At 70.8% G+C, this 40,822-nt stretch carries 39 protein-coding genes and 1 pseudogene; 26 read left to right on the plus strand and 14 right to left on the minus strand.

The features are described 5' to 3' along the window. Both NH287_RS07425 and NH287_RS07430 read left to right on the plus strand, forming a co-directional pair. A pseudogene (locus NH287_RS07425) lies at nt 1-487 on the plus strand (hypothetical protein); the annotation flags it as partial. A 10-nt stretch (nt 488-497) separates the two neighbouring features. Continuing rightward, nucleotides 498-1,250 carry a hypothetical protein gene (locus NH287_RS07430; protein WP_253035072.1) on the plus strand — a complete coding sequence of 251 codons (753 nt, stop codon included), beginning with the start codon at nt 498-500 and terminating at the stop codon, nt 1,248-1,250. 12 nt (nt 1,251-1,262) lie between these two features. Here the strand turns inward: NH287_RS07430 and NH287_RS07435 are convergent, their stop codons facing one another. The 3 genes from NH287_RS07435 to NH287_RS07445 all read right to left on the minus strand — a co-directional run bounded on the left by NH287_RS07435 (nt 1,263) and on the right by NH287_RS07445 (nt 4,544). Beyond that, on the minus strand, nt 1,263-2,177 hold the full coding sequence (locus NH287_RS07435; protein ID WP_253035073.1) for a glycine betaine ABC transporter substrate-binding protein: 915 nt from the start codon (nt 2,175-2,177) through the stop codon (nt 1,263-1,265). Nucleotides 2,178-2,265: 88 nt separating this feature from the next. Continuing rightward, nucleotides 2,266-3,246, minus strand: a complete 981-nt coding sequence (locus NH287_RS07440; protein WP_253035074.1) for a proline/glycine betaine ABC transporter permease — start codon at nt 3,244-3,246, stop codon at nt 2,266-2,268. Then, a complete protein-coding gene (locus tag NH287_RS07445) occupies nt 3,246-4,544 on the minus strand; it encodes a glycine betaine/L-proline ABC transporter ATP-binding protein (protein WP_217529007.1) in 1,299 nt (432 codons plus the stop codon). The genes NH287_RS07440 and NH287_RS07445 overlap by 1 nt, the downstream gene beginning before the upstream one ends. Before the next feature lie 364 nt (nt 4,545-4,908). Here NH287_RS07445 and NH287_RS07450 point away from each other — a divergent pair, with 364 nt between their 5' ends. From NH287_RS07450 to NH287_RS07470, 5 genes are all read left to right on the plus strand, one after another. After that, nucleotides 4,909-6,078: a MalY/PatB family protein gene (locus NH287_RS07450; protein WP_253035075.1), complete on the plus strand. Its 1,170-nt coding sequence runs from the start codon at nt 4,909-4,911 to the stop codon at nt 6,076-6,078. An 85-nt stretch (nt 6,079-6,163) separates the two neighbouring features. Beyond that, nucleotides 6,164-6,547, plus strand: a complete 384-nt coding sequence (locus NH287_RS07455; RefSeq protein ID WP_064002872.1) for a GntR family transcriptional regulator — start codon at nt 6,164-6,166, stop codon at nt 6,545-6,547. Beyond that, nucleotides 6,544-7,440: an ABC transporter ATP-binding protein gene (locus tag NH287_RS07460; protein WP_253035076.1), complete on the plus strand. Its 897-nt coding sequence runs from the start codon at nt 6,544-6,546 to the stop codon at nt 7,438-7,440. The genes NH287_RS07455 and NH287_RS07460 overlap by 4 nt, the downstream gene beginning before the upstream one ends. Then, entirely contained in the window at nt 7,437-8,132 is a 696-nt protein-coding gene (locus tag NH287_RS07465; RefSeq protein ID WP_253035077.1) for a hypothetical protein, read from the plus strand. Before NH287_RS07460 ends, NH287_RS07465 begins: the two co-directional genes overlap by 4 nt. A 91-nt stretch (nt 8,133-8,223) precedes the next feature. Further along, complete coding sequence (locus NH287_RS07470) at nt 8,224-10,116, plus strand: amylosucrase (protein ID WP_253035078.1); 1,893 nt, start codon at nt 8,224-8,226, stop codon at nt 10,114-10,116. 22 nt (nt 10,117-10,138) lie between these two features. On the opposite strand, the gene NH287_RS07475 is transcribed toward NH287_RS07470, so the two are convergent. Beyond that, on the minus strand, nt 10,139-10,429 hold the full coding sequence (locus NH287_RS07475; RefSeq protein WP_253035079.1) for a chorismate mutase: 291 nt from the start codon (nt 10,427-10,429) through the stop codon (nt 10,139-10,141). A 246-nt stretch (nt 10,430-10,675) separates the two neighbouring features. Between NH287_RS07475 and NH287_RS07480 the strand changes: the two genes are divergently transcribed. From NH287_RS07480 to NH287_RS07535, 12 genes are all read left to right on the plus strand, one after another. Then, nucleotides 10,676-11,380, plus strand: coding sequence for a sirohydrochlorin chelatase (locus NH287_RS07480; protein ID WP_253035080.1), 705 nt, complete (start codon nt 10,676-10,678; stop codon nt 11,378-11,380). Between the two features lie 203 nt (nt 11,381-11,583). After that, the gene (locus NH287_RS07485) at nt 11,584-13,317 is read left to right on the plus strand and encodes a nitrite/sulfite reductase (RefSeq protein ID WP_308210399.1); all 1,734 of its coding nucleotides are present in this window, start codon (nt 11,584-11,586) and stop codon (nt 13,315-13,317) included. 142 nt (nt 13,318-13,459) lie between these two features. Next, a complete protein-coding gene (locus NH287_RS07490) occupies nt 13,460-14,203 on the plus strand; it encodes a phosphoadenylyl-sulfate reductase (RefSeq protein WP_253035081.1) in 744 nt (247 codons plus the stop codon). Then, a complete protein-coding gene (cysD, locus tag NH287_RS07495) occupies nt 14,200-15,216 on the plus strand; it encodes a sulfate adenylyltransferase subunit CysD (RefSeq protein WP_253035082.1) in 1,017 nt (338 codons plus the stop codon). Before NH287_RS07490 ends, cysD begins: the two co-directional genes overlap by 4 nt. Next, entirely contained in the window at nt 15,216-16,526 is a 1,311-nt protein-coding gene (locus NH287_RS07500; protein ID WP_253035083.1) for a sulfate adenylyltransferase subunit 1, read from the plus strand. Before cysD ends, NH287_RS07500 begins: the two co-directional genes overlap by 1 nt. 60 nt (nt 16,527-16,586) lie before the next feature. Continuing rightward, nucleotides 16,587-17,684 carry an ABC transporter substrate-binding protein gene (locus tag NH287_RS07505; RefSeq protein ID WP_253035084.1) on the plus strand — a complete coding sequence of 366 codons (1,098 nt, stop codon included), beginning with the start codon at nt 16,587-16,589 and terminating at the stop codon, nt 17,682-17,684. 202 nt (nt 17,685-17,886) lie between these two features. Then, entirely contained in the window at nt 17,887-18,606 is a 720-nt protein-coding gene (locus NH287_RS07510) for an ABC transporter ATP-binding protein (RefSeq protein WP_253035107.1), read from the plus strand. Then, the gene (locus NH287_RS07515; protein ID WP_253035085.1) at nt 18,596-19,534 is read left to right on the plus strand and encodes an ABC transporter permease; all 939 of its coding nucleotides are present in this window, start codon (nt 18,596-18,598) and stop codon (nt 19,532-19,534) included. Before NH287_RS07510 ends, NH287_RS07515 begins: the two co-directional genes overlap by 11 nt. Further along, complete coding sequence (cobA, locus tag NH287_RS07520) at nt 19,531-20,367, plus strand: uroporphyrinogen-III C-methyltransferase (protein WP_253035086.1); 837 nt, start codon at nt 19,531-19,533, stop codon at nt 20,365-20,367. The genes NH287_RS07515 and cobA overlap by 4 nt, the downstream gene beginning before the upstream one ends. Beyond that, nucleotides 20,364-21,779 (plus strand): FAD-dependent oxidoreductase, encoded by a 1,416-nt coding sequence (locus tag NH287_RS07525; RefSeq protein WP_253035087.1) that lies wholly within the window; start codon nt 20,364-20,366, stop codon nt 21,777-21,779. Before cobA ends, NH287_RS07525 begins: the two co-directional genes overlap by 4 nt. Next, entirely contained in the window at nt 21,776-22,105 is a 330-nt protein-coding gene (gene fdxA / locus NH287_RS07530) for a ferredoxin (protein WP_253035088.1), read from the plus strand. Before NH287_RS07525 ends, fdxA begins: the two co-directional genes overlap by 4 nt. Beyond that, nucleotides 22,098-23,072, plus strand: a complete 975-nt coding sequence (locus NH287_RS07535) for an NAD(P)/FAD-dependent oxidoreductase (protein ID WP_253035089.1) — start codon at nt 22,098-22,100, stop codon at nt 23,070-23,072. The genes fdxA and NH287_RS07535 overlap by 8 nt, the downstream gene beginning before the upstream one ends. Nucleotides 23,073-23,096: 24 nt before the next feature. On the opposite strand, the gene NH287_RS07540 is transcribed toward NH287_RS07535, so the two are convergent. Genes NH287_RS07540 through NH287_RS07550 form a run of 3 tightly spaced genes read right to left on the minus strand, consistent with a single transcriptional unit; the run spans nt 23,097 to nt 26,475 of the window. Continuing rightward, on the minus strand, nt 23,097-24,035 hold the full coding sequence (locus tag NH287_RS07540) for a hypothetical protein (RefSeq protein ID WP_253035090.1): 939 nt from the start codon (nt 24,033-24,035) through the stop codon (nt 23,097-23,099). Nucleotides 24,036-24,072: 37 nt separating this feature from the next. Further along, entirely contained in the window at nt 24,073-25,185 is a 1,113-nt protein-coding gene (locus NH287_RS07545; protein ID WP_253035091.1) for a beta-propeller fold lactonase family protein, read from the minus strand. 3 nt (nt 25,186-25,188) lie between these two features. Then, nucleotides 25,189-26,475, minus strand: coding sequence for an adenylosuccinate synthase (locus NH287_RS07550; RefSeq protein WP_253035092.1), 1,287 nt, complete (start codon nt 26,473-26,475; stop codon nt 25,189-25,191). Between the two features lie 193 nt (nt 26,476-26,668). Here NH287_RS07550 and NH287_RS07555 point away from each other — a divergent pair, with 193 nt between their 5' ends. The 4 genes from NH287_RS07555 (at nt 26,669) to NH287_RS07570 (ending at nt 30,022) form a co-directional block, all read left to right on the plus strand. Continuing rightward, nucleotides 26,669-27,652: a methionine ABC transporter ATP-binding protein gene (locus NH287_RS07555; RefSeq protein WP_253035093.1), complete on the plus strand. Its 984-nt coding sequence runs from the start codon at nt 26,669-26,671 to the stop codon at nt 27,650-27,652. After that, nucleotides 27,649-28,368 (plus strand): methionine ABC transporter permease, encoded by a 720-nt coding sequence (locus NH287_RS07560; protein WP_253035094.1) that lies wholly within the window; start codon nt 27,649-27,651, stop codon nt 28,366-28,368. The genes NH287_RS07555 and NH287_RS07560 overlap by 4 nt, the downstream gene beginning before the upstream one ends. Nucleotides 28,369-28,433: 65 nt before the next feature. Then, on the plus strand, nt 28,434-29,261 hold the full coding sequence (locus NH287_RS07565) for a MetQ/NlpA family ABC transporter substrate-binding protein (RefSeq protein ID WP_217528982.1): 828 nt from the start codon (nt 28,434-28,436) through the stop codon (nt 29,259-29,261). A gap of 53 nt (nt 29,262-29,314) precedes the next feature. Then, on the plus strand, nt 29,315-30,022 hold the full coding sequence (locus NH287_RS07570) for a Pr6Pr family membrane protein (RefSeq protein ID WP_253035095.1): 708 nt from the start codon (nt 29,315-29,317) through the stop codon (nt 30,020-30,022). A 32-nt stretch (nt 30,023-30,054) separates the two neighbouring features. On the opposite strand, the gene NH287_RS07575 is transcribed toward NH287_RS07570, so the two are convergent. From NH287_RS07575 to NH287_RS07605, 7 genes are all read right to left on the minus strand, one after another. Further along, nucleotides 30,055-30,321, minus strand: coding sequence for a hypothetical protein (locus NH287_RS07575; RefSeq protein ID WP_253035096.1), 267 nt, complete (start codon nt 30,319-30,321; stop codon nt 30,055-30,057). Between the two features lie 16 nt (nt 30,322-30,337). Then, nucleotides 30,338-31,351 (minus strand): LacI family DNA-binding transcriptional regulator, encoded by a 1,014-nt coding sequence (locus NH287_RS07580; protein WP_253035097.1) that lies wholly within the window; start codon nt 31,349-31,351, stop codon nt 30,338-30,340. After that, on the minus strand, nt 31,348-32,871 hold the full coding sequence (locus NH287_RS07585; protein WP_253035098.1) for a sugar ABC transporter ATP-binding protein: 1,524 nt from the start codon (nt 32,869-32,871) through the stop codon (nt 31,348-31,350). The genes NH287_RS07580 and NH287_RS07585 overlap by 4 nt, the downstream gene beginning before the upstream one ends. 37 nt (nt 32,872-32,908) lie before the next feature. Next, nucleotides 32,909-33,937, minus strand: coding sequence for a sugar ABC transporter permease YjfF (locus NH287_RS07590; protein WP_253035099.1), 1,029 nt, complete (start codon nt 33,935-33,937; stop codon nt 32,909-32,911). Further along, on the minus strand, nt 33,934-34,983 hold the full coding sequence (locus tag NH287_RS07595; RefSeq protein WP_253035100.1) for an ABC transporter permease: 1,050 nt from the start codon (nt 34,981-34,983) through the stop codon (nt 33,934-33,936). The genes NH287_RS07590 and NH287_RS07595 overlap by 4 nt, the downstream gene beginning before the upstream one ends. After that, nucleotides 34,980-36,572 (minus strand): sugar ABC transporter ATP-binding protein, encoded by a 1,593-nt coding sequence (locus tag NH287_RS07600; protein ID WP_253035101.1) that lies wholly within the window; start codon nt 36,570-36,572, stop codon nt 34,980-34,982. Before NH287_RS07600 ends, NH287_RS07595 begins: the two co-directional genes overlap by 4 nt. Before the next feature lie 91 nt (nt 36,573-36,663). Then, a complete protein-coding gene (locus tag NH287_RS07605) occupies nt 36,664-37,653 on the minus strand; it encodes an ABC transporter substrate-binding protein (RefSeq protein ID WP_253035102.1) in 990 nt (329 codons plus the stop codon). Nucleotides 37,654-37,999: 346 nt separating this feature from the next. Between NH287_RS07605 and argG the strand changes: the two genes are divergently transcribed. From argG to NH287_RS07620, 3 genes are all read left to right on the plus strand, one after another. Then, on the plus strand, nt 38,000-39,442 hold the full coding sequence (argG, locus tag NH287_RS07610; protein ID WP_253035103.1) for an argininosuccinate synthase: 1,443 nt from the start codon (nt 38,000-38,002) through the stop codon (nt 39,440-39,442). Nucleotides 39,443-39,594: 152 nt separating this feature from the next. Next, on the plus strand, nt 39,595-40,206 hold the full coding sequence (locus NH287_RS07615) for a TetR/AcrR family transcriptional regulator (protein WP_253035104.1): 612 nt from the start codon (nt 39,595-39,597) through the stop codon (nt 40,204-40,206). After that, nucleotides 40,203-40,822 (plus strand): hypothetical protein (locus NH287_RS07620; RefSeq protein ID WP_253035105.1); only part of this gene is annotated, 620 nt, incomplete at its 3' end. The genes NH287_RS07615 and NH287_RS07620, both read left to right, overlap by 4 nt.

Consider the following 40,822-nt stretch of genomic DNA (forward strand, 5'->3'; position numbering starts at 1 on the left):
CCCCGCCCGCGGCACCGACCCGAAGCACCTCCCGCTCGCGCGCCTCATGGCCGCCCACGACGCGATCGCCGCGCGCTGGATGGAGTACGAGACGGATGCCGCCCGCCGCCTCGCCTTCCCCGCGATGAGCGACGTGCGGGTCCCCGCGACGGCCGAGTTCCTGCGCCTCGAGGGCGCCGCCCGCGAGCTGCGCCCGGCATCCCCCACCGCGAAGCTCACCCCCGAGCAGTTCACCGCCTACCGGTCCGCCGTCGACGAGGTGGGCCGTGCCTTCACCGCCGCCGAGCAGGAGGCGTGGCGCCGCGCCGGGCACCGCCCCGACGACGCCCCGACCGACGCACCCGCCGCGCCCGTCTGGACCGTCATCGCCGGTGGGGCGATCGCCCGCTCGGTCGACGGCATCACGCGCGCGGCGGAGGGCGCGGCATCCGCTCTCGACGCCTATAGGTCGCGCCGCGGCGGTCGTGACGATCGTCCCCGCACGTAAGGTGTAGCGGGTGGACGGATTCTGGGCCTTCGCCGGCAACTACTGGTGGCTCGTGTTCCCGCTCTTCGGACTCGCCTCGGCCGCCAGCGGCTCGTGGGCGTCCGCCTCGAAGCGTCGGCACAAGCAGCGCCTCGAGATCATGAAGGCGAAAGCCGAGCTCACCGCCGCCCGTGCCGCCGTCAAGCGCGGCATCGGCTCGGCCTCCGCAGCCGAGGTCGAGGCGCCGTCGCAGTCCCTCGCCGATCAGCTCGACGACCTGCGCGCCGTGCACGACGAGGTCACGCATCGCTGGCTGGACTACGAGCTCGACGTCGCCAAGCTCATCGCGTTCCCGTCGATGAGCGACGGCCGCGACCCGCTCACCGCCGGGTTCCTGCGCGCCAAGAAGGTCGCCGACCGCGCGCGACCGGCCGACGGGTCGAAGCCGTCCGCCGACCAGGTGCGCGAGTACCGCAAGGCCGTCACCGACTTCGAGGTCGCCTTCGACCTCGCCGAGCGCGAGGCCCGTCGGGTGCGCGACTCCGGATTCACCGACGCCGAGCGCAAGCGCCTCGCGACGGCATCCCGCATGCTCGCCGTCGCGACCGACGAAGCCGCCACCCCCGCCGAGCGCCACCTCGCCTACCAGCGCGTGCGCGAGGAGATCGACGGGCTCATCGCCCTGTCGGACGAGGCGGTCGAGGTGCTGGAGAAGAAGGTCGCCCAGCCGCTGACGCAGCGTCCGAACGACGAAGGGGACCCGGCCGCAGCCGGATCCCCCTGACGTCGCCGACGGTCAGTCGGTGACGATCGTGCCGTAGGCGTCGGGGTTCTCCTCGAGCCACGCGTCGATCGCCTCGGCCTCCTTGCCCTCGCCGTACTCGTTCACGACCATGTCCTCGAGCGAGGCGTACTGCTCGTCGTCGAGGGTGATCCCCTTGATGAGCTCCGCCGCCTCGGGGTACTCCTCGGCGAAGCCGTCCGTGCCGAGGAAGTGCAGCGCCTCGGCCTCTCCCATTGCACCCTTCGGGTCTTCGAGGTCCTTCAGGCCGTACCGATCGTTGGCCCAGAACGGCCGCCACGAGGTCACGACGATGTCGCGCTCGGCAGCGATCGCGCTGTCGAGCTCGGTCAGCATCGCCGCGGTGGACGAGGTCACGAGCTGGTAGCTGTCGTCGAGACCGTACGCGGGGATCATCGACTCCTGCGTCTGCTTCGTCAGACCCGCACCGGGCTCGATGCCGTAGATCTTGCCACCGAAGCGGTCGGCGTTCGCCTCGAGGTCCTCGATCGAGTCGATGTCGACGTACTCGGGCACAGCGATGGTGAGCTTGGCACCGTCGTAGTACGAGCCGAGGTCCTCGATCTGGTCGCCGTACTCGTCCATGTAGGACTTGTGGGTCAGCTCGGGCCAGGCCGACGGGTAGATGTCGACGTCGCCCTGCGCGAGGCCGGCGTACAGCGGGCCCGCCTCGGTGAGCTCCTGCATCTCGACCGTGTAGCCGATCTTCTCGAGCTGATCCTCGAGCAGGTACGCGGTGCTGAGGCCGTCGGTCCACGACGGGAGGTAGCCGAGCGTGATCGTGCCGAGGCTCTCGTCACCTCCCTCGTTCGAACCGCCCTCGGCCTGGTTGCCGCTGGCGCAGCCGGCCAGCGCGAGGGATGCCGTGGCGCCGATCGCGAGGATGCCGGTCAGGTGTCGCTTGTTCATGAAGTGCCTTCCGTATGTGATTGCTGGTTCCGTATCGTGCAGGTCCGGGTGCAACCGGACGGTGCGGCCGGGGCCGCACGTTGGGTGGTCAGAGGCCGCCGGTGGCGATGGCCGCGCGTCGCGGCGACGCCGTCTCGCGCTCCGCCTCGGCTGCCGCGTCCTCGGCGTCGCCGCGAGGAGCACCGTCGCCGCCCGATCCGCGGCGGCGCCGCGCCATCGCTCCGAGCAGCGACCCGCGCTGGTTCTTCAGATCGCCGAGCGCGCCGGTCAGGCGGTCGAGGTACACCGCGAGGATCACGACGCTGAGGCCGGCCTCGACGCCCTTCGCGATGTTGACTGTCGACATCGCCTGGACGATCTCCTTGCCGAGACCGTCGGCGCCGGCGATGCCGGCGATGACCGCCATCGACAGGGCGAGCATGATGAGCTGGTTGACGCCCGCCATGATGCTGGGCATCGCTAGCGGCAGCTGTACGCCGCGCAGGATCTGGCCGGGCGTCGCACCGAAGGCGTGGCCGGCCTCGACGGTCTCGTTGTCCACTCCGCGGATGCCGAGCTCGGTGAGTCGCACGCCCGGCGGCAGCGCGAAGATCACGGTCGCGATCACGCCGGGTACCACGCCGATGCTGAAGAAGACGATCGCCGGGATCAGGTAGACGAACGCCGGCATGCTCTGCATGAGATCGAGCACCGGGCGGATGGCGGCGCTGAACGCGTCGCTGCGCGCCGCCGCGATGCCGACGGGCACCGCGATGACGACGGCGATGAGCGCCGCGACGAGCACGAGAGCGAGGGTCTGCATCGCGGTCACCCACTGACCGACGCCCAGGATCAGCACGAAGCCGATCACGGTGCCGATCGCGAAACGCCACGAGCGCAGCAGCCAGGCGAGTGCGGCGAACAGCACGATCGCGACGACGATGGGCAGCGCGAGCAGCGCGTCGGCGAGCGTGTCGACCAGCCAGCCGACCACCGTCGAGATGAACGAGAGCAGCCATCCGAGCGTGTCGCGGATCCAGTCGACGGCGGCGTCGGCCCATTCGCCGACGGGGATACGGAAACCATCCATCAGCGCACCACCTCCGCGTCGGATGCGGGGCCTTCGCCGGCGGCACCTGCGAGGGCTGCGTCGATCTCGGCGCCCGGGACCGGGTCGAGGATGACGGGGATCTCGGTGGTCTCGGTCGTCGAGGGGCCGAGCGCGGTGAGCAGCGTGATGCGCGGGATGACGCCGACGAGGCGACCCTCGGCATCCGTCACCGCCAGCGGCAGCGGCGACTCGGCGGCGGGGACGAACAGGTCCATGAGGACGTCGTCGCGGCCGACCGCCTGCGGCACGGGGCGCAGCAGCGACGAGATGGTCGTCTCGCCGCGGCGGACGAGCTTGAGCGCGTCGCGGTCGGTGATCATGCCGAGGAGCTTGCGGCTGCGGTCGGTCACGTAGACGGCCGCCATGCGCGCGTCGCGCATGGTCCGCAGCGCCGTGCGGGGACCGGCGGCCACGGTCACCGAGACCGAGCCGGGACGCTCCATGACGTTCGCCGCCGTGAGCACGCGCGCACGGTCGACGTCCTGCACGAACTGCTCGACGTAGTCGTTGGCGGGGTCGGTCAGGATGTCCTCGGGGGTGCCGATCTGCACGATGCGCCCGTCGCGCATGACCGCGATCCGGTCACCGAGGAACATCGCTTCGTTCAGGTCGTGCGTGATGAAGATGATCGTCTTCTGCAGGGTCTGCTGCAGTTCGAGCAGCTGCTCCTGCATCTCGCGGCGGATCAGCGGGTCGAGCGCGCTGAACGCCTCATCCATCAGCAGGATGTCGGTGTCGGCGGCGAGCGCGCGGGCGATGCCGACGCGCTGCTGCATGCCGCCCGACAGCGCCGAGGGCAACTTGTCGCCCCAGCCCTCGAGGCCGACGAGGGCGAGGATCTCCTCGGCCTTCGCGAGGCGCTCGGCTTTGGGGGCGCCCTGCAGTTCGAGCGGGTAGGCGACGTTGGCGGCGACGGTGCGGTGCGGCAGCAGGGCGAAGTGCTGGAACACCATCGCGATGCGCTCACGACGGATGCCGCGCAGCTTCGCGGCCGGGATGCCGGTGATCGGCTCGCCGTGGACCAGCACCTCCCCGCCGGTCGCGTCGTGCAGGCCGTTGAGCATGCGGATGATGGTGGACTTACCCGACCCCGACAGGCCCATGATCACGAAGATCTCGCCCTTCTCGACGCGGAAGCTCGCGTCGATCACGGCGGCGGTACCCGCATCGCGGACCGCGTCCCGGCGTTCTCCCGCCTGCAGGCGCTTGACGGCCTGAGCGGGATTGCGTCCGAAGACTTTGAACAGGTTCTTCGCTTCGACAGCGGCAGTTGTCACGTGCTTCCCTCGGCGGGCGCGCACGCGTCCGCATAGGTAGCGCCCGGGTGGCGGTCACCGGCATCCGCACGAGCGAAAACGTCACTCGAGTGCAGCGCTCCGACGACGAACATCGGGCTCGTCATCCAGACCGCCGACCATACGCCCGCTCGTCGTCGACACCTCAGGATGTCGGTTCGAAGGGGCGCGGACTGGTCGTCGAGGGCGCGAGGCCCTTCTTCGACGGTAACGAAGATCGTTGACCGGAATCAAATCGATCCATCGGGTTGCATGAATCGCCGACGGTGGTATCACGCGCGCGCCGGGGCGACGACACGGCGTCGGCGATCCGCCAGAATCAAGAGAGCCCGAGAAGAGGAGCGCCATGAGCGGGTTCGCACGACGGATCGACGGCACGACGATCGAGCAGTTGCGCTCGACGGGGGCCACCAAATGGTCGGCGGATGACGGGACGCTCGGCGCGTTCGTCGCCGAGATGGACTTCGGGATCGACCCGACGATCACGGCCGCCCTTCACCGCGCGGTGGATGCCGGGTCGTTCGGCTACATGCCGCAGGGGATCTCGGCGGATCTCTCGGCGGCGACCGCCGAGTTCGTCGCGCGTCGGTACGGGTGGCAGGTGGCGGCATCCGACGTGCAGCCGATCCCCGACGTCATCATGGGTCTCGAGCTCGCGATGGAGCACTGCTCCGCCGCCGGGTCGAAGATCATCGTGCCGACGCCGTCGTACATGCCGTTCCTCTTCGTGCCGCCGATGCGCGGGCGGGAGGTCATCGAGGTGCCGCTCGCCGTCCGCGACGGTCGGTACGAGTTCGACCTCGACGCGCTGCAGCGCGCCTTCGACGACGGCGGCGGCCTCCTTCTGCTCTGCAACCCCTACAACCCGGTGGGGCGCGTGTTCTCGCGGGACGAGCTCGTCGCGATCTCAGAGGTCGTCGAGCGCAACGGCGGCCGCGTGTTCTCGGACGAGATCTGGGCGCCCCTCGTCTACGGCGGCGCCACCCACACCCCCTATGCGACCGTCTCCCCCGCCGCGGCGCAGCACACGATCACGGCGATGAGTGCGTCGAAGGCGTGGAACCTGCCGGGGCTCAAGTGCGCGCAGCTGGTGCTCACGAGCGACGCCGACCGCGAGACCTGGGAGAAGCTCGGCCCCTTCGCCGGTCACGGCACCAGCAACCTCGGCGCCATCGCGAACGCGACGGCCTACCGCGAGGGCGACCGGTGGCTCGCCGACCTCGTGCCCTACCTCGAACAGAACCGCGACACCCTCCTCGACCTGCTCGCCGAGGAGATCCCCGGCGCCTGGATGCCGGAGCCCGAGGGGACATACGTCGGCTGGATCGATTTCCGCGCCGTCGGGCTCGGCGACCGCCCCGCGGACTTCTTCACCCGCGAGGCCGGCGTCACCCTCACCGAGGGGTCGATGTGCGGCGTGGCCGGCACGGGCTTCACCCGCCTGATCTTCGCGACGCCGAGGCCGATCCTCGAGCAGATCGTCCGCCGCCTCGGGCAGGCGGTCCGCTCCGTCTGATTCCGGCCGCACGGCCGTCTTGACACTCCTCGGGTTCAATGGTTACCTACTCATGTAACTAACCAACGAACAACGCGGAGTCGGAATGGTCGATGAGGGACGCCCGCTCTTCCTGCAGATCGCGGAGAGCATCGAGGACTCGATCATCGACGGCAGCCTGTCCGAACAGGACCAGGCCCCGTCGACGAACGAGCTCGCCGCCTTCCATCGCATCAACCCGGCCACCGCGGCGAAGGGGATCACGATGCTCACGGACAAGGGTGTGCTGGTCAAGCGACGCGGCATCGGCATGTTCGTCGCCGACGGTGCGCGCGAGCTCCTGCTCACCGAGCGGCGCTCGGCCTTCGCCGACCGCTACCTCGACCCGCTGATCGCCGAAGCCCGCAAGCTCGGCCTCGGCCCCGACGACCTCGCGCGCCTGCTGGCGGAGCGCGCCACCGCATCCGGAACGAAAGGAACCGCACGATGACCGCCGTCATCGAGGTGAAGAACCTCACCAAGCGCTACCGCGACACCACCGCCGTGGACGACATCTCGTTCACCATCGAGCGCGACTCGATCTACGGACTGCTCGGCCGCAACGGCGCCGGCAAGACCACCGTCATGTCGATCCTCACGGCGCAGAACTTCCCGACCGCGGGCGAGGTCCGCGTGTTCGGCGAGTCGCCGTACGAGAACGCCGCCGTGCTCAGCCGCATGTGCTTCGTGCGGGAGAGCCAGAAGTACCCCGACGACGCGACGCCGCTGCACGCGTTCCGCATCGCGCGGCTGTTCTACCCGCAGTGGGACCAGGCGCTCGCGAACAAGCTCATCCGCGAGTTCCGGCTGCCCGTGAAGACGCGCATCAAGAAGCTGTCCCGCGGTCAGCTCTCGGCCGTCGGCGTCATCATCGGCATCGCGGCCCGCGCCGAGGTCACCTTCTTCGACGAGCCGTACCTGGGGTTGGATGCCGTCGCCCGCCAGATCTTCTACGACCGGCTGCTCGAGGACTACGCGGAGCACCCGCGCACCATCATCCTGTCGAGCCACCTGATCGACGAGGTCGCGAACCTGCTCGAGAAGGTCATCGTGATCGACGGCGGCCGGATCGTGATGGACGAGGACACCGAGTCCGTGCGCGGCCGGGCCGCCACGGTCGTCGGCGATTCCGCGGCCGTCGAGGCGTTCGTCGCCGGCCGCGAGGTGATCCACCGCGAGACCCTCGGCCGCGTCACGAGCGCCACGGTGATCGGCGAGCTGACCGCTGCGGACCGCGCCGAACTGGCGGCATCCGGCCTCGACGTCACCCCCGTCTCGCTGCAGCAGCTCATCGTGCGGCAGACCCAGAACGCCGCCACCACCGACGAAGGAGCACTCCGATGAACCGCACCCTCAACGTCGTGCGCATGCAGCTGGTCAACCGCGCCACCTACATCTGGGTGCCGTTGATCATCCTCGGCGGCACGCTCCTCATCAGTCTCGCGATCTTCGGGCTCATCTCGAGCAGCGGGGCCGACGCGCAGATGTTCGGCGGCGGCGCGCAGGCACCGCTGTGGTACTTCGGCGTCGTCGGCGTGCAGGCCCTCACCCTGACGTTCCCGTTCTCGCAGGCCATGAGCGTCACCCGGCGCGAGTTCTACCTCGGCACCCTGCTGACCGCCGCCCTGACGTCGTTCGTACTCGCCGCCCTCTTCATCGTGGGCGGGCTCATCGAGCAGGCGACCGGTGGCTGGGGCATCGGCGGCTACATGTTCTACCTGCCGTGGGTCTGGTCGCAGGGCCCCGTCGTCGCGGGGCTGTTCTTCTTCGGGCTCGCGATGCTGTTCTTCGTCGTCGGGTTCTGCGCGGCGACCGTCTACAAGCGGTGGGGCAACCTCGTCCTCACGGTCGTGCTCGTCTCGCTGGGCTTCGTGCTCATCGCCGCGATGTGGCTCGTGGGGCAGCTGCGGGCGTGGGGCGATCTGTTCGCCTTCTTCGGCTCGCTGACACCCATCGCGGTGACCGGTGGGATGGTGCTGGTCGGCGCCCTGCTGGCCGCCCTCTCGTATGGGATGCTGCGGCGCGCCATCGCGTGACGGAGCCCGTGTGACCGGCGCGGCCGGGGATCGCACTCGCGGTCCCCGGCCGCGCTACGATGCGGAACACCGACCCGACGCTGGGAGCACCATGGCACGTCTGAGCCCCGATCCGACGACCGACTTCGAGGCCGCAAGGGCTGCGGTCAGGGCCGAACTCGGCGGACCGGATGCGGCGTTCGACGCCCGCCTGCAGGAGTCCCTGCCCGTGCTGCACGACCTGTTCCGGCAGCTCTACGGCGAGCGCGAGGACGGCCGCGAGGCGCTGGCCGCCGTCGTCGCGTCGGCCGCCGCGAGCTGGCGCGACCGGCCCGACGACCTGAAGGCGCTCGACCGTCGGCGCACGGCCGACCCGGAGTGGTACTTGTCGGAGCGGATGCTGGGCGGCGTCTGCTACGTCGACCGGTACGCGGCGTCGCTCCGCGGCATCCGGGATCGCATCCCCTACTTCCGCGAACTCGGGCTCACCTATCTGCACCTCATGCCGCTGTTCGCCTCGCCCGAGGGGAACAATGACGGCGGGTACGCGGTGTCGAGCTACCGCGCCGTCGACGAGAAGCTCGGCACGATGGACGACCTCGCCGAGCTCGCCGCCGACCTGCGCGAGGCGGGGATCTCGCTCGTCGTGGACTTCATCTTCAACCACACGAGCAACGAGCACGAGTGGGCGCGGAAGGCGGTCGCGGGTGAGCCGGGGTACGAGGACTTCTACCTGATCTTCCCCGACCGGACGATGCCCGACCGGTACGAGGAGACCGTCCGCGAGATCTTCCCCGACGACCACCCGGGCGCGTTCGTGCAGCTCGATGACGGCCGCTGGATCTGGGCGACGTTCTATCACTTCCAGTGGGACCTCAACTATGCGAACCCAGCGGTGTTCCGCGCGATGGCGGGCGAGATGCTGTTCCTCGCGAACCAGGGCGTCGAGGTGCTGCGGATGGATGCCGTCGCCTTCATCTGGAAGCGGCTCGGCACGACGTGCGAGTCGCTGCCCGAGGCGCACCTGCTGCTGCGCGCCTTCAACCAGGTGCTGTCGCTGGGCGCTCCGTCGGTGCTCTTCAAGTCCGAGGCGATCGTGCACCCCGACGAGGTCATCACCTACATCTCGACCGACGAGTGCCAGCTCTCCTACAACCCGCTGCAGATGGCGCTCGGGTGGGAGGCGCTCGCCACCCGCGACGGCCGCCTCCTGCAGAAGGCGCTCGACGAGCGTCACGCCCTGCCCGCCGGCACTGCGTGGGTGAACTACGTCCGCAGTCACGACGACATCGGCTGGACCTTCGCCGACGAGGATGCCGCGGCCCTCGGCATCGACGGCTACTCCCACCGCCGGTTCCTCAACGACTTCTACGTGGGCCGCTTCCCCGGCACGTTCTCGCGCGGGGTGCCCTTCCAGGAGAACCCGAAGACCGGCGACGCCCGCGTGACGGGAACGACGGCGTCGCTCGCCGGCGTCGAGGCGGGTGACCCCGGCGGCGAGGACCGCGTCATCCTCGCGCATGCGCTCGCGCTGTCCACCGGCGGCATCCCGCTGCTCTACCTCGGTGACGAGCTGGGGCAGCTGAACGACTACAGCTACCGCGACGACCCCGCCCACGCGGGCGACAGCCGGTGGGTGCACCGACCGGCGGCCGACCCGGTCGCGTTCGCGGCGCGACACGACCCGACGACGGTGGCGGGCCGCATCCACGCCCGGCTGACGGCGCTGATTCAGGCGCGGCGGCGGACGCCGGAGTTCGCGGACATCCCGCTGACGCCGTTCCACACCCCGCATCCGTCGGTCGTCGGCTTCCAGCGCATCGGCGAGGGCGTCGTGCTCGTGCTCGCGAACGTCGGCGATGACGCGGTCGTCGTCGAGGCCGAGACGCTCTCGGGGTTCCGGGCCGACGCCACCGACGTCGTCACCGGCGAGGATGTCGACCTGTCGGGCGGGCTCGAGCTGCCCGCGCACGGGTTCCGCTGGCTGCGGGTGCGGCCGGCCTGACGCCGGCGGCGTAGGCGGTGGCTCAGCGCTCCTCGGCTGCCTCGGTGTGGTGGCGGATCACCTCGGCGACGACGAAGTTGAACCACTTCTCGGCGAACTCGGGGTCGAGGTCCGCCTCCGCGGCGAGGCGGCGCAGGCGCGCGGTCTGCTGCTCCTCGCGGGAGGGGTCGGATGCCGGCATCCCGTGCTCGGCCTTGAGGACGCCGACCTGCTTCGTGCAGCGGAATCGCTCGGCGAGCATGAAGACGAGGGCAGCGTCGATGTTGTCGATGCTGGATCGCAGGGTCTGCAGCTGGGCGATCGGGTCGGTCATGATTCCTCCGCGCCCGACCCTATCGCGGACACCACGGCGGCCGGCGCGCGCAGCGCGCGTACGAGCGCGGCTTCGACGCCGGCTTCGCACGCGGCCGGGAGGCCGGCGCGGCCTGAGACGCGGCATCCGTCCACAAGCCACACGCGCGCCGAGACACCACTGCGAACGGGATGTCTCGGCGCGTCCGTGGTCTCTCGCGGGCGTCTGCGTCACACGCCCGTCATCGAGGCGAGGCACAATGGGCGCGTGACCTCGACGCCCGCGCTCCTCGCCATCTCGCACGGCACGTCGTCGCCCGCGGGGCAGGCGGCGGTGGAGTCGCTCGTCGAGGCGGTAGCCCGGCGGCTGCCCCACACGATCGTGCGGCTCGGGCACGTGGACGTGCAGCAGCCGGATGTCGCGGCATCCCTCGACGCGATCCCCGCCGGCGCGCCCGTCGTGGTCGTGCCGCTCCTGCTTTCAGCCGGCTATCACGTGCGTGTCGACCTCATCCAGCAGACGGCGGGGCGTGATGGCGTCCTCATCGCCCCCGCACTCGGACCCGATTCCCGGCTCGTCGACGCCCTGCTCGCCCGTCTCGCTCCGCTCGAGCTCGCGGCATCCGATGCCGTCGTGCTCGCCGTCGCGGGTTCCAGCGACGACCGTGCGAATGAGGACTGCCGCGAGATCGGACGGATGCTGGGCGCCCGGCTCGGACGCGAGATCACGGTCGGCTTCCTTGCGGCCGCCGACCCACGCGTCGACGTCGCGGTGGGAGCCGCGCGCACGAGCGGTTCCCGCGTCGTGGTCGCCGACTACCTCCTCGCCCCCGGGTACTTCCACGACTTGGCCGTGACGCTCGCCGACGGCGCTTCCGTCGCGGCGCCGCTGCTGGGCGAGGACGAGCCGCCCACCGCCCTCGTCGACCTCGTCGTCGACCGCTACCGCGTCGCCGCCGGCCGCGCCGGCTGAGCCCGACTGCGGGCCGGCTCAGCAGCCGGGCACGCGGATCACATCCCCACGTCGCCCGCGCCGCAACTGTGTGACGCCCCGTTACGCCGGTTAACGCACGTTGACACTCGCTTAGGACGGGGCGCCGCGCGCTTCTAGCCTCATGGAATGGGCTCGCTCGAGTCCTGCCCGGGCGCGGCCCGGGAATCGACCCGGAGGCCACCGTGACCATCAGCGACACCGACGCGCGCGCAGCGGCAGAGCGTCCGCGCGCCGCCGTGCGCCCTCCCCGGTCATCGTCGAAGCCGAACGGCCAGTGGAAGATCGACGGCACGACGCCGCTCAACGGCAATGAGGAGTGGAAGCAGGTCGACAACGGCCTGAGCGTTCGCGAGCGCATCGAGAACATCTACTCGAAGGGCGGCTTCGCCTCGATCGACCCCACCGACCTGCACGGCCGCTTCCGCGTGTGGGGCCTGTACACGCAGCGCAAGCCCGGCATCGACGGCGGCCGCACCGCGACCCTGACTCCCGAAGAGCTCGAGGACGAGTACTTCATGCTGCGGGTCCGCATCGACGGCGGCCAGCTCACCACCACGCAGCTGCGGGTCATCGCCGGCATCTCCACCGAGTTCGCGCGCGGCACCGCCGACATCACCGACCGTCAGAACATCCAGCTGCACTGGATTTGCGTCGAGGACGTCCCTGAGATCTGGCGGCGCCTCGGGGCCGTGGGTCTCGGAACCACGGAGGCCTGCGGCGACGTGCCGCGCGTCATCCTCGGCTCGCCCGTCGCCGGCATCGCCGCCGACGAGCTCATCGACCCGACGCCGCAGATCCGGGAGATCACCGCACGCTTCCTCGGCGACGAGACGCTGGCCAACCTCCCCCGCAAGTTCAAGTCGGCGATCACCGGCCACCCCAGCCAGGACGTCGTGCACGAGATCAACGACGTCGCCTTCGTGGCCGTCGAACACCCCGAGCTCGGCATCGGCTACGACCTGTGGGTCGGCGGCGCCCTGTCGACCACTCCGCGTCTCGGCGAGCGCCTCGGCGCGTTCGTGCGACCTGACCAGGTGGCGGATGCCTGGCACGGGGTCACGCAGATCTTCCGCGACTACGGCTACCGGCGCCTGCGCAACAAGGCGCGCCTGAAGTTCCTGCTCGCGGAGTGGGGCACCGAGAAGTTTCGCCAGGTGCTGCAGGACGAGTACCTCGGCTACGCCCTGCCCGACGGTCCCGCGCCCGCGCAGCCAACGACGATCGGCGACCACGTGGGGGTCCACCGCCAGAAGGACGGCCGCTTCTACGTCGGCGTCACACCGATCGTCGGCCGCGTCTCGGGCTCGAACCTCGCGAAGCTCGCCGACGTCATCGAGGCGCACGGCTCCACGCGGCTGCGCACCACGCCGCACCAGAAGCTCGTGATCCTCGACGTGCCGGAAGGCGATGTCGAGCCGCTCATCGGCGAGCTCGACGCCCTCGGCCTGCAGGCGCGTCCAAGCCTCATCCGCCGCGGCACCATCGCGTGCACCGGGATCGAGTTCTGCAAGCTCGCGATCGTCGAGACGAAGGTCAACGCCACGGCGGCCGTCATCGACCTCGAGGAGCGCCTCAAGGGCTTCGAGCTGCCGCATCCGATCTCCCTGCACGTGAACGGATGCCCCAACTCGTGCGCGCGCATCCAGACCGCCGACATCGGGCTCAAGGGCCAGCTCGTCACGATCGACGGCGAGCAGGTTCCCGGCTACCAGGTGCACCTCGGCGGAGGGCTGGCGTCGCAGGACCGCGACGAGCCCGGTCTCGGCCGCACCGTGCGCGGCCTCAAGGTGGCCGCCGACGGCATCGCCGACTACGTCGAGCGCGTGGTCACCCGCTTCCTCGCCGACCGCGACACCGCGTCGAACGAGACGTTCGCGCAGTGGGCGCACCGGGCCGAAGAGGAGGCCCTGCAGTGAGCCGCGCCGCGATCCCCGCCCCCACAGCGCCTGCATGTCTCACTTTCGTTCGCAAGGCGGCGCTGAGCACTCCCTTTTCGGGACACGAAGGCGGGAAATCGGGACACGCAAGAGGGCGAAGCGCGCGAGAGGAGGCGCTGCGGTGACCGTCTCCCTCGCCCCGCGCATCGCGGTCAAGCGCTCCCGCGACGAACTCGAGGCGCTCGCCGCGCAGGGGAACGCCGAGCTCGGCAGCCTCACCGACCACGAGGCATCCGCCGCCGAGGTGGTCGCGTGGGTCGCGCGCAACTTCGGGACGGATGCCGCCGCCGTCGCCTGCTCGATGGCCGACGCCGCGCTCCCGCACCTGGTGGCCGAGCAGCTGCCGGGCGTCGACGTGCTGTTCCTCGACACCGGGTATCACTTCACCGAGACGTACGCCACGCGCGACGAGGTGCAGCGCGCACTCGACGTGCGGATCGTCGACATCACCCCCGACCAGACCGTCGCCGAGCAGGATGCGCGGTTCGGAGCGAAACTCTTCGAGCGGGACGCGAGCCTCTGCTGCGCGCGCCGCAAGGTCGCCCCGCTGCAGCAGGCGCTCGGCGGCTATGAGGTGTGGTTCACCGGCGTGCGCCGCGACGAGGCGCCGACCCGCACGAACACGCCGCTGGTCACCTGGGACGAGCGCAACGGTCTCGTCAAGGTGAACCCGGTCGCCGCGTGGAACTTCGACGACGTGCTCTCCTACGCCGCCGCGCACAAGGCGCCGGTGAACCTGCTCGTCGGGTTCGGCTACCCCTCCATCGGCTGCGAGCCGTGCACGAGGCCGGTCGCCCCCGGCGAAGACCCCCGATCCGGCCGCTGGGCCGGTTCCGCCAAAATCGAATGCGGGCTCCACGAATGACTCTGTCGAACACGGCCACCGCCCCCACCACGCCACAGACTCGGAGATCTTCCGACAATCGGACCGATTCGGCCGAAACGTCCGACTCGCGGCAGATCTCCGACTCCCGGGATGCGCCCGCGGGCCTCAGCACGCTCGACCTGCTCGAGGCCGAGGCGATCCACGTCATCCGCGAGGTCGTCGCCGAGTTCGAGCGCCCGGTGCTGCTGTTCTCGGGCGGCAAGGACTCCGTCGTCGTGCTGCACCTCGCCACCAAGGCGTTCGCGCCGGGCAAGGTGCCGTTCCCGGTGCTGCACGTCGACACCGGACACAACTTCCCCGAGGTGCTCGCCTTCCGCGACGAGACGGTACAGCGCCTCGGCATCCGTCTCGCGGTCGCCCGCGTGCAGGACTACATCGACGACGGCCGCCTGCAGGAGCGCGCCGACGGCACCCGCAATCCCCTGCAGACGCTGCCGCTCCTCGACGCGATCGCCGCCGGCCGCCACGACGCCGTCTTCGGCGGCGCGCGTCGCGACGAGGACAAGGCCCGCGCCAAGGAGCGCATCATCTCGCTGCGCGACGAGTTCGGCCAGTGGGACCCGCGCAACCAGCGCCCCGAGCTCTGGAGCCTCTACAACGGCCGCCATACGCCCGGCCAGCACGTGCGTGCGTTCCCGATCTCGAACTGGACCGAGCTCGACGTGTGGCGCTACATCGAGCGCGAGGGCATCCCGCTGCCGTCGCTGTACTTCGCGCACGAACGCGAGGTCTATGCCCGCGACGGCATGTGGCGCCCGGTCGGCCCGTTCTCACCGCCGCGCGAGAGCGAGACGGTCGAAGTGCGCACCGTGCGCTACCGCACCGTGGGCGACATGAGCTGCACCGGAGCGGTGGAATCGGATGCCGCCGACCTCGCGTCGATCGTCGCCGAGGTCGCCGTCTCGACCCTCACCGAGCGCGGTGCGACACGCGCCGACGACCGCCTCAGCGAGGCGGCCATGGAGGACCGCAAGAAGGACGGGTACTTCTGATGACCGCGACACTAACCGCGCAGCCGACCCTTTTGCGCTTCGCCACGGCGGGCTCGGTCGACGACGGCAAGTCGACGCTCGTGGGCCGCCTGCTGCACGACTCCAAGGCGATCCTCGCCGACCAGCTCGAGCAGGTCGCCCGCACCTCGGCCGACCGCGGCTTCGCGCACGGCGAGGTCGATTTCGCCCTCCTGACCGACGGCCTCCGGGCCGAGCGCGAGCAAGGCATCACGATCGACGTGGCCTACCGCTACTTCTCCACGGGCGCGCGGTCGTTCATCCTCGCCGACTGCCCCGGCCATGTGCAGTACACGCGCAACATGGTCACCGGTGCGACGACCGCCGACGCGGTCGTGATGCTCGTCGACGGCCGCAAGGGCGTGCTCGAGCAGACGAAGCGTCACCTCGCCGTCGTCGCGCTACTGCGCGTTCCGCACGTCATCGTCGCGGTGAACAAGATCGACCTGATCGGCTTCTCGGCGGATGCCTTCGCCGACGTCGCCGCGCAGGCCCGTGCGGTCGCGGCCGAGCTGGGGATCGAGGATCTGCACGTGCTGCCCGTGTCGGCGCTCGAGGGCGACAATGTCGTCGAGCGCTCGGAGCGCACCCCCTGGTATGACGGGCCTGCTCTCCTCGAGCTGCTGGAGACGCTGCCCGCCGCAGACGACGCCGAGCGTCAGCTCGAGCCGCTGCGACTGGCGGTGCAGCTCGTGCTGCGTCCGCAGGGCGGTCTTGCGCCCGACATCGACGCCGACGAGGCCGAGGGTCTGCGCGACTACCGCGCCGTCGCCGGTCGCATCTCGAGCGGCGTCGTGCGCGTGGGAGACCGCGTGGAGATCTTCCCCGCCGCCCGCGCCACCACCGTCACCGGCATCCGGTCGGCCGGCGTCGAGGTCGAAGAGGCCACCGCTCCCCAGTCCGTGTCGCTCGAGTTCGAGGACGAGATCGACACCGCGCGCGGCGCGCTCGTGGTCGCCGCAGGCTCGCTGCCGACGGCACGTCGCGAGTTCGAGGCGGAGCTCTTCCAGCTCGACGCGCGGGCGCTGACGCCCGGCATCCGCGTCCTCGTCAAGCACGGCACCGCGACCGTGCAGGCCATCGTCGCGCAGATCGAGTCGCGCTACGACCTCGACGCACTGGTGCACGAGCCGGCGCAGACGCTCGAGACCAACGACATCGGCCGCGTGCGGCTGCGCCTGGCGGCCGACCTGCCGCTGGAGCCTTACCGCGCCAGCCGTCACGGGGGATCGTTCCTCGTGATCCATCCGTCCGACGGCGCCACGCTCGCCGCCGGCATCGTGCGCGACTGACCCGTCGCGCACACCCTTCCCACCCCGATCGAGCACCACCCGACCTAAGGAGGCGACACCGTGAACAACATCCGCACCGCGACCGCACGCCGTTCATTGACCACACTGGCAACCCTGGGGCTCGTGGCGGCAATGATGGCCGGCTGCGCCTCCGCCGCCGCGTCGCCCGGCGAGGCGTCGGGCGGCAGCGACAGCTCGTCGGTCGACGAGCTGCGCCTGGGATATTTCGCGAACGTCACCCACGCGCCGGCGCTCGTCGGCCTCGAAGAGGGACTCATCCAGGACGCGCTCGGCGACGTCGAGGTGACCACGCAGGTGTTCAACGCCGGACCCGCCGCCATCGAGGCGCTCTCGGCCGGCGCGATCGACGCGACCTACATCGGGCCGAACCCGTCGATCAACACCTTCATCCAGTCCGACGGCGAGTCGGCGCGCATCATCGCCGGCGCCGCGACCGGCGGTGCCGCGCTCGTCGTCCGCGAGGGCATCGACGACGCCGCCGACCTCGAGGGAACGATGATCGCCACGCCGCAGCTCGGCAACACCCAGGACGTCGCGGCGCGGGTCTGGCTCGCCGACGAGGGGTTCGAGACCGACACGTCGGGCGGCGGCGACGTCAACATCACGCCCACCGAGAACGCGCAGACGCTGACGCTGTTCCAGCAGGGCCAGCTCGACGGCGCGTGGCTACCGGAGCCCTGGGTCTCGCGGCTCATCATCGACGCCGGCGCGAAGGTGCTGCAGGACGAGGCCGACCTGTGGGAGGACGGCGAGTTCCCCACCACCGTGCTGCTGGTGCGCAAGGAGTTCCTCGATGAGCACCCCGACGTCGTCGCCGACCTGCTCGCGGGCCACCAGGCGTCGGTACAGTGGATCGCCGACAACGCCGCCGACGCCCCCGCCGTGATCAACGGCGCGATCGAGAAGGAAGCGGGAAAGCCGCTCGCCGACGCCGTCATCGAGCGCGCCCTCGAGCACGTCACCTTCTCGGTCGACCCGCACGCCGACACCTTCGAGACGCTCGTCGACAACGGCATTGGGGCAGGCACGCAGAAGGAGGGCTCGATCGAGGGCCTGTTCGATCTGCGCCTGCTCAACGAGCTGCTCGAGGGGAACGGCACCGAGCCGGTCTCGGCCGCAGGACTCGGCGAGGACTGACATGAGCACCGCTCCCGGTTCCGCCCCCGGGGCCGCACCGAGCTCGCCGGCTCAGACGCCGGCATCCCCGGAGGCGGGCGCACCCGGCGCGCCGGTCACCGCTGCGCCGGCAGCGCCGAGCGTGGCCGTGCCGTTCGCACCGAGCTTCGACGGTGTCGCGCCGGTGCCCGTGCCGGCGCCGGCCCCCGCCCCCGCCGTCCGCATCGACGGCGTGTCCAAGCGGTTCGGCGCCGGCCCGGTCGTGCTCGACGACGTGTCGCTCGACATCGCCCCCGGCGAGTTCGTGTGTCTCCTGGGCGCATCCGGCTGCGGCAAGTCCACGCTCCTCAACCTCATCGCCGGCCTCGATCGCCCCACGGCGGGTCGGATCGACACGCCCGTCGACGGTTCGGCCGTGATGTTCCAGGAGTCGGCCCTGATGCCGTGGCTCACCGCGCGCAAGAACGTCGAGCTCGCCCTGCGTCTGCGCGGGGTCCCCCGTGGCGAGCGCCGCGAGAAGGCGCTGACCCTGCTCGACACCGTGAATCTGGCGGATGCCTCCGAGAAGCGACCGCACGAACTCTCCGGCGGCATGCGACAGCGCGTCGCCCTCGCGCGGGCGCTCGCGCAGGACCGGCCGGTGCTCCTGATGGACGAGCCGTTCGCGGCACTCGACGCCATCACGCGGGACCTGCTGCACGAGGAGCTGGAGCGCGTGTGGCGGGCCACCGGCCGCACCATCGTGTTCGTCACGCACAACGTGCGCGAGGCGGCGCGTCTCGGTCAGCGCGTGGTGCTCATGGGCAGCCGCCCCGGGCGCGTCGTGCAGCAGTGGCAGATCGCGAAGACCACGGGGCGCCGCATCGAGTCGCCCGAGGTCGCCGCGCTCTCGGTGGAGATCACCGACCAGCTGCGGAAGGAGATCCGTCGCAATGCCGCATGACACCCTCACCGCCTCGAAGACGGATGCCGTCCACACCGGAAACCGGGCAGAGGCCGCACACTCCGACGAGCTGAGGTCGCTCGAGGCCGGGCTGGATCGCCTCCAGACCGACGCGAGCACCGGCCCGCGTCACTGGCGTCGCATCACCGCGAGCGTCGTTCCGCCGATCGTCTTCGTGATCCTCCTGATCGTCGCGTGGCAGCTGTACGTCGTGATCGCTCAGCCGCGGCCCGACATCGTCCCGGGGCCCGCCGACGTCGCGGCCGCGCTCGGGTCGGCGTGGGACGCGGGACGCCTGCAGGAGGCGGTGACCACGAGCCTCGAGCGAGGCATCATCGGTTTCCTCATCGCCATCGTCGTCGGCACCCCGATCGGCCTGCTGCTCGCCGAGGTGCGCCCCATCCGCCGTGCCGTCGGGCCCATCATCTCGGGCCTGCAGGTACTGCCGTCGGTCGCATGGGTGCCCGCCGCCATCATCTGGTTCGGCCTGTCGGACGCGACCGTGTACTTCGTGATCCTCATGGGCGCGATCCCGTCGATCGTCAACGGCCTCATCGCGGGCATCGACCAGGTGCCGCCGCAGCTGCGCCGCGTGGGGACCGTGCTCGGCGCTTCCCGCTGGCAGCTCGCGACCGCCGTCGTGCTCCCCGCCGCCCTCCCCGGCTACCTCGCTGGGCTCAAGCAGGGCTGGGCGTTCTCGTGGCGCTCGCTCATGGCCGCCGAGATCATCGCGATGGGCGGCACCATCGGCTTCGGACTCGGCTCGATGCTGCAGAACAGCCGCGATCTCGCCGACCTCGCCGGCGTGCTGGGCACCATCCTGGTGATCCTCGCCATCGGCGTGCTCATCGAGCTCGTCTTCTTCGGTCCCCTGGAGCGCCGGATGCTGCAGCGCCGGGGTCTTCTCATCACAGGAGGTTCCCGATGACCGCCCTCATACACGTGCCGGAGTCGACGCCCACCGGCAAGGTGTGGCTCGTCGGGGCCGGTCCCGGCGACGCGAGCCTCCTCACCGTCAAGGGACTGCGCGCCCTCGAGGCGGCCGACGTCATCGTCGCCGACCGGCTCGGCGCCCGGGCGGTGCTGGAAGGGCTCGCCGCCGACGGCGTCGAGCTCCGGGCCGAGGTCGTCGACGTCGGCAAGCTGCCCGGCCATCACGCCGTGCCGCAGGACGCCATCAACGCCCTCCTCGTGCAGCTCGCGCAGAGCGGCAAGACGGTCGTCCGCCTGAAGGGCGGCGACCCGTACGTCTTCGGCCGCGGCGGCGAGGAGCTGTTCGCCTGCCAGACGGCGGGCGTCACGGTCGAGGTCGTGCCGGGGATCACCAGCGCGATCTCGGTGCCCGCGATCGCCGGCATCCCGCTCACCCACCGCGGCGTCGCGACCGCGTTCACGGTCGCCACCGCCCACGACCAGATCGAGGCCCTCGGCGGCGGACGCGACCACACCGTCGTCCTGCTCATGGGGATCGGCACGCTGGCGAACTCCGCGATCACGCTGGCCCGCGGCGAGCGCGGGGCGGACTGCCCGGTCGCAGTCGTGGAGGACGGATACGGACCGCGCCAGCGGGTCACGGTCGGCACGCTCGCGACCATCGCGCACCAGGCCGCGGAACGAGGCATCCGCTCCCCCGCCGTCGTCGTCGTCGGCGACGTCGTGCGGCTGAGCCCCTACGCACCCGAGCAGCTCACCACCCGACATCTCACGCAGTACGACCCCCTCGCCGTTTCCGGCACCTCCCGAAAGGCCCCCACGCAGTGACCTCCTCGAGCCTCCAGAACCTGCGCGTCGCGATCGTCGGCGCCGGTCCCGCCGGCATCTACGCGGGCAACATCCTGACCACAACGGTGACCGCCGTCGGCGGTTCCGTCGAGATCGACCTCTTCGAGTCGCTGCCGGCGCCGTACGGCCTGATCCGGTACGGCGTCGCGCCCGATCACCCCCGCATCAAGGGCATCGTCAACTCGCTCCACGAGATGCTCGATCGCTCTTCGTTGGCCGCGCACCGTCGAGACACCCGGTTCATCGGCAACGTCGAGGTCGGCCGCGACATCGCCCTCGCCGAGCTGCACGAGCGGTACGACGCCGTGATCCTCGCCACCGGGGCGATCCGCGACGCGTCGCTCGACATCCCCGGCATCGACCTGCCCGGATCGTTCGGGGCCGCGGACTTCGTCGCGTGGTTCGACGGTCACCCCGACGTGCCCACGGAGTGGGCGCTCGACCAGCGCGAGGTCGCGGTCATCGGCAACGGCAATGTGGCGCTCGACGTCGCCCGCATCCTCGCCAAGCACGCCGTCGACCTGCGCTCGACCGAGGTCCCCGACAACGTGCTCGCCGGGCTGGAGGCATCCGCCGTCACCGATGTGCACGTCTTCGGCCGCCGCGGACCCGCCGACATCAAGTTCACGCCGATCGAGCTGCGCGAGCTGGGCGAGGTGCCGAACGTCGACATCGTCGTGAGCGACGAGGACTTCGCCCACCTCGAAGGCCTCACACCGGCGAACAACCAGCTCAAAGTGATGCTGCGCATCCTCGAGAGCTGGCGCACGCGGGAGTCGACCGGTGCGAGCCGCCGCCTGCACCTGCACTTCTACCACTCGCCCGTCGAGGTGCTCGGCGACGCCAGGGTGGAAGGGCTGCGTTTCGAGCGCACCGAGCCCGTCGGCGACGGCCGGGTGCGCGGCACCGGCGCGTTCCGGGACTACGCGGTGCAGCAGGTGTACCGCGCCGTCGGCTACTACGGCACGCCTGTCGTCGACGCGCCGTTCGACGAGAAGGCCGGCGTCGTCTCGAACGTCGAGGGACGGGTGACGGATGCCTCCACCACCGGCGACGCCGACGCACCGGTGATCCCGGGCCTCTACGCCACCGGATGGATCAAGCGCGGGCCCGTGGGACTCATCGGCCACACCAAGTCCGACGCGATGGAGACGATCGCCCACCTCGTGGCCGACGTCGAGGCCGGCCGGCTCGTCGCCCCCACTCTGGATGAAGACGTGCTCGACCTGCTCGACGAGCGCGAGGTCGCCTACACGACGTGGGACGGCTGGCTCGCCCTCGACGCGCACGAGCGGTCGCTCGGCGCCGAGCACGTCCACACCCGCGAGCGCGTCAAGGTGGTGCCGCGCGACGAGCAGGTCGGGATCTCGCGGGGAGCGCTCGTCCGGTGACGTATGTGATCGCGCTGCCGTGCGTCGATGTCAAGGACCGCGCCTGCATCGACGAGTGCCCGGTCGACTGCATCTACGAGGGCACGCGGTCGCTGTACATCCACCCCGACGAGTGCGTGGACTGCGGCGCCTGCGAACCGGTCTGCCCCGTCGAGGCGATCTACTACGAGGACGACCTGCCCGACCAGTGGCAGGACTACTACACCGCGAACGTCGAGTTCTTCGATGACATCGGCTCGCCGGGCGGCGCGGCGAAGACCGGCGTGATCGCGAAGGACCATCCCGTGATCGCCGCCCTGCCTCCCCAAGGAGAAGGCCATGGCTGACACCCCTCCCGCCTCGGCGGACGCGCCGCCCACCGAGGTCGACGTCGTCGTCGTCGGCGGCGGTCCCGCCGGGCTCTCCGCGGCGCTGAACCTCGCGCGCGCGCGTGCGTCGGTGGTGGTCGTGGACGCCGGCCGGCCCCGCAACGCCGCCACGCTGCGCTCGCATGGGTTCCTCACACGCGACGGGGTCTCGCCCCTCGAGCTGCGCAAGCTGGCCAGGGCGGAGCTCACCGCCTACCCGAACGTGACGGTGTACGACCGCATCGCCGCGACGGCTCTCCTCGAGAAGGACTGCGGCGACGGACGCCGATTCATCGCGGCGCTGAGCGGCCGTGGCGCGAGCATCCCGCCCGCTGTCTCGGCGCGCTCGGTGCTCGTCGCGACGGGTCTGCGCGAGACGCTCCCGGACATCCCGAGCCTCCGCGCGTTCTACGGGATGACCGTCTTCAGCTGCGCCGCGTGCGACGCGTGGGAGCTGCAGGACCGGCCCCTCGCGCTCATCGGCGAGACGCCCGACCTCGCGGTGAGGGCGCGGCTGATCGCGCGCTGGACCGACCGGCTCACCGTCTTCACGCACGGCTCGGACGCCGTGAACACGGTCGAAGAGGCCGAGCTCGCGGCATCCGGGATCGTCGTCGAACGCCGCCGGATCGACGACCTCGAAGGCGACAGGGGCGCCGTGTCGGCGGTGCGCCTGCAGGGGGGCGGACGCGTCGAGGTCGACGGCGGGTTCGTGCGCCCGCAGTGGCATCCGGCGCTGGACTTCCTGGGCGGCCTCGATCTCGAGCGCGACGGGTTCGGCAACCTGGTGACGGACCGCTCCGGGCGCACGTCCGTGCGAGGACTGTACGCCGCGGGGGATGCCGCCTCCCCCGGCCCGCAGCAGCTCATCGTCGCCGCAGGCCAAGGAGCCCGAGCCGCGGCCGTGCTCGTGCACGACCTCGTCGGCGTGCGCACCGCCCACTGATCACGGCGCTGCGCACGCCGCGGCTCACTTCTTGCTGAGCTTGTCTTTGACGACGCCCGCCGCCTTGTCCATCACGTTGGGCTTGGCGTCCGTACCGTAGAACCGCGGGTCGGGCTGCGTCGGAGTCGGCATCAGCACCGACGTCGTCGGCCCGTCGAGGTAGGTGAACTCGCCTTTGCCGTCGGGTGTCGCGCCGGCCGCCCAGCTCCCCTCCGCCGCGGCGGCGACAGCCTCAGCGTGCTGGTGTTCCCGCAGACCTTCGGCCCCGGCGGCGCCCAGTCCTGCCTCGATGTCGTCACCGAGGACGACGGGGGCTTCGGCGCGAGCAGCTGCGGCGCCGAGGCATACCCGGCGACCGCCTCGATGGAGATCGACCGCCTCTCCCCCGACGCTCTCCGCGACTCCTTCCCCGACGGCACGTCGCTTGATCCTGGTCGCCTCGGATTCGGCGGGCTTCTCGTCGCGCACCCGCGCTCCCCGCGCCGCCGACCGCTTCGAACGCGAGGAACGCTTCGAACGCGAGGAACGCGACCAGCGCGAGGACCCCGCAGGCCGCGGCGCGCGAGCCCCCGACTGCTCGGCGCCCGCGGCATCCGACCCTCGCAGACTCTGACCCCGGCTGCGACGCTCCCACATCGTGCGCAGCCAGCCCGGATTCAGGGCGAGTGCGACCACGATCCCCGCGAGGTGCGCGACGGAGTTCACGAGATCGTCGAGCGGACCCCAGACCTCGATCCCGCCGCCGCCGCGGTCGTCCGCGACGATCGGGTCCGGGCTCGTCCACGGCTCGCGCGCGTAGTCCTCGTCGACACCGACCGCACCCACGTCGAAGCCGCCCTCGTCCGCGTAGATGAGGGCGACGATGCCCGCCACGACCAGGCCCGCGATCCAGACGAAAGCGGTGAAACCGCCCAGCCGCGCGATCGCCGTCCGGCTCGCGCCCGTCTGCCCGCCCGCGCTCATGTTCCCCTCCGCCCCGACACGTTACCGGGCACGGGAGTCAGGACGAGAAGGCTAGGAGCGCCGTCGGCGACGGTGCTATCGTCCGGTGCCGGACGCGGCCAGGGACCCCCGTGCGATCCTCGATCGCGAGCGAGGCGACCTCGTCGGCCCGCTCACCCGCGACGAGCAGCGTGTCGCGCGCGACGACGTGGTGACGCGGCCACACCGTGCCCGCCTCGGCGAGCGCGATCGGCTGCAGGGTCTCGCCGCCGCCGCGCACCTTGACGGTCGCGATCGTGTCGCTGCCGCGCAGCCCCGCATAGAGGAAGACACCGTCGGCGGACATCGCGAGCTCCGCGCCCCTGTCGCCCGGGAAGGCGCCCAGCTGCGCCCCGCCCACCAGGCGCCATTCGCCGGCGGCATCCGCCGCGAGCGCGAACACCTCGCCCGAGTACTCCGTCACGACGCACACGTGGCCGCTCGGGTGCGCCCGCAGGTGGCGCGGGCCGGTGCCGGTCGGCAGGGCGAGGCGCTGCACCTCGCGGCCGCCGCGCCAGAAGCGCACGAGATCGAGGCCGAGGTCGGTCGTCGCGATCACTCCGCCGGGCAGCGCGGCCGCCTGGTGCGCGTGCGACGGCCGGCCCGGCGCGGGTCTGGCCGCATCCGTCTCGTCGTCGGCGTGCGGGATGAGGTGGGCGTACTCCGCGCCGGCGACGGCACGCAGCGCGCGGGCCGCAGCGGTGAGATCGGATGCCGGTCCGCCCTCGGCCGCGGCCGTCCACGCGCGGGCGGACCCGGCCCGCCCGTCGGGAGCGAGCGCGACGCGCACCACCGCACCGTCGCCGTAGCAGGAGACGATCAGCGCGTCCTCGAGCGCGAGCACGTGGCAGGGGCTCTCGCCCACGGCCACCTCGGGTCCGAGCGGAGCGAACGTGCGCTCCCCCGTCTGACGGTAGGCGCGAACGGTGCCGCGGCCCTCGAGCGTCGCGTAGACGACGTCGAGGGACGGGTGCCGCGCGATCCACGACGGCGACTCGGCCGCGACGACGTCGCCGCCGAAGCCGAGGGGCCCGCTCGCCAACGGCGATGCGGCGCTCCCGGCATCCAGCAGTCCGATGCCCGTCGCCGACCCGCCCATGTCGGCGGAGTACCCGCCGAGCAGGAACCGCACGGGTCAGTCGAGCAGGTCGTGGCGCACGATGACCGCGTCGCGCGCGGGCCCGACGCCGATGACCGAGATGCGCGTGCCGCTCATCTTCTCGAGGGCGAGCACGTAGTCCTGCGCGGTCTGCGGCAGGTCCTCGAAGGTGCGGGCGGTCGAGATGTCCTCGCTCCAGCCGGGGAAGTTCTCGAGGATCGGCGTCGCGTGGTGGAAGTCGGTCTGGTTGACCGGCACCTCGTCGAAACGCTGTCCGTCGACGTCGTAGGCGACGCAGACGGGGATCTCCTTCAGGCCCGTGAGGATGTCGAGCTTGGTGAGCACGAGGTCGGTGATGCCGTTGATCCGCGTCGCGTAGCGCGTGATCGGGGCGTCGTACCAGCCGACGCGGCGGGGCCGGCCGGTCGTCGTGCCGAACTCGAACCCGCGGGAGCGCAGGAAGTCGCCGTCCTCGTCGAACAGCTCGGTCGGGAACGGACCCGAGCCGACACGCGTCGTGTACGCCTTCACGATGCCGACGATGCGGTCGAGGCGGTTCGGCCCGACGCCCGATCCGGTCGATGCGCCGCCCGCCGTCGCGGAGGACGACGTGACGAACGGATACGTGCCGTGGTCGATGTCGAGCATCGTCGCCTGGCCGCCCTCGAAGACGACGACGTCGCCGGCATCGAGCGCGTCGCTCAGCAGCAGACCGGTGTCGCACACCATGGGCCGCAGGCGCTCGGCGTACGAGAGCAGGTCGTCGACGACCTCGTCGACGGTGATGGCGCGGCGGTTGAAGACCTTCACCAGCAGGTGGTTCTTCTGGTCGAGGGCGCCCTCGACCTTCTGGCGCAGGATGTTCTCGTCGAACAGGTCCTGCACCCGGATGCCGGTGCGGTTGATCTTGTCGGCGTAGGTGGGGCCGATGCCGCGACCGGTCGTGCCGATCATGCGCTTGCCGAGGAAGCGCTCGGTGACCTTGTCGAGCGTGCGGTGGTACTGCGTGATGATGTGCGCGTTGGCGCTCACCTTCAGCCGCGAGACGTCGACGCCGCGGGCCTGCAGGGCGCCGAGCTCGGCGAAGAGCACCTCGAGGTCGATGACGACACCGTTGCCGATGACGGCGTTGACGCCCGGCGACAGGATGCCGCTGGGCAGCAGGTGCAGGGCGTACTTCTCGTCGCCGATCACCACGGTGTGGCCGGCGTTGTTGCCGCCGTTGAACTTGACGACCCAGTCGGTGCGCTCACCCAGGAGGTCGGTGGCTTTGCCCTTGCCCTCGTCTCCCCATTGAACGCCGACGATCACGATGCCTGGCATGGGCTCTCCCCCGTTATCGGACGGTTACACCCCATCCTATCGGGCCGGGTCCGCGGCCCGAACCGCGGCATCCGCCCCGCAACGCGACGTCACACGATTTGTCGTCGTCGGCACGGGTTGGGTTGCATCGAGGGGACTGCGCGCGGAAACCGCGCCATCGTTCCCCCACCCCCACCATCCGAGAGGACGGCCGTTGATCGCGCTCGATCGGGTCTCGAAGCACTACGGCGGTGTCGCCGCCGTAGATGACGTCTCGCTGACCATCCCCACCGGCGAGGTGTTCGGCATCGTCGGTCAGAGCGGCGCCGGCAAGAGCACCCTCGCCCGCATCGTCAACCTCCTCGAACGGCCCGACCACGGCACCGTGACCGTGGACGACGTCGAGCTCACGGCACTGGGCGAGACGGAGCTGCGTGCGGCCCGCCGCCGGATCGGCATGGTCTTCCAGCGGTTCAACCTGCTCAGCAGCCGCACCGTGCGCGGCAACGTCGAGCTCGCCCTCGAGCTCGACGGCGGCTCCCGCGCCGCCCGTCGCGACCGCGCGCAGGAGATGCTCGACCTCGTCGGCCTCGGCTACCGCGGCGACGCGTCGATCCACGAGCTGTCGGGCGGTCAGCAGCAGCGCGTCGGCATCGCCCGCGCCCTCGCCTCGCGGCCGAGCGTGCTGCTCTCGGACGAGGCGACCAGCGCCCTCGACCCCGAGACGACGGACTCGATCCTCGAGCTGTACCGCCGCATCAACGAGGAGCTCGGACTCACGGTCCTCCTCATCACACACGAGATGGACGTCGTGAAGTCCACCTGCCACTCGGCCGCACTCCTCGAGCAGGGCCGCGTCGTCGAGCAAGGGCGTCTCGTCGACGTCATCCGCACGCCCGGCTCGCGTCTCACCTCGCAGCTGTTCCCGCTCGGCCCTGTGCCCGTCGGCGTACCCGCCGACGCGACCGTCATCGACATCACCTTCGCGGGCGGCACCGCCGACCGGCCCGTCATCGCACGGCTCGCACGCGACCACGACGCCGACGTATCGATCCTCGGCGCCGTCGTCGAGCGCATCGCCGGAACCCAGGCCGGCCGCACCCGCCTCGAGGTGCCCGGCCACGTCGCCGCGGCCGTCATCGCGGACCTCCGCGCGCAGGGCCTGCTCATCGAGGTCCTCCAGGGGGTGGCCGCATGAACCAGCAGCTGATCGACGTCCTGCTGAAGGCCACCGGCGAGACGCTCTACATGGTCGGCGTGGCCCTGCTCGTCACGATCGTCGTCGGGCTGCCGCTCGGCGTCGTGCTCGTCGGCACCGAGGCCGGCCGGTTCCTCGAGCGTCCGTTCGGGTCGCGCGCCGCGGGTGTCGCCATCAACCGGGCGCTCGACTTCATCGTCAACTTCGGCCGGTCGGTGCCGTTCATCATCCTGATGGTCGCCCTCATCCCCGTCACGCGCGCCCTCGTGGGCACCTTCATCGGATCGACCGCGGCCATCGTCCCGCTGTCGGCCGTCGCGATCCCGTTCTTCGCCCGGATGGTGGAGATCGCGGTCAAGGAGGTCGATCCCGGTCTGCTCGAGGTCGCCTCGTCCCTGGGCGCGAGCCGGTGGCAGCTGGTGACCAAGGTGCTGCTGCCCGAGGCCGCCCCCGCCGCGCTCCTCGGCCTGTCGACCACGGTCACCTCGATCATCAACTTCTCGGCGATGGTCGGCACGGTCGCCGGCGGCGGACTCGGCGACGTCGCGATCCGCTACGGCTATCAGCAGTACAGCTGGATCCACATCGTCGCGGTCATCGTCATCATCTTCGCGATCGTGATGGTGCTGCAGAGCCTCGCCGCCTGGGGCGCCCGGCGCCTCGGCCGACGCAGCACCCGCCGCAGCGCGCGCGTCGCCGCGGCATCCACCGTCTAATCCGCCCCTCCCTCCTCCGGCCGTCCCGACGCCGGTCCCCCGCACCACCGACGAAAGGCATCACGATGTCCCGCACCCTCCGTTCCGCCCTCCTGGCCACCGCCGCCGCCACCGCGCTCCTGCTCAGCGGCTGCGCCTCGACGCCCTCCGCCGGTGGTGAGGGCGACGGCGACGGCCTCGGCACGCTCAAGGTCGGCGCGCTGCAGACGCCGGCCGGCGACATCCTCAACCACATCGCCGAGACGAGTGCGAAGGAGGCGGGACTCACCATCGAGTTCGTGCCCTTCACCGACTACAACACGCCCAACACCGCGCTGGCCGACGGGTCGATCGACGCGAACCTGTTCCAGAACGCGACCTTCCTCGAGACCTTCAACGAGCAGGCCGGCGGCGAACTGGTCAGCCTCGGCGAGGCATACCTGCCGAGCGCAGCGTTCTACTCCGACAAGGTGTCGAGCCTCGACGACCTCGCCGACGGCGCGAGCATCGCGATCCCCAACGACCCGACCAACGAGGGACGGGCGCTGAAGCTGCTGGCATCCGAGGGCCTCATCGAGGTCACCGACGACGTCGTCGACCTGAGCGGTGTCACCGCCAACCCCAAGGACTTCGAGTTCCGCGAGATCGAGAACGCGACGCTGCCGCAGGCGCTGCCCGATGTGGATGCCGCCTTCGTCACCATCTCGTTCGCCCTGCCCGCCGGCCTCACGAGCGACAAGGCGATCCTGCTCGAGGGCGAGGACAGCCCGTACTACAACGTCCTCGCGACGCGCCCCGAACTGAAGGACGACGCCCGCGTGCAGAAGCTCTACGAGCTGCTGACCTCGCAGGAGACCGCCGACTTCGAGAACGAGACCTGGGGCGGCCTCGTCGTCCCCGTCGTCAAGGGCTGACCTCTCCCCTTGCGCGCGGCCCGCACCGCGGGGCCGCGCGCTAGGGTTCGGTCATGCGTACCCGAACGTGGCCGACGGTGTGGTCGGTCGTCAGGCTGCTCGCCGCCGCGGTCCTCATGACCGCCGTCGTCGGACAGTTCGTCACCACGGTCCGCTTGGCGATCGCAAACGACCGCGACGTGACGACCACGATCGCGAACTTCTTCAGCTTCTTCACGATCCTGTCGAACCTCGTCGGGGCCATCGCCCTGCTGGCGGCGGTCATCTGGTTCTTCATGCGACCGCCGCACGAAGACCGCGAACCCCGGGGGATCGCCGTCGCCCTGGCCGCAGCCACGACCTACCTCACGATCACCGGCGTGGTCTACAACCTGCTGCTGCGTGGGCTGCCCACGGCCGACGACCACGTCGCCTGGGCCAACGAGATCCTCCACGTCGTCGCGCCGCTGTTCCTCGTGATCGACCTGCTCGTCGCGCCCACCCACCGCGCTTTGCGGTGGCGGTCGGTCCTCGTCATCCTCGCCGTCCCGATCCTCTGGATCGTCTACACCCTGATCCGCGGACCGTTCGTGACCGACCCGGTGCGCGGCGTCGCGTTCTGGTACCCGTACCCGTTCCTGAACCCGAACGGGGTCGCCGGGTGGGGCGGTGTCTGGGCGTACGTCGCCGGGATCGCCGTCACCTTCGTCGTCGTCGGCACGATCGTCGTCGCCGTCGGGCGCCTGCGCACCCGCGGGGCGCGTTCCGCCCTCACGGTCTGAACCCCGGATCATTCCGAGGGCGGTCGCGCGCGTCAGCTGCGCCAGCCGGCGAGCTTGCGGCGCAGCGGAGTCACCTGCCGCAGCTTGAACAGGACGTACTCGAGCGCTGCGGATTCCGTGTCGAAGGTCTGCAGCGTGCGTCCCATGACACCGCCGCGCTCGTCCGACACCCACGCCTGCCACTGCGCATCCGTGCGCGTGAGCAGCACCGCGTTCATGTGGACTTCGCCCACGCCGTACAGGACGGGCGCATCGAGGGACTCTTCGCGGACGATCGCCATCAGTTCCTCGACGCTCATCCGTGGACCTCCGGGATCATTCCGCGGCGCGCGAGGACTCGCGCACGATCAGGTGGGTCGGGAGCGGGGTGTCCTCGGTGAGTCCGTCGGGCTCCTCGACGGCGAGGAGCACCTTCTGCATCATGAGCTCGCCGAGGGCACGGAAGTCCTGCCGCACGGTCGTGAGCGGCGGCGACAGGTAGGCGGCCTCGGGCACGTCGTCGAACCCCACGACGGCGACGTCCTCGGGGACGCGCAGCCCGCGGGCGCGCAGCGCCGAGAGCAGACCGATCGCCATGTGGTCGTTGCCCACGAAGACCGCGTCACCCGGGGAGAGGTCGAGCGACCGTCCGATCTCGGCCCCGCTCGCCGCGGTCCAGTCGCCGTGGCGCGGCTCCACCACCGCCAGCTGGCGGGCCGCGAGCTCGTCGCGCCAGCCGCGGATGCGCTCGACGGCATCCGGATTCCGCACCGGACCCGCGATGTGGAGGATGCGGCGGTGCCCCAGCTCGGCGAGGTGACGCACGGCCGACCGCGCGCCGCGGTACTGATCGATCGACACGAGCTGCGGATGCCGGCGCTGCGTCGCGGCGGCGGCGACCATCGGCACACCGAGGTCGAGTCCGCGCACGACCTCGAGGACGCCGAGGTCGGTCACGACGAGGACGATCGCGTCGACGCGCTGCCGGAGGAGCCCTTCGACGACCGAGCGGATGCTGGCGGCATCCGTGTCGGGCGCGGTCACCGAGTCGACGGAGTACCGCTCCACGCGCGCCGCGACGTTGAAGTGCATCGCGATCGAGGTGGGCCCGAAGTCCGCCGTCCCCGGCGTGATCAGACCGATCGTGCGGGTGCGCTTGGTGACGAGGGCACGGGCGGCCGGTGACGGGCTGTAGCGCAGCTGTGCCATCGCCTGCTCGACCCGCGCGCGGGTGGCGGGCCGGACGTTCGGCAGGTCGTTGAGCACCCGCGAGACGGTCTGGTGCGAGACGCCGGCGAGGCGCGCGACGTCGAAGATGTTCGCGGACTTCGCGCCGCGCTCGTCGCTCACGACTCGTCCTCGGGTCGGGCCACGAGCGCCAGCAGCGAGTCGACGGTGAGCGAATCGGCGGGGATGGTGTCGACGAGTCGACCGCCGCGCATGATCGCGATCCGGTTGGAGACCCGCAGGACCTCCTCGAGCTCCGCCGAGATGAAGAGCACCGACAGACCGTTGTCGGCGAGGTCGGCGACGAGCCGCTGGATCTCGACCTTCGCGCCGACGTCGATGCCGCGGGTCGGCTCGTCGAGCACGAGCACCCGGGGTGACAGCGCGAGCAGCCGCGCGAGCAGTACCTTCTGCTGGTTGCCGCCGGACAGGGTGCCCGCGGGCCGGTCCGGATCGGCGGGACGGATGTCGAGCGCCTCGATCCAGCTGAGCGCGAGTTCGCGTCGGCGGGCCCGCGAGAGCCGGTGCAGGATGCCGCGATCGGCCTGCAGCGCGAGGGTGATGTTGTCCTGCACGCTGAGCTCGCCGATGATCCCCTCGGTGCGCCGGTTCTCGGACGAGTAGACGATCCCCTGCCCGATCGCCCGGCGCGGCGTCGCGAGCACGGCGGGCGCACCGCGGACCTCGATCTCACCGGCATCCGGTCGATCCACCCCGGTCAGCGCGCGCGCCAGTTCGGACCGCCCCGAACCCAGGAGCCCCGCAAGACCCACGACCTCGCCCTCGCCGATCGCCAGGGTCGCCGAGGTCAGCCCCGTCCCCGAGGCGAGGCCGCGTCCGGCGAGGGCGACGGGAGAGGATGCCGCGGCATCCTCCCGCTGATGGACGTCGAGCTCGTCGGCCCCGCGTCCGAGCATCTTCTCGACGAGGTCGATGCGCAAGAGCTCGGTCGGCACGTACTCGCCGATGCGCCGGCCGCCGCGCAGCACCGTGATGCGGTCGCAGATCTCGTAGACCTGGTCGAGGAAGTGCGAGACGAACAGCACCGCGACACCGCGGGAGGTCAGTTCGCGGATGACGCGGAAGAGCTCGGCGACCTCGTCGAGGTCGAGGCTCGAGGTCGGCTCGTCGAGCACCACGACACGGGCGTCGACCGAGATGGCCCGCGCGATCGCGACGAGCTGCTGGATCGCCAGGGAGTGCCGCGACAGTCGCGTGCGGGGGTCGATGTCGAGCCCCAGTCCCTCGAGGATCTCGCCCGCGCGGCGGTGCGTCTCGCGCCAGTCGATCGCCCCGAACCGCCTGCTCTCACGCCCCAGCAGCACGTTCTCGCCGACCGACAGGTTCGGCAGCAGGTCGATCTCCTGATAGACGGCGCTGATCCCCGCGGCGAGCGCATCGGCGGGCGAGACGAAGTGCACTGGCTCGCCGCCGACGCGGATCGTCCCGGCATCCGGTCGCAGAGCACCCGTGATCGCCTTGATGAGCGTCGACTTGCCGGCGCCGTTCTCACCCATCAGGGAGTGGACCTCGCCGGGCAGCAGACGGAAGTCGACGGCGTCGAGCACCGTCTCGGAGCCGAAGCGAACGGTCGCGCCGGTCACTTCGACGACCGGCGCGACCGCTGCTTCGCGCGCATCCATACGGACCATCATGCCCGCGGTGAGCTCCCCCCGAGCGTCACCGCGACGTTCGCGCGGTCCGCGCCACGAGCAGGCGCTGCACGACGACGAAGACGAGCAGCAGTGCACCGATCGTGATGCGGGTCCACGACTGGTCGACTCCGAGGAAGGAGATGACCGTCTTGATGGTGCCGTAGACGAACACGCCGATCATCGATCCGAGCACGAACCCGCTGCCGCCCGTGAGCAGCGTGCCCCCGATCACCACCGCGGCGATGGTGTCGAGCTCGGTACCGATGCCGTTGAGGGGGTACGACGCCCCCGTGTACGCCGTGAAGACGACGCCCGCGAGTCCCGCGCACACCCCGCTGATGACGTACGCGAGCAGCTTCGTGCGCACGACGGGCAGACCCATGAGGCGCGCGGACTGCTCGTTGCCGCCGATCGCGTAGATCGTGCGTCCGAAGCGGGTGAACTGCAGGATCAGGATGCCGGCGAGCACGACCAGCAGCGCCAGGATGCCGGTCGGGGTCAGGTAGAAGCTGCCCGGTCCGCCCTGCATGCGGGTCGACTGCAGCCACAGGATGGCGGGCTCCTCGACGCGGATCGACGACAGGCTCACCATGAACGCGAGACCGCGCGCCGCGAACATGGCCGCGAGCGAGGCGATGAACGGCTGCACCCCGAAGTACTGCACGAGCACGCCGACGAACAGTCCCATGACCGCCCCGAGGACCAGCATGACCGGGATGACGAGGGCCACCGGCATCCCCTGGCTCAGCATGCTGGCACCCAGCATCCCGGTGAACGCCATCACCGCGCCGACCGACAGGTCGATGCCGCCGGTGAGGATGACGAAGGTCATGCCGACGGCGAGGATCAGCAGGTACGCGTTGTCGAGCAGCAGCGCCGACAGCACGCGCGGAGTGACGAAGTTGCCGAAGTAGGCCTGCGCCCCGATGAGCATCGCGACGAGGATGACGACGGCGGCGAAGACGGGCACCCACGAGGCGTGCCGGCTGCGGAAGCGCTGGACCGTGTCGGCGAAGCCGCCGGTGCGTCCGAGGTCTGCGGTGATCGCGCTCACGAGGCCACCTCCACGGTGCGACGGGTGCCGCCCCGGACGGCATCGGCTCCCTTGGTGAAGAGGGAACGCGTCCGCGGGGACTGCACGAGGACGACGATCACGACCACGATGGCGAGGAACAGCGGGCTGACCGCCGGCGGCACCCCGAGGAAGGTGATCGTGGACTTGAGGGTCTGGATCGTGAAGACGCCGACGACGGTGCCGGCGATCGTGAACTTGCCACCCAAGAGGCTCGTGCCGCCGAGGACGACCGCGAGGATCGCGTCGAGCTCGATGTAGAGGCCCGCGGCGTTGGCGTCGGCCGCCATGATGTTGGACGAGTAGAGGATGCCGGCGAACCCGGCGAGCAGCCCGCTCGCCGCGTACGCGCCCCAGACGATGCCGCGCGAGCGGACACCGGCGAGGCGGCTGGCTTCGGGGTTGATACCGACGGCCTCGGTGAGGACGCCGAGCGCGGTGCGCCGCTGCAGGACGGCGACGATGACGATCGCGACGACCGAGACGTAGAACGCGAACGGCAGACCGACGAGGTACCCCTGCGCCATGAAGCGGTACGGCGCGCTCGTGATCGTCGTGATGAAGCCGCCCGTGATGAGGAGGGCGACACCGCGGCCGGCGAGCATGAGCACGAGGGTCGCGATGATCGGCTGCACCCCGACGACGGCGACGAGGAAGCCGTTCCAGACACCCAGCACGAGGGCGACCCCGACGGCGAGCGCGATCGCGATGAGCACCGTCGAGAGGTCCTCGGGTGCCGGCGACGACGAGATGAAGGTGAGGGCCACCGCGCCCGAGACCGCCATGATCGCGCCGACCGAGAGGTCGATGCCGCGCGTCGCGATGACGAGCGTCATGCCGAGCGCGACGAGCATGAGCGGTGCGCTGTTGCGCAGGATGTCGATGAGCGGCCCGTAGAGCTGACCGTTCTGCACCGTGATCGAGATGAACGAGGGCCGCGCGATCGTGTTGATGATCACGAGCACGAGCAGTGCCGCGATCGGCCAGACGAGGCGGTGCGCCAGGAAGCGCTTGAGTGTCGGGTTCATGCCGCTGTCTCCGGGTTGAGGCGGGACGTCGTCGTCTCGCCGGACTCTTGCGCGATGAGGGCGACCAGGTCGTCGACGGTCACGTCGGTGGCGTCCAGTTCGCCGATCTTAGAACGGTCGCGCAGCACCACGATGCGCTGCGCGATGCGGACGACCTCCTCGAGCTCCGAGGAGATGAAGACGACCGAGAGTCCCTCCGCCGAGAGCTCGGCGACCTTGCGCTGGATGTCGGCCTTCGCGCCGACGTCGATGCCGCGGGTCGGCTCGTCGAGGATGATGAGCTGCGGCGCGGTGGCGAGCCAGCGCGCGAGCAGCACCTTCTGCTGGTTGCCGCCCGAGAGGTTGCGCACGAGTGCGTTCGGGTCGGCGGGGCGGACCCCGAGCGCCGAGATGTACTCCGACACGATGGCGTCGCGCTCGGCGCGGCCGATCGGGCGCATCGCTCCGCGCTTGGCCTGGATGCCGAGGACGATGTTCTCGGCGACGGTCAGGTCGGCGATGATGCCCTCGGCGCGACGGTCCTCGCTCGAGAACGCGATGCGCTTGTCGATGGCGTTCCGCGGGTTGGTGATGCGTGCGGCATCCCCCCGCACTTCGTGGGTGCCCGCGTCGGCGCGGTCGGCGCCGTAGACGAGGCGGACGAGTTCGCTGCGTCCCGACCCGAGCAGACCCGCGATGCCGACGACCTCGCCCTCGTAGACCTCCATGTCGACGGGTTCGATGACGTTCTTGCGGCCGAGGCCCGCGACACGCAGGACGGGCGTCGCGGTGCGGTCGATCTCGCGCTCGGCCGAGCGCGAGAGGGCCTCGAGCTCGTCGAGCTGCCGGCCGATCATCTTGGCGATGAGTTCGCCGCGGGGAAGCTCGGCGGGCAGGTACTCGCCCACCAGCTGGCCGTTGCGCAGCACCGTGAGCCGGTCGGAGATCTCGTAGACCTGGTCGAGGAAGTGCGTGACGAAGAGGATGGCGACGCCGCGGTCGCGGAGACCGCGGACGACGGCGAACAACTGCTCGACCTCGCTGCGGTCGAGGCTCGAGGTGGGCTCGTCGAGGACGAGAACCCGGGCATCGGCGACCGTCGCCCGGCTGATCGCGACAAGCTGCTGCACCGCGATGGAGTGCGATGCGAGCGCCGAGCGCGGGTCGATGTCGAGGCCGAGGGCGGCGAGGTACCGCGTCGCCTCGCGGTGGGTGGCCCGCCAGTCGATGAAGCCCGCCCGGCGCACCTCGCGGCCGAGCATGACGTTCTCGCCGACCGAAAGGTTGGTGCAGAGGTTGACCTCCTGGTACACCGTGGAGATCCCGGATGCCTCGGCGTCGGCCGTCGAGCGGAAGACCCGCTGCTCGCCGGCCACCTCGATCGTCCCGCCGTCGATGGCGTACACGCCCGTCAGCGCCTTGATGAGCGTCGACTTGCCGGCGCCGTTCTCACCCATGAGGGTGTGGACCTCGCCGGCGCGCAGCGTCAGGTCGACCCGGTCCAGGGCGAGGACGCCGGGGAACCGGATGGTGACGTCCCGCATCCGCACGACCTCGTCGTGCGCCGGGACGGTGGCCGGGGACTCCGGCGTGGCTGCGACATCGACCATGACGCGCACCTTTCCGTGGTGACCGCCGGGGACCGGAATCCGGTCCCCGGCGGTGGTTCGGTGATCCGTACGGACCGTGGGGTTCCGTCGATCAGTAGGGGCGGGAGTCGAGGACCTCGGCGGCCTGCTCCTGCGTGAACGACTGGTCCTCGACGATCGTGCGCTTCTCGACCTCGTCGCCGGCGACGACGGCCTTGACGAGTTCGGCGGCCTTGTCACCGAGGAGCGGGTTGCACTCGACGATGAAGTTGAACTCGCCGTTCGCGAGGGCGGTCATGCCGTCCTTCACCGCGTCGATCGTGACGATCTGGATGTCCTTGCCGGGGGTCAGACCGGCGGCCTTGATGGCGTCGAGCGCACCCAGGCCCATGTCGTCGTTGTGCGCGAACAGGACGTTGATGTCCTTGCCGTACTTCTGGAGGTAGCCCTCCATGACCTTCTTGCCGCCGTCACGGGTGAAGTCGCCGGTCTGCGAGTCGAGCACGTTGATGTCGGTGCCTTCGATCGCCTCGTTGAAGCCCGTCGCCCGGTCGAGCGCGGCCGACGAACCGGTCGTGCCCTCCAGGACGACGAGGTTCGCGCCCTTGCCGTCGAAGTTCTCCTTGACCCACTCGCCGGCGGTGCGACCCTCCTGCTCGAAGTCGAGGCCGACCCACGAGGCGTAGAGGTCCTCGCTGGCCGAGACGGTGCGGTCTTCGAGGATGACGGGGATCCCGGCATCCTTGGCTTCCTTCAGGACGTCGTCCCAGCCGTCGACCGTGATGGGGGCGATGACGATGGCGTCGACACCCTGGTTGATGAAGTTGCGGACGGCGGAGATCTGCGCCTCCTGCTTGTTGTCGGCCGCGTTGAAGATCAGCTCGAAGCCGTTCTCTGCCGAGAAGGCCTTCTTCATCGACTCGGTGTTGGCGGCACGCCACCCCGACTCCGACCCGGTCTGCGCGAAGCCGACCTTGATGACGTCGTCACCGCCGCCGCCCCCGTTGCCACCGGCCCCGGGAGCCGCGCCGCCGGCGCAGCCTGTTGCGACCAGCGCGAATGCCCCCAGCATGGCTGCAGCCGCGAAAACGCTCTTCTTCATCCCAAAACCTCCTTGTTCGGGTCCGGCTCACCGCCGGTGTTCCGGGCCGCCCTGGCCTTCGGATGCTCGAATGTTAGCCTTCACATTTCTCGCGGCGCTAGATTGTGAGCGATAACATTCCGGTAACAGGGGAGCGAGCGGGGCTGCACCTGCCCGGGCGCCAGGCGGCCCGGCCCGGTCGATGTGAGCATTCACATCCCGGCGCACCGACCCGCCGAGCCGAGGTTCTCGCCGACACACCGGCCCCCGGCATCCGTTCCCCCGCGTGTCGCCCCGGATCTCCGCCGCAACCGCCCGCGCGTAACCGCGCCGGGGGCCGGACCGCCCGCTCGATAGGATGGAGGCCATGTCGAAGGTCCTCCAGTCCCTGCCCGTCGGCGAGCGCGTCGGCATCGCCTTCTCGGGGGGTCTCGACACCTCGGTCGCGGTCGCCTGGATGCGCGACAAGGGCGCCGTCCCCTTCACCTACACGGGTGACCTCGGCCAGTACGACGAGGACGACATCGCCTCGATCCCCGGGCGCGCGCTCCAGTACGGCGCCGAGGGTTCCCGCCTCATCGACTGCAAGCCGATGATGGTCGAAGAGGGCCTCGTCGCCCTCTCGTGCGGCGCGTTCCACATCCGCTCCGGCGGGCGCACCTACTTCAACACGACGCCGATCGGCCGCGCCGTGACGGGCACGATGCTCGTCCGCGCCATGAAGGAGGACGGCGTCGACATCTGGGGCGACGGCTCCACCTACAAAGGCAACGACATCGAGCGGTTCTACCGCTACGGATTGCTGGCGAATCCGGCCCTGCGCATCTACAAGCCGTGGCTGGATGCCGACTTCGTCACCGAGCTCGGCGGTCGCACCGAGATGAGCGAGTGGCTCGTCGCGCACGGCTTCCCCTACCGCGACTCCGTCGAGAAGGCCTACTCCACCGACGCGAACATCTGGGGCGCGACGCACGAGGCGAAGACGCTCGAGCACCTCGACGTGTCGCTCGAGATCGTCGAGCCGATCATGGGCGTCCGCTTCTGGGACCCCGAGGTCGAGATCGCGACCGAGGACGTGTCGATCACGTTCGAGGCGGGTCGCCCCGTCGCGATCAACGGTGTCGAGTACGCGGATGCCGTGGCCCTGGTCATGGAGGCGAACGCGATCGGCGGGCGCCACGGCCTCGGGATGAGCGACCAGATCGAGAACCGCATCATCGAGGCGAAGTCCCGCGGCATCTACGAAGCCCCGGGCATGGCGCTGCTGTTCATCGCGTACGAGCGCCTGATCAACGGCATCCTCAACGAGGACACCCTCGCCACCTACCACGAGCAGGGCCGGCGTCTCGGCCGGCTCATGTACGAGGGCCGCTGGCTCGAGCCGCAGTCGTTCATGCTGCGCGAGTCGATCCAGCGCTGGGTGGGGTCCGCGATCAGCGGCACCGTGACCCTGCGTCTGCGCCGCGGCGAGGACTACACGATCCTGAACACCGAGAGCCGCAACCTGTCGTACTCGCCCGAGAAGCTGTCGATGGAGCGCGTCGGCGACGCCGCGTTCGGCCCGACCGACCGCATCGGCCAGCTGACGATGCGCAACCTCGACATCGCCGACTCGCGTGCCCGCCTCGAGCACTTCGTGTCGCTCGGCCTCATCGGCGGCGCGACCGGCGAGCTCGTGGGCGACCTCGAGCGCGGCGGCGCGGCGGCGATCACGAGTCACGCGCAGCCCTTCGACGAGCAGCGCGAGGGTCTCGCCGAGGCCTTCGACGAGGCCGGCGAGTCCGCCTCGTTCGACTTCGGCGCCGACTGAGCCTCAGCCCCGCGGCGGGCGGTACGCGACCCGGGCACGGGTCTCGCCCGAGCGGCGGACGAGCCACGTCCCGGTAGTAGTTGACGAGCGAGCCGCTGTGGGTTCGCTGAATTATCTTGCACACATGTGTGCAGGATAATTACACTGGCTCCGTGACCGACTCCCCTACTCCCCGCCGCATCCGCCGTGACGCCGTCGCCAACCGCGCCGGCCTGCTCACGGCTGCGGCACAGACCCTGGCGGCCGACCCGAACGCCTCCGTCGACACGATCGCGCGTGCCGCGGGCCTCAGCCGCCGCGCCCTCTACAGCCACTTCGACGACCGCGACGCGCTCATCCGCGAGATGATCCACGCCGGCGCCGAGCGCTTCAACGCCATCGCCGACACGGTCGACGACGACGGCCCCGCGCCGCTCGCCCTCGCCCGGCTGGCCCTCGCCCTCTGGGAAGGCGCCGCGCACGTGCAGTTCGCCGCCGCCGTCGCCCTCGACGACTCCCACGTCGGCGAGACCGCCGCCATCCTCACGCCGGTCCGCCGCCGCGTGCTCGAGATCGTCGACCGCGGCCGCTGCGAGGGCACCCTCCGCGGCGACCTGCACGTCACGACGGTCGCGCGCCTCGTCGAAGAGGCGGCACGCACCGTCATCACGCGGCTGGATTCGAATCGGCCGGATGCCGCCGGTGTGGCCGTCCGCGCGATCCTCGGTGTTGCGGGGCTCGGGTGGCGCGAGGCCGACGCCGTGCTCGCGGAGGCTCGCGCATGAGGATCGCCCTCGACGCCGTCGCGAAGGGCAAGGACGGCGGCATTCTGCCCCCCACCTCGCTCGTCCTCGAGACGGGACGTGTCACCCTCGCCACCGCCGAGACGGAGCAGCGCCCCTCGGTGCTCGGTCTCATCGCGACGGGACGGATGCGTCCGGATGCCGGCACGGTGACCCTCGGCGGACACCGCGGCGCCCGTCGGCTCCGCCGCGTCGCCGCGCTCGTCGACGCCCCCGAGGTCAACGACCCGGCCCCCGACGTCGCCGTCGTCGGTGTCGTCGAGGAGGAGCTCATGTTCGCGGGGCGTCGCGCCGACCCCCTGTCGGCCCGGCACTGGCTCGACGACCACGGCTGGCGCCACCTCGCCCGCACACCGTTCGGCCAGGTCCCGGCGGACGACCGCATCCGCATGCTGCTCGAACTCGCGGCGCTCCGCCGCGGCATCGAGGCTCTCGTCCTCGTCTCGCCCGACCGCCACGGCGGCGATCCCGTGCACTGGCAGCGGATCGCCGAGGAGTTCGCCGCCCGCGGCTTCGCCGTGCTCGTCATCGCCGGGACGGCCGCGGCGAGCGCGCTCACCCCGAGCGCGCCCGCGGCGCCCGCGCACGTCGGTCGGCC

It is taken from the genome of Microbacterium sp. CnD16-F (assembly GCF_024124465.1).
Lineage (GTDB): Bacteria > Actinomycetota > Actinomycetes > Actinomycetales > Microbacteriaceae > Microbacterium > Microbacterium gawkjiense.

Excerpts from the sequence above, each read along its gene's own strand:
- NH287_RS07595 (WP_253035100.1), bottom strand. The coding sequence starts at position 34,983 with ATGAACCCGACACTCAAGCGCTTCCTGGCGCACCGCCTCGTCTGGCCG.
- NH287_RS07500 (WP_253035083.1), top strand. The coding sequence starts at position 15,216 with ATGACCGCGACACTAACCGCGCAGCCGACCCTTTTGCGCTTCGCCACG.
- NH287_RS07535 (WP_253035089.1), top strand. The coding sequence starts at position 22,098 with ATGGCTGACACCCCTCCCGCCTCGGCGGACGCGCCGCCCACCGAGGTC.
- NH287_RS07540 (WP_253035090.1), bottom strand. The coding sequence starts at position 24,035 with ATGAGCGCGGGCGGGCAGACGGGCGCGAGCCGGACGGCGATCGCGCGG.
- NH287_RS07455 (WP_064002872.1), top strand. The coding sequence starts at position 6,164 with ATGGTCGATGAGGGACGCCCGCTCTTCCTGCAGATCGCGGAGAGCATC.
- NH287_RS07570 (WP_253035095.1), top strand. The coding sequence starts at position 29,315 with ATGCGTACCCGAACGTGGCCGACGGTGTGGTCGGTCGTCAGGCTGCTC.
- NH287_RS07560 (WP_253035094.1), top strand. The coding sequence starts at position 27,649 with ATGAACCAGCAGCTGATCGACGTCCTGCTGAAGGCCACCGGCGAGACG.
- NH287_RS07475 (WP_253035079.1), bottom strand. The coding sequence starts at position 10,429 with ATGACCGACCCGATCGCCCAGCTGCAGACCCTGCGATCCAGCATCGAC.
- NH287_RS07450 (WP_253035075.1), top strand. The coding sequence starts at position 4,909 with ATGAGCGGGTTCGCACGACGGATCGACGGCACGACGATCGAGCAGTTG.
- NH287_RS07565 (WP_217528982.1), top strand. The coding sequence starts at position 28,434 with ATGTCCCGCACCCTCCGTTCCGCCCTCCTGGCCACCGCCGCCGCCACC.
- NH287_RS07515 (WP_253035085.1), top strand. The coding sequence starts at position 18,596 with ATGCCGCATGACACCCTCACCGCCTCGAAGACGGATGCCGTCCACACC.
- NH287_RS07435 (WP_253035073.1), bottom strand. The coding sequence starts at position 2,177 with ATGAACAAGCGACACCTGACCGGCATCCTCGCGATCGGCGCCACGGCA.
- argG (WP_253035103.1), top strand. The coding sequence starts at position 38,000 with ATGTCGAAGGTCCTCCAGTCCCTGCCCGTCGGCGAGCGCGTCGGCATC.
- NH287_RS07600 (WP_253035101.1), bottom strand. The coding sequence starts at position 36,572 with ATGGTCGATGTCGCAGCCACGCCGGAGTCCCCGGCCACCGTCCCGGCG.
- NH287_RS07550 (WP_253035092.1), bottom strand. The coding sequence starts at position 26,475 with ATGCCAGGCATCGTGATCGTCGGCGTTCAATGGGGAGACGAGGGCAAG.
- NH287_RS07460 (WP_253035076.1), top strand. The coding sequence starts at position 6,544 with ATGACCGCCGTCATCGAGGTGAAGAACCTCACCAAGCGCTACCGCGAC.
- cysD (WP_253035082.1), top strand. The coding sequence starts at position 14,200 with ATGACTCTGTCGAACACGGCCACCGCCCCCACCACGCCACAGACTCGG.
- NH287_RS07465 (WP_253035077.1), top strand. The coding sequence starts at position 7,437 with ATGAACCGCACCCTCAACGTCGTGCGCATGCAGCTGGTCAACCGCGCC.
- NH287_RS07470 (WP_253035078.1), top strand. The coding sequence starts at position 8,224 with ATGGCACGTCTGAGCCCCGATCCGACGACCGACTTCGAGGCCGCAAGG.
- NH287_RS07440 (WP_253035074.1), bottom strand. The coding sequence starts at position 3,246 with ATGGATGGTTTCCGTATCCCCGTCGGCGAATGGGCCGACGCCGCCGTC.
- cobA (WP_253035086.1), top strand. The coding sequence starts at position 19,531 with ATGACCGCCCTCATACACGTGCCGGAGTCGACGCCCACCGGCAAGGTG.
- NH287_RS07575 (WP_253035096.1), bottom strand. The coding sequence starts at position 30,321 with ATGAGCGTCGAGGAACTGATGGCGATCGTCCGCGAAGAGTCCCTCGAT.
- NH287_RS07605 (WP_253035102.1), bottom strand. The coding sequence starts at position 37,653 with ATGAAGAAGAGCGTTTTCGCGGCTGCAGCCATGCTGGGGGCATTCGCG.
- NH287_RS07585 (WP_253035098.1), bottom strand. The coding sequence starts at position 32,871 with ATGGATGCGCGCGAAGCAGCGGTCGCGCCGGTCGTCGAAGTGACCGGC.